Source organism: Bacillus sp. MHSD_36 (genome assembly GCF_030757775.1).
GTDB lineage: Bacteria > Bacillota > Bacilli > Bacillales > Bacillaceae_G > Bacillus_A.
In genome coordinates, this window is sequence record NZ_JAVBIS010000003.1 from 57,090 (window position 1) to 114,548 (window position 57,459).

Sequence of the window (57,459 nt, forward strand, 5' to 3'; positions counted from 1 at the left end):
AGATCTTGTTGTTCAGCACCGCTTGAACAAGATACGGCATTTGCAACAGCATCTCTAGCTTGTTGGAATAGTAAGTTCCCCATTTAGACCCCTCCAAAAGAAGAGTTACTTCTCGCTTTTTCTGCCTCAGCTAATGTACCTCTGTACGGGAATCTTGCATCATGCTTCATAACAGCATCGGCTCCTTGTTGGATAAAACGTTTTGATTTGTTCTTTTTACCCATTCGAAAAACCCCCTTTATTTAGCTGAAAACAATCGACGCGATGACCTTTGCGTCTAATAATAGTATGAGCGTTTGGCGGGAAACTATAAGCAGGGAATTTTTAGATTACAATCCAAGAACCTCTTCTAAATATAGTGCAATACCATCTTGTTCATTCGTTAACGTTGTATGGTTTGCGAGTGATTTTAATTCAGGAATTGCATTTCCCATTGCGATGCCGTGACCAGCAAATTCAATCATTTCAAAGTCGTTATCCTCGTCACCAAAAGCGATAATTCGCTCTTGTGGAATGTTGTAATGACTAGAAATTTTTTGTAATCCGACAGCTTTATTCAATCCGCTTTTTACAATCTCAATAATCGGCCAAGGTGCGCCCCATTTTCTATGGTCGATTACTTCAGCGTGCATATCAGTTAAATGTTGACGAATTGCACCAGAATGCTCGTCATGTGCGTCAATTAATAAGCAAGTTGGATGATCGTTTAAAATATTTAATAAGTCTCCTGTAAAAATATTTGGAGAACCGAATTCGAAAATATGTTTTTTATCTTCATCAATTTCACGAACATACACATCGTCCATTACTTCAGCGTATATATTTTTCACGCCAAAATCAAAGCAAGCTCGGACAATTTCTTGTGCTGTTGCTAGCTCAAGAGGAGAGTGATGTGTGCCCCACTTTGAATCAAGAGGATGATGTACGTAAGCGCCATTAAAGTTTACGATTGGTGTATTCAGACCAAGTTCTTTATAGTAATCATAACTAGCGCGGAATGGACGCCCTGTTGAAATAACAACGATATGTCCTTGTTCCTTTGCCTTTGCAATTGTATGTTTTGTGCGAGTGGAAATTATTTTGTTGTCTGTTAATAAAGTGCCGTCTAAGTCTAATGCGATTAAATGTTGTTTGTTCATAATTTCACCTCTTATAATAATTTTTTTGTATCTATCTGTATTTCCGTTTTTAATATGCAGAAATAAGAGGTTAGACTGGGTGAGACCGCCAAAGATGGAAAGTTCACTATATATCCATCTTACGTCGCAAAGTGCTGCGGTGTCTACTATTTCTCGCTGGAAATCAAGAAAAGTCAACATCTTTTTAGAAAGTTCAAACAATGTTTCTTTCATTATGGACAAATTGTGAAAAGGGTTACATTGCTTGTATAATGAGGCTTATAATGAACATGTAATCTTCTCGTATATGTTTGACTCTCCTTTGAAACCGGCCTATAGTAGGTTGGTTTCTTTTTTTTCTACAAATAGGAAAGAAATCCCTTCCTAAGCTTGTGTCATTCATGTATATGTACAAGGATGAAATATAGTACTTGTTTCCTAAACATGACAGACAAGCTTTCTTTTAAAATGGATATACTAATGAGGCAAAGACGTCATGGAAGGAGAATGGAAATGGGACAAAATCGCAGGTTTCGTTCTGGACAAAAAGCACCGAATGATGGCATTTACGTAGAAATTGGTGAAACGGGAAGTATGGTGAAAGACCCGCAAATGGTGAAACTAACTGCCGGTGAAAAGTTTCCAGATAACACAAATCATAACCGTCAATGGACATATAAAAGAAAACCGTAACAGAAGCCGCAATCGTTATTGCGGCTTTTTTTCATCACACATTATAATTTCATTTACCGTACTTTTTTAAGTAGCATAATGAATTTTCCTTTTTTCTTTTTCCAATAATAAGTTTGAAAATACATAATCAAAATTATTGTATAAAAAAGTCAGTTGGCGTATAATCAAATCAAAGGTCAAAGAAAGTCAAACATTTGGAGGACTGTAAAGATGGACTTAAATCAAATGACAACGAAAACACAAGAGGCGATTATGAGTGCCCAATCTTTAGCGGTATCTCATCATCATCAAGAAGTAGATACTGTGCATCTCTTGTTTACATTATTAGAAGAGCAAGATGGATTAGCAGTGCGTATTTTTCAAAAAATGAATGTCGATATAGAAGCGTTAAAACAAGGCGCTGAAAGTCTAATTAAGAAAAAACCTTCTGTAACGGGAAGCGGTGCAGAAGCAGGAAAATTATATATAACAGGTGCCCTGCAACAACTACTTGTAAGAGCAGGAAAAGAAGCAGAAAAATTACAAGATGACTATATTTCAGTTGAACATGTATTGCTTGCTTTTACTGAAGAAAAAGGCGATATAAATCAATTATTTACAAGATTTCATATTACGAAAGATAACTTATTACAGTCTTTAATGACAGTTCGGGGGAATCAAAGAGTGACTAGTCAAAATCCAGAAGCAACTTATGAAGCGTTAGAAAAATATGGTCGTGATTTAGTGGCGGAAGTAAGAGCGGGGAAAATTGACCCTGTTATCGGCCGCGATAGTGAAATTCGCCGCGTAATCCGCATTCTTTCACGTAAAACGAAAAACAACCCGGTTTTAATTGGTGAGCCAGGTGTTGGTAAAACAGCAATCGTTGAAGGATTAGCACAGCGTATTGTGAAGAAGGATGTACCAGAAGGATTAAAAGATAGAACAATCTTTGCATTAGATATGAGTGCGCTTGTAGCTGGAGCGAAATTCCGTGGTGAATTTGAAGAGCGTCTGCAAGCTGTATTAAATGAAATTAAAAAGAGTGAAGGACGCATTTTATTATTCATTGATGAACTTCATACAATCGTCGGAGCTGGTAAAACAGAAGGTGCGATGGATGCAGGGAATATGTTAAAACCGATGCTTGCACGCGGTGAACTACATTGTATCGGGGCGACGACGCTCGATGAATATCGTAAATATATTGAGAAAGACCCAGCGCTAGAAAGACGTTTCCAACAAGTACTAGCAGAAGAACCAACTGTTGAAGATACAATTTCCATTTTACGTGGTTTAAAAGAGCGCTTTGAAATTTATCATGGTGTAAATATTCATGACCGCGCGATTGTAGCAGCATCAGTTTTATCAGATCGATATATTTCGGATCGTTTCTTACCAGATAAAGCAATTGATCTTGTCGACGAAGCTTGTGCAACGATTCGTACAGAAATCGATTCTATGCCGACAGAATTAGATGAAGTAACGCGCCGCATTATGCAGCTGGAAATTGAAGAAGCAGCTCTTGGAAAAGAAAAGGACTTTGGTAGCCAAGAACGTCTAAAAACGTTGCAACGTGAATTATCAGATTTAAAAGAAGTTGCAAGTGGTATGAGAGCGAAATGGGAAAAAGAAAAAGAAGATATTCACAAAGTTCGTGACTTACGTGAACATTTAGAGCGTTTGCGCCGTGAATTAGAAGAAGCAGAAGGGAATTACGATTTAAATAAAGCAGCGGAACTTCGCCATGGGAAAATTCCTGCAATTGAAAAAGAGTTAAAAGAAGCAGAAGAAATGGGCGCGCATAATAAACAAGAAAATCGATTATTACGTGAGGAAGTAAGTGAAGAAGAGATTGCTGATATTGTTTCGCGCTGGACTGGTATTCCTGTTGCAAAACTCGTTGAAGGTGAACGCGAGAAATTGCTACGTTTAGAGCAGATTTTATCAGAACGAGTCATCGGACAAGAGGAAGCGGTAAGCTTAGTATCAGACGCAGTTCTTCGTGCACGCGCTGGTATTAAAGACCCGAACCGTCCGATTGGTTCCTTCATTTTCTTAGGACCAACCGGTGTTGGTAAAACGGAACTTGCAAAAACGTTAGCACAGTCATTATTCGATAGTGAAGAGCAAATGATTCGTATCGATATGTCTGAGTATATGGAGAAACATGCTGTGTCACGCTTAATTGGTGCGCCTCCTGGATATGTTGGATATGAAGAGGGCGGTCAATTAACGGAAGCAGTAAGACGTAAACCGTATTCTGTTATTTTGTTAGACGAAATCGAAAAAGCGCATCCAGAAGTATTCAACATTTTATTACAAATGTTAGACGATGGTCGCATTACAGATTCACAAGGACGTACAGTAGACTTTAAAAACACGGTTATTATTATGACGTCAAATATTGGATCTGCTCATTTATTAGATGGATTAGAAGAAGATGGCTCTATTAAAGAGAAATCAAGAGAACTTGTCATGGGGCAATTAAGAGGACATTTCCGACCAGAGTTTTTAAATCGTGTCGACGAAATTATTTTATTCAAACCTCTTACAACGAATGAAATTAAAGGTATCGTTGATAAAATTGTAAAAGAATTACAAGGTCGTTTATCAGAACGTCATATTACGGTAGAATTAACAGATGCAGCGAAAGAATTTGTTGTAGATGCTGGATTTGATCCGATGTACGGAGCTCGTCCATTAAAACGATATGTACAACGTCAAGTTGAGACGAAATTGGCGAGAGAATTAATTGCAGGTACGATTACTGACAATAGTCATGTTGTGGTTGATGTAGAAAATAACGAATTAGTCGTTCATGTGAAATAAAAAAAGAGTTCGGATAAAATCCGGACTCTTTTTAGTGTTGTTCTACTGGCTCGTTTGGAATCGCAGCTGCAATCGCTAATACTAATACCGCAAGAACAACTGAGAAAATAGACGCTTGGTTAAAATCGTATGCACCGCCAGTCATAGAGCCGATTACGTAGCTCATCATATGTACAAGCAAGAACGACCAAATTAATGCCCAAATGAAACGCATATTTTACACCTCTATTCGTTCAATCTGTCCTTATTGTAACACAATTGAAAAAAGAATATAGAAAAATATTTGTAGATTTTTCAACGCAAATTTGCATTCCGTTCATACATTATAAAAGAGTACTTTTATACGTTTAGAAAATAAGGCGGGGGAAAAATGAGTATTACAGAACGTTTTTTTTACTTAGAAAAAGAACCATGCGTTATTTATTTACCGGAGAAGCCAAATGGATTTTCTGTAATGCTTCTCGGTGATTATAACTATTTTATTGAGAATGGTACAAGTTTATGGACACAGCATGCGGGTAGATCTTATTTTTTACATGGCCTTATTGAGGAAGGCTATACGGTCTTTTCTTCTAATTTATACGGAAGACATTGGGGAAATGACCAATCTGTTCGTCTAGCAAAACGCTTATATGACGTGGTATTGAGAAAAGAGACATTAAATGCGAAAATGCACATTATGGCGGATGGTATGGGTGCACTTGTAGCGCTTGAAATGATGAATAAATACCCTGAATGTATACGCTCTGTCATTATGTTAAATCCGTGTTTAGATTTACCAGAATATGTGGAGTTTGAGAAAGAGCATAAGTTTTTTTACAAGAGACTCGTGAAGGAATTATGTTTGGCGTATGATTCCAAAGAAGCAGAATTAGAATCAAAGATAAATAAGAAATCATTTACGCTTCTTCCGTCTTGTGTACCTGTTAAAGTTTTCGTATCAACACAAGAAAAAAGAGGAAGAAAACAGTTGTTACGTAAATATGAGAAAATGAGGCAATTCAATCAATGTGATACTTCTGTCTTATTCCATCTGCAAGATGTGAAATATAAAATGGTTAGGCAAACGACTGATTTCTTTAAAAAATATGAAGAAGAATTGTGAAGCTCCCATATACATAAATGAGGAGCTATTTGTTTCAAGGAGAAAGGGTTGGTGGTATGGAACGCGTGCTAATTATAGGTGCACTTACGTTTGTAGGTTATCACCTTGTAAATAAAATGATCGCAGAAGAAGTAGAAGTGTATGGTCTTGATTTTGATGAGTTCGAGAATATGACAAAAATTAATGAAGAGAAGTTATTGTTAATTGGGCGAAATGCGTTATTTACGTATTACTCAATAAGAGATGAAGAGGGATGGAGATCAGTAGAAGAAGAGAAGTTTGATACAGTTTACTTTTGCTTGTATGAACCAAATCAACAAAGTGGCTTTCGGAATGAAAGAGTTATATTACAGTATTTAAAGCGAATTGTAAGACTGTGTGAAGAACATAAAGTGAAGTTAAATTTAATTTCTTCTATTGAAGTAGGAAACGCAGATGAATCCGAAAATAAACGTTTATTTTCGAAAGTGGAAGAAGGATTGAAAAAAGGAGAGATACAATATAGTGTATTTCGAGTTCCTACATTATATGGGCCATGGCAACCATCTTTTATGATGTATCATCAGCTCATTTTATCAGAACTGGGTGAGAAAGAGTGTCATTATGCGGGTGAGGAAAACGGAAAGGATCTCCTGTACGTTGAGGATGTATGTGAATACTTATGGGAAGATGGAATGAACGAGGAGCATCTCGGTATATACAATTTACTTAGTGGCAAAAAATCATTATGGAAAAAAGGTATGAATCTTTTACGTGCAGAGGATAAAGTAAATAAAGAGAATGAAGAAGAAAGAGATGAAGCTGTAGAGGTGATTTCGATAAAAAGAAATACGCCGTTAGAATATGGTTTAAATAAACAATTGGCGCATATGAAAAAATATAAAGAGTTATACGAAGGGTAGCGAGCGTGTTACACTATGTATGTGAAAGTTTTAATGGAGAGGAAGAACGTAATATGAATGAGAAAAGCATGCAATTTTTACAAATCGCAATGAAGCATTTACCAGAAGCAAAGGCCATTTTAGATGATAATGGAATTGCGCTTGATATGGAGAAAGCACAGCCAGTATTAGAGTTATTGATGAAAGTTATGAACGAAGCATATGAGCTTGGGAAAGCAGAAAAATAATAAAAAAGCATCTTTTTAGATGGAAGAGAGGCCCGAACCGTGGATAGAAGCGGTCAGGGCCTTTTTTATCCCACTTTAATGGGCAGTAAGACCCCCACCTCAAAATTCAGCGAAAGCAAAGAAGTTAGGTGGGAATCAACTGCCCATAAAAGTCCGATTGGTGAGGGCTGATAATCAGTGGGGGGATAGAGAAAACCCCCACTGATTAAAGTTTCACTTTATATTTCAAAAGAAACAGGGCAAGGTATGTTTCTGTTTCTTTTCATAAACAATAAGGTGAATAATGCGCTCGCTTTATGTTTTAGCTGAAATATATTCTAGACAAAAATACATTTATGTTTTAAAATTAGTACCAAGTCATAATAATTGATATAAAACGGAGGGCTGCGATGTGAACGTGGGCATTTTAGGGATCGGAAGATATGTGCCAGAAAAAGTAGTCACAAATCACGATTTAGAGAAAATAATGGATACATCCGATGAATGGATTCGTACGAGAACAGGCATTGCGGAAAGACGCATTGCCGATGATACAATAGATACTTCATATATGGCCGTAGAGGCTTCTAAAAAAGCGCTTGAAGATGCAGGGGTTAGCGGAGAGGATATCGATCTTATTTTAGTAGCGACAGTAACACCAGATCGTGCTTTCCCAGCAGTAGCTTGTGTCATTCAAGAAGCAATTGGCGCAAAACATGCAGCTGCAATGGATTTAAGTGCAGCATGTGCTGGTTTTATGTACGGAATGATTACAGCGCAGCAATTTATTCAAACGGGAACTTATCAAAATATATTAGTAGTTGGTAGTGATAAGTTATCTAAAATTGTAGACTGGAACGATCGAAATACAGCGGTACTATTTGGAGACGGAGCTGGTGCGATCGTAATGGGAGCTGTTTCAGAAGGGAAAGGCGTTCTATCTTTCGAATTAGGAGCAGACGGAAGTGGCGGTAAGCATCTTTATCAAGACGAGTATGTTATGATGAATGGCAGAGAAGTCTTTAAATTTGCCGTTCGTCAACTTGGAGATTCTTGTCTTCGCGTTTTAGATAAAGCTGGTCTTACGAAAGAAGATGTGGATTTCTTAGTACCGCATCAAGCGAATATTCGTATTATGGAATCTGCACGAGAGAGATTAAATTTACCACAAGAAAAGATGAGTATGACAATTGAGAAGTTCGGTAATACATCAGCTTCTTCAATCCCGATTGCAATGGTAGAGGAATTGCAAAACGGACGTATTCAAGATGGTGATTTAATTATACTTGTTGGTTTTGGCGGTGGATTAACATGGGGAGCAGTCGCTCTTCGTTGGGGTAAATAAGGACTGAGAGAAAAAAGGAGTGTATTTTGTATGGAAAAAAAGAGGGTCGTAATTACGGGATTAGGAGCTGTTACACCGGTCGGTACAGATGTTGAAACAGCGTGGGAAAATATTAAAAAGGGTGTATCTGGAATCGGACGACTTACAAGAATTGATCCGGAACTATTTCCAGCAAAAGTAGCAGCAGAAATTAACGACTTTGAAGTCGAGAAATATATTGATAAAAAAGAAGCGCGCCGTATGGATCGCTTTACACAATATGCAGTAGCAGCAGCGAAAATGGCAGTTGCAGATGCAAAGCTTGAAATTACAGAAGAAAACGGACCTCGTATTGGCGTTTGGATTGGTTCTGGTATTGGCGGTATGGAAACATACGAAGAACAATTTAAGATTTTTACTGAGAAAGGCCCGCGCCGAGTGAGTCCATTCTTCGTACCGATGATGATTCCAGATATGGCAGCAGGTCAAGTATCGATCGCAACAGGGGCAAAAGGAATTAACACTTGTTCTGTAACGGCTTGTGCATCTGGTGCAAACTCAATTGGTGATGCATTTAAGGCGATTCAGCGCGGTGATGCGGATGCAATGATTACAGGCGGAGCAGAGGCGCCGTTAACAAGTATGGCATTCGCAGGATTTAGTTCAGCGAAAGCATTAACATTCAATGAAGATCCAGCAACAGCTTGTCGTCCATTCGATAAAAACCGTAGCGGTTTCGTAATGGGTGAAGGTTCAGGTATTTTAATTCTTGAAGAATTAGAGCACGCATTAGCTCGTGGTGCTCACATTTATGCGGAAATCGCTGGTTACGGTGCAACTGGTGATGCGTTCCATATTACAATGCCGGCTCCTGGCGGTGAAGGTGGCGTGCGTGCGATGCGTCAAGCTTTAGCAGATGCAGGTCTACAGCCAGAAGATATTGATTACATTAATGCGCACGGTACAAGTACGGATGCGAATGAAAAGTATGAAACGATGGCAATTAAAGAAACGTTCGGTGAGCACGCGTATAAAGTAGCGATTAGCTCAACGAAGTCAATGACAGGTCACTTATTAGGAGCAGCTGGTGCTGTTGAAGCGATCTTCTCTATTAAATCAATTACAGACGGAGTAATTCCTCCAACAATTAACTATGAAACACCAGATCCAGAGTGTGACTTAGATTACGTACCGAATAATGCGAGACATCAAGAAGTAAACGCAGTGTTAAGTAATTCACTAGGATTCGGTGGTCATAACGCAGTATTAGTATTTAAAGCGTATAAATAATAGATGAAATAAGGAGTTTTTTCGCAATATATTGCGAAAAAACTCCTTATTTATTTTTACGCCTTTGTCTCCTTTTGCATATACATAAGAAAAAGGAGGGATAAAGATGGGGATTGTTGAAACTGCTGAGTGGTTACATCTATATTATGGACGGCCAGAAAAGCTATGTGAGAAGTTTACGAAGTATATTCCGTTGCCAAAAGAAAGATTGTATCGCTTTTTAATTTCTAAAGGTATGTATCGCCCGGTTATGCGAGGAGAACAAGAAATTAAAGAGTTAGAGAAAAAGGAAGTTTGGAAAGAATTACGTACGGAGTATGAGAAACTAAAAAATTGGTTAAAAGGTCCGGATGTCCCTGTCTTTATTTTATTATCAGATTCCTATAATCGAACTGTACAAGAAGAGTATAACGGCAGGGCTGGATTATCTATGCGTCACGTTATTTTCTTATTCGTATGTGGACGGAATTCAGTGGAAGAATTAAAAGTCTTATTAGCGCATGAATATCATCACATATGCAGGTTACATCAAATTGAGACGAAAGAAACAGAGTATACATTACTTGATACGATGATTATGGAAGGATTGGCTGAGCAAGCAGTAACTGAAAGATATTCAGAAAAAAACAATGCACCGTGGACGACGTACCTTTCAAAAGAAGAAGCTATTTATTATTGGAAAAACGTTGTACATGAAAGAATAAGTATAAAGCGAGGAACTAGGGAGCACGACATCTTATTAAATGGATTTCACTCTTATCCGAAGATGCTAGGCTATGCGCTTGGATTTCATATTGTTAAAGATTGTGTAACTTTGGGGGGAGAAGATACACTTTCTTTATTATCTATAGATGCAAAAGAAATATTGAATAAAGCAAATACATTTCATATATAAAAAACAGGATCTCTATTTCCTGTTTTTTTAGTATTAATAGAAGAAAAAATAATAATTAGAATATATTTCCTTAGGTGGAATAAAGTTAAGAAAAATTGAACATAATGATTGATACAAACAGTAGTGAAGTGAGGGGTAGTGAATGTTATATCTACATGATGTATGGGTAAATTGGTTTGAAGGTGAAGAGAATGGGTATAACGTTTGTCATTTTTACGAATGGCGGAAAGATGATACGATTGAGCTATTAGATCAAGTGCCATTATTAAAAGTAGATGCCACATTATATCATTACATCGAGAACGAATTGTTAGAGCTTCCACAAAAAATGTTGGAAGACGTACATCATAAGGCTTATATTCGTAAAAATCATGAACGTTTGCAGCAAGAGTATTGCTTTGTAGTTACAGATGGAAAAGGAATTATTGCGATTGACACAATTGGTTACAATGTGCCAATTCGAAAAAGCAGACTTATACCGCGCCAAGAGCAGATGGTATATGAGATGGTAGAAAACGTACAAGCAGAAAAATATGAGTTCCAAGTAGAAGAAATGGAAAAAGAACATCATATTTTATCACCATCACCTTTCATTATGAATGGCCTAACTCGTAAAGAAAGACAGCTTAAACAATTATTATTTATGGCGTTAGATCAATTACATACAACGAAAAACACAGCAGAAATCCGCTATTGGTTCACAGAGTGGGATCCATCAGCATACGGAATGGTTCAACATATGGAATTTGAAGATATTTGGGCTAAGCTGTATGAGGAAGCGAAAACGGGTTGGTCTGAGAAGCACGAACAATTATGCGAGCGTCTCGTAAAAGGACAGCCATTTTTTGAAAAGTTATGGGAAATGGAAAACGAGCAAAAGGTAAATTAAAAAACCGCCAATCGGCGGTTTTTTTATTTGGTATAACTTAGCTCGGGCGGCAAACCCTTCGTGTCTAAGAACCTTTCGCATAAGAAGACAAAAAGCGTCTTCTATGCGAAAGGTTCTTAGACAGTCAGAGCTGAACGAGCTGCCTTCGCTTTTGGTAGAAATCCAGCTCTAGCGGCAAGAATGTTCGGTGGCTTCGCGCCTTCCTACGAGGCAAAAATCGCCTCTACGTCAGGAGCTCCATCCCCCTCACATTCTAAGCGAGCCGCTTCCGCTTTTTACATTACCTACGTTTTCTACTTAACCCCATTGCATTTTCTACTTTGCGTAGTTGTTTGAATGCAACGCGGTTTGCTTTTTCGGCACCTTTGTCTAGAATTTCATCTAGTTCTGGTGAGTTGATTAGTTCGTTATATTTGTCTTGGATTGGACGAATTGCTTCTACGACTACTTGTGCTAGGTCGCCTTTGAAGTCGCCGTATCCTTTTCCTTCGTACATTGCTTCGATTTCTTCTACTGTTTTGCCAGAGAATGAAGAGTAGATTGTTAATAAGTTAGAGATTCCAGGTTTGTTTTCTTTATCGAATTTCACAATACCTTCAGAATCAGTTACAGCACTCTTAATTTTCTTTTCAATTGTTTTTGGTTCATCAAGCATGCTGATCATTGATTTTGGATTCGGATCAGATTTACTCATTTTTTTCGTAGGCTCTGTTAGTGACATAACGCGAGCTCCTACTTTTGGAATACGAATTTCAGGAACAGTGAACACTTCACGGAAGCGCTTATTGAAACGCTCTGCTAGGTCACGTGTTAATTCCATATGTTGTTTTTGGTCATCGCCAACCGGTACAATTTCCGTGTTGTATAGTAAAATATCAGCAGCCATTAATGGTGGATATGTTAGTAATCCAGCTGGTACTGAATCTCTACCTGATGCTTTATCTTTATATTGTGTCATACGCTCTAATTCTCCAACATAAGCCACTGATTGCATAATCCATCCTAGTTGAGCGTGTGCTGGTACTTCTGACTGTACAAATAAAGTAGCTTTTTCAGGATCGATGCCGCATGCTACATAAAGTGCAGCAAGACTGCGGATGTTTTTACGAAGCCCGACGGGATCTTGAGGTACTGTAATCGCATGTTGGTTTACAATACAGAAATAACAGTCGTGTTCATTTTGAAGCTCTGTAAATTGCTTCATAGCTCCTAAATAGTTTCCAAGTGTAATCGTTCCACTTGGCTGAATACCAGAAAAGATAACTGACATAAGTAATTCCTCCTAAATTTGAATGCGTGATGGGAAGAGAAGGCAAACAAAAAAGCCCATTCATCCCTAAAAACTATAGGGACGAATGGACCGCGGTACCACCCTAATTATTTCACTACTGTGAAATCTCTCTAATCCATAATAACGTTTGGATATAACGCCAAAGCCTACTACTTTCGGTTCGGTTTGGTGCTCAAAAGCCCATTCCATACTGTACAATTACTTGTTCACACCAGCCACAAGCTCTCTGAAATTGCCTCAATATGTACTCTTCTTTATCATCGCATACATATAATTTTATTTATTGTTACCTGAGCCCTTTTAATATGAAAGAACTAAAGTTTTATAACAAAATGTTTTGCTGATTATTATATCATAAGGGATAGTGTTTGCAAACTACATCAAAATAGTAAAGCTAATGAGGGTCGAGAATAACCCAAGAACGATACCGGTAATGCAAATGGGATACGTCCATTTGAATGAATATGTTTTATAAATACGTTCTTTCTTATCGGTAGGTTCTTCTACTTCTTCAATTAAAGAGTCAATTTTTTTGTTCGTACCAAACACTCTTTGGAAGGCGTAAATTGTTACGTTAAAAAATCCATTTTGAAATATGAATAAAAAACCGCCTATAAGAATAAAAAATAGTGCGATATAAAACGATATGTTGACAAAATTCAACAAAAAGTGCGATGAAACGAGGAATGCGCCAATACTAGAAGCGATTATCGCTATGAAAATTAGTATACAAGTATGAAAAAAAACTTTATTCAAAATGTTCCCCTCCGTCAAAATATTACTAGAATTATTATACTATAAAAGCTATAATAAGTACTAGAATTAATTTTTTGAAAATTATACGCAATTAAAGGTCTGATTTTAAGATGATGGTAGCAATGTTAACGTATCCCTTTACAAAAAAATAAAAAAATAAACATTTTATTAAAAATTTTAACAAAAAAACAAAAAACTATATTCACAATTGTTATATTATATGTATAATGAAAATTGTAGAAACTTGGAGATTATTCTTTCAATTCTACTTTTTTACAAGTGAGGGTACAGGAAGTGCAATTAGGGGAGGCAACACAACATGAAGAAAAAGATACCGTTATTACTTGCATCGACTTTAACTGCAAGTATGTTGCTTGGAGCGTGTAGCTACCAAAAAGATGACGCAAAAGCAAAAGGGAAAGAAAACGCTACGAGTAGTAGTAACGGAAAGCAAGTTCTTAATTTAACAGAGTTATCTGAAATTCCGTCAATGGATGCATCGTTAGCATCTGACTCTGCATCTTCTACAGCATTAAATAATACGATGGAAGGTTTATATCGTATCGGCAAAGATCAAAAGAGAGTGCCTGGAATTGCTGAAGATGTTCAAAAGCTGGATGATGGAAAGAAATACATATTTAAATTAAGAAAAGATGCGAAGTGGTCGAATGGGGAACCTGTAACAGCAAAAGATTTTGTGTATTCATGGAAAAGAGCAGTAAATCCAGATACCAAAGCGACGTATTCGTACATTATGTTTGATATTAAAAATGCAGAGAAAATTCATAAAAAAGAATTATCTGCTGACCAATTAGGTGTAAAAGCGATTGATGACTATACATTAGAAGTGGAATTAGATAATCCCGTTCCTTACTTTGTTGATTTAACAGTTTATCCAGTATTTTACCCACTTAATGAGAACTTTGTAAAAGCACAAGGTGATAAGTTTGGGTTAGAGGCAAATACAACATTATATAATGGGCCATTTGTTATGAGTGATTGGAAACATGAGCAAAGCTTCCAGTTTAAGAAGAACCCATCATATTGGGATAATAAAGCGGTCAAAATCGAAGAAATTAACTTTAATATTGTTAAAAATACGTCAACTGATGTAAATTTATATGAGACAAACTCGATTGATCGTGCAGGTCTATCTTCAGAATTTGTTGATAAGTTTAGACAAAGCCCAGAATTCCATACAAGAAAAGAAGCAGGGGTTGCTTACCTAAGATTTAATCAAAGTAATCAATACTTAAGCAATAAAAACTTAAGAAAAGCAATTTCGATGTCCTTTGACCGTGATAATATTGCGAAGGTTATTTTAAATAATGGTGCAATTGGAGCTTATGGATTTGTTGGAAAAGATTTCGCTGAAGGTCCGAATAAAAAAGACTTCCGAGCTGAAAATGGAAAGTTAGTTGAAACAAATCCAAAAGAAGCGAAAAAGCTGTGGGAAATAGCGAAGAAAGAGCTTGGCACTGATAAAATCGAACTAGAATTCTTAAATTTCGATAATGAAGATGCGAAAAAAGTTGGCGAATTCTTAAAAGGTGAAATGGAAAAGAATTTACCAGGTTTATCGATTAAAATTAAACAGCAGCCATTCGCACAAAAAAATAAATTAGAAGATTCTCAACAATATGATATTGCGTTTGGTATTTGGGGACCAGATTTCCCAGATCCAATTTCATATTTAGATATGTTTGTTACAAATGGTTCTCAAAATAAAACAGGCTATTCTAATCAGAAATATGATGAGTTAATTCTAAAAGCTAAAACAGATACAAAAGATTTACAAGCACGTTGGGACAACCTTTTAGAAGTAGAGAAGATGCTAATTAAAGAGGATGCAGTTATCACTCCAATCTTCCAAAAAGGATCAGCGTATGTAGTAAAAGGTGCCGTAAAAGATATTATCCCAATTAACTATGGTGGTAAATTAACTTACAAATGGGCATCTGTTGAACAAAAATAATCTTTTTTCCATCGTTTACTAGGGTATATGTCTATGATGGGCATGTACTCTTATTTTAAAAAAATAAAAGTAAGAATATTTAAAACTATCTTATTGCTTTTGAGAAAAACGGGGAGGTGCTTGACTATGGGACGTTATGTATTAAAACGTTTCGTGTACATGGCTTTGACATTATTTTTAATTACTACACTGACTTTCTTTTTGATGAAATTACTTCCGGGTTCTCCGCTTAAAAACCAGGAGAAGCTATCACCGGCACAAAAAGAAATCATTCTTGAAAAATATGGTTTAAATGATCCAGTACCAGTTCAATATGCACGTTACTTAGGTAACTTAGCAAAAGGTGATTTAGGGGTATCATTCCAATATGATAACCGTCCAGTAACAGATATGATTGTGGATCGCATTGGACCATCAGCACAACTTGGTTTACAAGCGATTATATTAGGAACATTTATCGGTTTAATTTTAGGAATCGTTGCGGCACTTCGTAACAATACGTGGGTCGACTATGGAGCGACAATTATTTCCGTACTCGGGATGTCGGTACCATCGTTCGTATTCGCCGCATTACTACAATATTTCGTAGGGGTAAAACTTGGATGGTTCCCAGTAGCATTCTGGAAAGGACCAGAGTTTACAGTAATGCCTACAATCGCTTTATCGATGGCAGTTATCGCAACAATCGCACGTTTCGCTCGTGCAGAGTTAATTGAAGTTATGCAAGCTGACTACATTTTAACAGCGAAAGCGAAAGGAATTAGCCAAGGCGTTATCATTATCAAACACGCACTTCGTAACGCGTTAATTCCAGTTGTAACAATTTTAGGACCAATGGTTGCAGGGTTAATTACAGGTACATTAGTTATTGAGCAAATTTATGCTGTACCAGGACTAGGGGAACAGTTCGTTAAATCTATTACAGTGAATGACTATACAGTTATTATGGGAACTACAATTTTCTATAGTGCAATCTTCATCTTAGTTATTTTCATTGTTGATATTTTATATGGAATTATTGATCCTCGAATTCGTTTAGCGGGAGGGAAAAAATGATGAAAGATGTACAAAAATTATCTCCAGACTTATTTCAACAAGCCAATCAAAATAATGTGGATAATGAAGTCATTGCCCGTCCAAGCTTAACGTTTTGGCAAGATGTAAGAAGACGTTTGTTCCAACATAAAGGAGCAATGTTCGGTTTCGTTTTATTAACGCTTATTATCTTACTAGCAATTTTAGGACCGATGGTAAGTAAGCACTCGTATAAAGAGCAAGATTTAGGACGTGCGAAATTACCACCGAAAATTCCAGTTATTGAAAATGTTCATTGGTTACCATTTGACGGTACTGATCAATATGGTGTTGACCAATATGAAAAACGTGATATTAAAGATTACTTCTGGTTTGGTACAGATGATCTTGGCCGTGATTTATGGACAAGAACATGGGAAGGTACGCGTGTATCATTATATATCGCTCTTTTAGCAGCAGCAATTGACTTAGTAATTGGGGTTGCATATGGGGGTATTTCAGCATTCTATGGCGGTAGAGTAGATAACATTATGCAACGTATTATGGAGATTATTAACGGTATTCCATACTTAATCATCGTTATTTTAATGGTAATCATTATGGGATCTGGTATATGGTCAATTACACTCGCAATGGCAATTACGGGTTGGATAGGAATGTCGCGTATCGTTCGTGGACAAATCCTAAAATTAAAAAATCAAGAATACGTATTAGCATCTCGTACATTAGGTGCAACAAATACACAATTAATTGTAAAACACTTAATCCCGAACGTAATGGGACCAATTATCGTAATGACAATGTTTACAATCCCAACAGCGGTGTTTGGTGAGGCGTTCTTAAGCTTCATCGGTTTAGGTATTCAGCCACCATTCGCGTCACTTGGTTCTCTTGTAAATGACGGTTATAAATCAATTCAAACGTATCCACACATGATGTTCATCCCTGCGGTTGTCATCAGTATATTAATTCTAGCGTTTAACTTAATGGCAGACGGATTACGCGACGCGTTAGATCCAAAAATGCGTAAGTAAAAGAGGGGAGAGGCAAAGATGAAAACATTGTTAGAGGTAAAAGATTTACAAGTCTCCTTTGATACACATGCAGGTGAAGTACAAGCTGTACGCGGCGTTACTTTTGATTTGAAAAAAGGAGAAACATTAGCGATTGTAGGAGAATCTGGTTCGGGGAAATCAGTTACTTCTAAAGCGTTAATGGGATTAATTCCGAATCCTCCTGGACGCATTAAAAATGGTGAAATCGTATTTGAAGGTCGTGACTTAACGAAATTAACAGAAAAAGAAATGCAACAAGTTCGTGGTAAAGATATCGCGATGATTTTCCAAGATCCAATGACATCATTAAACCCAACGATGACAATTGGAAATCAAATTATGGAAGGTCTTATTAAACACCAAGGGATGAGTAAAGCAGATGCACGTAAAGTTGCGTTAGAATTAATCGACCTTGTAGGTATTCCAAATCCAGAAGCTCGTTTAAAACAATATCCTCACCAATTCTCTGGTGGTATGAGACAGCGTGTAGTTATTGCGATGGCGTTAGCTTGTAACCCAAAATTATTGATTGCCGATGAGCCGACAACAGCGCTAGACGTTACAATTCAGGCGCAAATTTTAGAGCTTATGAAGGACATTCAGCAAAAAACAGAAGCAGCAATTATTTTCATTACGCATGATTTAGGTGTAGTGGCAAACGTTGCGGACCGCGTGGCAGTTATGTACGCTGGTAAAGTTGTTGAAATCGGAACTGTAGATGAAATTTTCTACAACCCAAAACATCCATATACTTGGGGCTTAATCGCATCTATGCCAAGTTTAGACGGTTCAGAAGAAGAGTTATATGCAATCCCTGGAACGCCTCCAGATTTATTGAAGCCGCCAAAGGGAGATGCTTTTGCATCACGTAACCCACAGGCATTAAAAATTGATTTTGAAATGGATCCACCTTTATTTAAAGTAAGTGATACACACTATGCGGCAACTTGGTTACTTCACGAGCAAGCTCCAGAAGTAAAACCACCGGCAGTCGTTGAAAAACGCATTCTTCAAATGAAAGCAGGTGAACAACATGACTAAACAACGTGAAAAATTAATTGAAGTAAAAAATGTAAAGCAGCACTTCGACGTAAGTGGTGGTGTTGTCAAAGCGGTTAATGATATTTCATTTGATATTTACCGCGGTGAAACATTTGGTCTTGTAGGAGAATCAGGTTGTGGTAAATCAACAACTGGAAGAACGATTATTCGTTTATATGATGCAACTGCTGGTGAAGTGTTATTCGATGGTGAAAATGTACATGGTAAAAAATCACGTGCAGAGCTGAAGAAATTCAACCGTAAAATGCAAATGATTTTCCAAGATCCATATGCATCATTAAACCCTCGTATGACAGTAGGGGATATTATTGCAGAAGGTATTGATATTCACGGATTAGCGAAAAACAAAAAAGAGCGTATGGACCGTGTTCATGAATTATTAAACACAGTTGGTTTAAATAAAGAGCACGCAAACCGTTTCCCTCATGAATTCTCAGGTGGACAACGTCAACGTATCGGTATCGCTCGTGCACTTGCTGTAGAACCTGAATTTATCATTGCCGATGAGCCAATCTCAGCACTTGACGTATCAATCCAGGCGCAAGTTGTAAACTTACTGAAAAAGTTACAAAAAGAAAAAGGTTTAACATATTTATTCATTGCCCATGATTTATCGATGGTAAAATACATTAGTGACCGCATCGGCGTAATGTACCGTGGTCAAATCGTTGAGCTAACAACAAGTGATGAGTTATATGCGAATCCAATTCATCCATATACAAAATCACTATTATCAGCAATTCCACTTCCAGATCCAGATTATGAGCGCAATCGTAAACGTATCGTATACGATCCATCTCAGCATAATTATGGTAGTGAAGAACCGACAATGCGTGAAATTCGCCCAGGACATTTCGTACTATGTTCTGAAGCGGAGTATAAAAAATATAAAGAGATTTATCAATAATAAAACAGCCAATCTTCCGTTATGGAAGATTGGCTGTTTTCTACTATATAAACAGTTTTATTGTTAATATTTGTTTGTAAGTGAATACATGCATTTTGATTCAATGAGTATTACTGTGCCGGAACAGAAATAATCTCCTCATGTTCTTCAGGTTTAACGAGTGCATAACGCTCCCAGGCTCTACTTTTCCAGCGGAAGAACATAATAATCGCACGTGTCCATTCATCAAGAGCAATCGCTAACCAAATACCAACGAGCCCCATATCTAAATGGAAGGCGAAAAAGTAACCGAGTGGTAAGCTCATTAATACCATAGAGAATGCGCCGATTAAAACGGGGTACTTTGCATCGCCAGCTGCGCGAAGTGAATTGATGATGACGATATTCATCGTACGTCCCGTTTCAAGTAGTACACTTAGTAAAAGAACGCTTGCACCTAACGTAATAATGTGCGGATTATCTGTAAATAGTCCCATTAATTGTGTGCGGAATATAATAACGAGAGCGACCATACATAAAGTGACTCCAATTGCCCACTTTACACTTTTCCATACGCGTTCATACGCTTCATCTTTTTCACCACCGCCAACGAGGCGCCCGATAATAATGGCTGTTCCCATGCCAATCGCAATAGCGAATAAATAAGTAAACATAGAAATGTTCGTAGCGTATTGTCTAGCCGCTAATGATTCCGTTCCTAAATATGTTGCATAGTATAAGAAGACAATTTGGCAAGCTTGATACATAACCTGCTCAAATGCAGATGGAATCCCGATCTTTAAAATTTTCCCGATGTATTCTTTTGATAAGGTAAAGTAATATTGTAATTTCACACGGTATTCCATAACGCGGTACAGCAACCAGAAGAAAACGATAAGTGCGATTAATCTGCTGACAGCAGAAGAAATAGCAGCCCCTTGCACACCGAGCTCTGGGAAACCAAATTTCCCGAAAATAAGTACGTAGTTTCCAGCGATATGAATAATATTCATTCCAAGTGAAATAAACATCGCTTGCTTTGTGAAGCCATGTACGCGGATAATTGCGGCTAATGAATTAATAATAGCTTGAAGGAAAATAGCCCCTCCGACGATGGATAAATAGCTTTGCGCATACATGAGTACATCGCCTTGTAAGTTCATTGCTATCATCATATGTTTTGAAAATAAAAGAAAACCAGCGCTTATAACGAGTCCGACCACTAAATTTAATGTGACGGCTAAAGCTGATATTTTAGATGCTTCCATAAAACGTTTGGAACCGAGGTATTGAGATACGACGATAGCTGCGCCGTTCCCGATGACTTCTAGTACCAAAATAGCGATATGGAGGTATTGATTCGCTGCACCAACCCCAGATACAGCATCGTCTGATAATGCACTTAACATGAAAGTATCAGCGATCCCCATTAACATAAAAAGAAAAACTTCTAGAAAAATAGGCCATGTTAATAAGAATAAACTTAATTTCTCTGTCGGCCCGTTTTTTGCTTGAATTGCTGTCATGTCCGTCCCCTCTTTACCGATATCTATTTTTAGCAAAGTGTATCGTAACACACTTTCTTATCCTTTGCACTCATTTTAACCTACATATCTTTACTATGAAGGGGGCACTATTTTATGATAAAAAGAGAAGGATAATTATGCAGGAAATATTATAAAATATAATTTTTATTTTTCTCTGATAATTTAGAAGAATTTAAAAATGATTGTTTTTAACACTTCAGTAAGCATAATCAGCAATATGAAACGTTTACAAAGGTTTATTTTTAAACAGGAAATTTTAATGAAATAGAAATATAAATATACAAAAAATATATTTGTGTGTATAATATGAATTGTTAGAACATATATATATTTCTATTTGTTTGAAAATGAAAGGGCTAACATTTTTGTGGAGGGTGGAAATATGAAAAAAAAGATGCCAGTTTTTGTAGTATCAACAGTAGCGATGAGCATGATGTTAGGGGCATGTAGCTACCAAAAAGATGAACCGCAAGCGAACGCAAAAGGGGATAGCGGGAAAAGCGGTGCAAAGCAAGTCATTAATCTAACAGAAGTGTCTGAAATTCCGACAATGGATACAACACTTGCCTCGGATGCTGCTTCTTCAAAAGTTATGAATAATACAATGGAAGGGCTATATCGACTTGGGAAAGGTGATAAGTTAGTTCCAGGTGTAGCGAAATCCTATACGAAATCTGAAGATGGTAAAAAATATACATTTAAATTACGTGAAGACGCTAAATGGTCGAATGGTGATCCTGTAACAGCAAAAGATTTTGTATATGCATGGCAAAGAGCTGTTAACCCTGATACGGCTGCGAAATCAGGATATATTATGCTAGATGTGAAAAATGCAGAGAAAATTAATAAAAGAGAGTTATCACCGGATCAATTAGGTGTAAAAGCGATAGATGACCATACATTTGAAGTTGAATTGGATAATCCAGTTCCATATTTTCTTGATTTAACGGTGTACCCACTATTTTTCCCATTAAATGAGAAGTATATGAAAGAACAGGGAGAAAAATTTGGCTTGGAAGCAAATACAACTTTGTATAACGGTCCATTTGTATTAAATGAATGGAAACATGAACAAAGTTTCCAATTAAAGAAAAATCCAAGCTATTGGGATCAAAAAGAAGTGAAATTAGAAGAAGTTAATTTTAATGTTGTAAAAGATACAGGAGCTGCTGTTAATTTGTATAATACGAATGCGATTGACAGAGTCGGTTTATCAGCGGAATTAGTTGATAAGTATAAAGGGCAAAAAGATTTTAAAACAATTAATGATCCAACTGTATTCTTCTTACGTTTTAATCAAAAAAATCCAGCTTTAGCTAACAAAAATATTCGTAAGGCTATTTCTAGTGCATACGATCGAGATGGTATCGGTGAGGTTATTTTAAACAACGGTTCTAAGGGAGCTTACGGTTTAGTGCCATCTGATTTTGTTAAGGGACCAGATAAGCAGGATTTTAGGAAAGAAAATGGAAAACTTTCAAAAGTCGATGTGAAGGAAGCTAAAAAATTCTGGGAAGCAGGAAAGAAAGAATTAGGCAAAGATAAAATAGAAATAGAATTTTTAAACTTTGATAATGAAGAATCTAAGAAAATTGGTGAGTATGTAAAGGGAGAATTAGAAAAGAATTTACCAGGTCTAACAGTAACAATTAAGATGCAACCATTTGCACAAAAATTAAAACTTGAAGATAGTGGACAATTTGATATTTCATTTACTGGATGGGGACCTGATTTCCCTGATGCAATCACATTCCTTGATATGTTTATAACAGATGGTTCACAAAATAAAATGAGTTATTCTAATGCTCAGTATGATAGCCTTATTAAAAAGGCAAAGCAAGAAGGTTCAGATGTAAAAGGACGTTGGAATGATCTGTTAAAAGCGGAAAAAATCTTATTTGAGGATGCAGCAATTGCACCAGTATTCCAACGCGGCAGATCTATATTAGAAAGAGAAACAATTAAAGATGTATATATCCACAAATATGGTGGCGAATTGAGCTTTAAATGGGCGTCAGTAGAGAAATAAGAAAAAAGCAGGTGATTGCCTGCTTTTTTTAATACGTACGTTTCTTATAAATACCTTTCCCGCCAACCTCGTTCCAGCCGGATTGTACATCCGAACTTTTATTAATAAACTTCATCTTTTCTTTTCCGCCAAAGAGTTTTTCACCAATGCTATTTGTAATGACACCAATCAATGCTGTTATTCCGATGATGAGGGCAGCAACAGTGACAAAATCAATAAAAAAAGCAATCATTTGCAAATTCCCCCTTTGCCTGTCTGTATTTTTATTGTATGAGATAAAAGATGAAAAAGAAAGAAATGTCAGAAAAATATTTGATTTATTTTAGAAATCGTATGGACATGAATGAGAATGTTTGTTAAAATAAGAACAAATGTTCTTTCGATTCTCACTTGTATAGTCTTACATTTCTTAATTGATTTATCAAAAAAAGGTAAGAAAACGTTCTCTTTTTCATAGAAAAGATTATGAGAGAATAACTATAAATCATATGAAAAATCTATGAAAAGCAAGCGTTAAGAGGGTTGAAGATTATTGTTAAAGAACAGCTGAAGTAAGTGTGATTATGTTACATAGCAGTGGAATACACGGAAGAGTTTTCTCAATTAGAAGGAAATTTACTGTATATTTCTTGCAAAATCTATTGTATAATGATTATAGAAGTTACTTATTAAAAGTAATTGTTGTTTGCTAAAAGTTGTTGCTTACATGAAATGCGATTTTTGCGCTTTGTTTTAAGACAAGGTATCGTAAAAAATTGCTGAATTTAGAAATCTAAACTGTAATTAGTACAGAATTTGTACTCTTTAAGGAGAGTGAGCTTTGTATGGTAACATTATATAGTTCTCCAAGCTGTACGTCTTGTAGAAAGGCGAAATTATGGCTAGAGGAAAATCATATTCCTTATACAGAACGTAATATTTTCTCAGATCCATTAACGATTGAGGAAATTAAAGAGATTTTACGTATGACAGAAAGCGGAACGGATGAGATTATTTCTACTCGTTCGAAAGTTTTCCAAGAATTAAATGTAAACTTAGAGTCTTTACCACTTCAAGATTTATATAAGATGATTCGTGACTATCCAGGGATTTTACGTCGTCCAATTATGATTGACGAGAAACGCCTTCAAGTAGGTTACAATGAAGACGAAATCCGCCGTTTCTTACCACGTACAGTAAGAACGTTCCAATTACGTGAAGCACAGCGTCTTGTAAATTAATTATAATAATATGAAAACCTTCTACCTATTATATAGTAGAAGGTTTTTTTTAATGTTTTACATTTCGTAATCGAACTCGTTGTACGATAATACCGATGCATAAAATGGTGAAAATAAATAAGTAAGGAATGCCTGCAGTGAAACTTGGGTTGTTATGAAAAAAGGTTGCAAGTCTGTCTTCATGTGTGACCATTTTTCCTGCTGTATAAGCGAGAATTGCTGCCCCGCAATAAATGAGGAATGGAAAGCGTTCCATAAGTATTAAAATAAGTTTGCTGCCCCAAATAATAATCGGGATAGAAATAAGTAAACCAATTATTACGAGTAAAAATCTTCCGTGAGCTGCCCCTGCAATGGCAATAACGTTGTCAAATCCCATAACAAGGTCCGCGAATACAATTGTACGCACAGCTTGAAATAAAGTTGTCTTTCCTTGAATGGATGAAAGATCGTTGCTATTATCAGTTAGTAAATTTACTGCAATTAATGTAAGTAAAACGCCTCCGATAAGTTGCAGAAATGGAATGTCGAGTAAATAGACAGCTAGTATAGTAAGGATAATTCTTAGTACGATTGCTAAAAGAGTACCAATCAAAATGGCTTTATTTCGTTTGGATTCAGGTAAATTTCGGCTAGCTAGTGCGATGACAATTGCGTTGTCACCACCTAATACAACATCGATACCGACAATCATTAGTACAGATGTTAAAAACTCTAAGTCCATTCGTCTGCCTCCATTTATGATGTTTTAATAAGCGAACTATATGTATGTGGTGAAAAGAGACTAAATCATCTTCTCTAATAAAAGTTTCACTTTATTACAGTGTACGGGGGAAGGTGGAAATGTATGTCCAAATTTTTTATAAGTGAGAAATCGCTATAATGATATATTTGTGTAGATCATCAAATGAAGATAGGCATATAACTATTTTTGTAAAATAAATCGATTTTATTTCCATTCTGGAGAATCTTATCATAAAATGAGAGTACAAGAATCTATTGATTTGTCATATGAGTGGGGAATCCCTTCATAACAATTCTAAGCAGGAAGGGAGAGTTGTATTTTGGATATTGAAAGAATTAATGACCATACGATGAAATTTTTTATTACGTACATTGATATAGAGGACAGAGGCTTTAATCGTGAGGAAATTTGGTACGATCGCGAAAGAAGCGAAGAGCTCTTTTGGGAAATGATGGACGAAGCTCGTGATCATGACGATTTCTTTATTGATGGACCGTTATGGATTCAAGTGCAAGCAGTCGATAAAGGGATTGAAGTACTTGTAACGAAAGCGGAGCTTTCAAAGGATGGACAAAAGTTAGAACTACCAATAGGTGTAGATAAAATTATAGACATTCCTCTAGACGAAGGCATTGAATCATTATTCCAGCAAGAATTAGTGGAAGAGGTAGAAGAACAAGTAGGAACAAACTTTAACGAAGATGGTACGTTTGGCTTTTTAATTAAGTTTAATGATTTTGAAGATGTCATTTCATTAAGCCACCGTCTTATCTTTGAAGATATAAAAGATGAGCTGTATTCATTTGAGAACCGCTATTATGTATATGTGGAATTCGATGAAGTGCTACATGATGAAGAAGAAATTGATCGCATTTTAAGTATTGTTTTGGAATACGGAGAAGAATCAACTTTAACAATTCATCGTGTAAGTGAGTACGGGAAACAAATTGTGAAAGAGCATGCGCTTGAAACAATTCGCAATAATTTTCCTGCTAAAACGTAGGCCGATTTCTGTAGTATGAAATCGGCTTTTTATATGAAGAATAGGAGAGCTTTCTTAGTAAGGAGGTAAGAGATGAAAAATACGTTAAAGTTGATTTTCTTTGTTTTACTATTGTTCGCATTATTTGTTTCATTACGTATGTTTATTGACGTTGCATTTTATTCGGATGTAATCGGGATAAAAGATGTTTCGATTTTAGGTATTATTAGTATTTTATTTACGGTATCTGCATTTTTAATTGGCTGCGTTATTTTCTTAGAGAACCGTCATCCATCTAAAACACTTACATGGCTAATTGTGTTAGGTATTTTTCCGGTATTTGGATTCTTCGCTTATTTATTATTCGGACAGAACTTTCGGAGGAAGAGAATGTTCCAAAAGAAGGCGTTGCTCGATGAACAAGCATTTTTACAATATAAAGGGCATGAAGATTACGAGGAACGGATTTTGCGCAATCATAAGCATCAAGAGCTGTTATTTCGTTTAGCAGATCGCTTAGGCGCTTTAAATATTTCATTTCAAACTGAAACGAGAACATTAACAAATGGAGATGAAACGTTTCAGGCCATTTTAGATGGTTTAAAACGAGCGAAACATCACATTCATATGGAATATTACATTGTGCGTGATGATAAGCTTGGGACAGAAATTAAAGATATTTTAATACAAAAATCAAAAGAGGGCGTAGTCGTTCGTTTTTTATATGATGCGGTTGGAAGTTTTAGATTATCGAATTCGTATATTGAAGAATTAAACGATGCAGGTGTCGAAATGATTCCGTTCTTTCCTGTGCGTTTTCCGATTTTAAACGATAAGATTAATTATCGAAACCACCGAAAAATCGTTATTATTGATGGGAATGAAGGATTTGTAGGTGGATTAAATATTGGTGATGAATACTTAGGGAAGGATAAGTACTTCGGTTTTTGGCGAGACACGCATTTATATTTGCGTGGTGAAGCTGTACAAAGTTTACAGCTTATTTTTCTTCAAGATTGGTTTTATATGACTGGTGAGGCTGTGCTCGCCCCTGAATATTTACAAGCGAAAGCAGTTGAGGGAGATCATTGGGGAGGCGTGCAGCTCGTTGCAGGTGGACCGGATAATAAATGGGAAACAATTAAACATTTATACTTTGCCATGATCGCTTCTGCTCGGAAATCCATTTGGATTGCGACGCCGTATTTCATTCCTGATGATGATATTTTATCCGCATTAAAGGTAGCTGCGCTTGCTGGTATTGATGTTCGTTTGTTAATGCCGAGTAAGCCTGATAAGCGCACTGTCTTTTATGCATCAAGATCGTACTTCCCAGAGCTTTTAGATGCAGGAGTAAAGATATATGAATACGAAAAAGGTTTTCTCCATAGTAAAGTTGTCATTGTCGATTCTGATTTAGCTTCAATTGGGACAGCTAATATGGATATGAGAAGTTTTCATTTGAACTTTGAAGTAAATGCCTTTTTATATGATACAGATAGCATTCGAAAGCTTGTTCAAGATTTTAAAGACGATTTAGAAGAATCCAGTGAAATTCACGTCGATCATTTTCATAAAAGGCGTCTGCATAGACGAATTGTTGAATCAACGTATCGGTTATTATCACCTTTATTATAAAAAGAGATGTCCGAAATTGGGACATCTCTTTTTTAAAAGGAATTTGTAATAAATTGTAGAATATAAGGAGCTGAAAGGGTGTGATTCCGATGTTTATCGCTAAAAGAGAAAACGGAGAAAAAATTCATCTACTCTATCATCATGATGAAGAGCTGTTACACCGTATGCGGAAAAGGGAAAGCTTCTTTTGCATAGCTTGCGGGAAGGAAGTGCAAATGAAATTAGGGAAACAAAAAAGTTGGCATTTTGCTCATAAGAAAATGGATGTGTGTCTTGCCTTTTATGAAGCAGAATCTATGTATCATAGGCACGGTAAAGAATTGTTATATAGATGGTTCAAACGTCAAAACTTTCATGTAGATATAGAGCATTATCTGCCAGAGATTCAGCAACGACCAGATATTTTCATAGAGAGAGCAGGGAGAAAAATTGCGATTGAATACCAGTGCGCTAATCTCTCTATAGAACAGCTGTACAAACGAACTTATTCGTATTGGCGAGCTGGTATACAGGTCATTTGGATTATTGGTGGAAATCAATTGAAAAAGCACTCTGCATATTGGATGAAATTCTCCTCTCTTATGGCTTTCTCCTTACAATCTTATCCTCAGCCACTTCTTATTTTCTTCTGTTCGAAACAAAAATCATTTATGAAATGCGCGTTTCTCACTTCATTTTCTACAAGCGTCTCTTTCTCACATATTATATATTTACCAACTGAAACGACTACTTTTGAAATGCTCTTTTCTCCTGTGCCATTCAAAAAAGAAATATTAGACCGAGAATGGAAGCAGCGAAAGGACTATTTTCGAAAAAATGCTTTGCCTATTTGGAATTATAATCATAAGTCACTATTACGCCTCTTATATCAATGTAAATGTACCCCAGAAAATTTCCCTTCTGAAATTGGTGTGCCGCTCCCGTCCTCATTCGCTTTTCAAACAAATCCATTTATATGGCAAGCTTTTTTATATATGAAGTGTATAGGTGGGCTTGCAGTAGGGGATTATATTTCCCTCGAGCATGCGTGTAGTTATGTAAAAAAGTATACGAAAAGGCGTATGCTTCCGTACTTTTCACAGCATATATGGAAAGTAGCAGTTACTGAGTATATGACATTTTTATGTTATGCAGGTGTATTACGTAAAGTAGGGACTTATAAGTACCGGAAAATAAGGGGAATAGCTATGTTAAAAACAGAGGAGGAGGTTATAAAATATGATGAAATTTGCTTAGCGTATGCCTTATCTTTATTTGAGGCAAAGTACAACATGAGAGAAGGAAAAGGGGATATAATAAAGACTGATCGTGAAGGAATTACATAAGAAAAATCGAATTGTATGTAAGTAGAGATATTTAAAGGAGGGCTTAAAGGATGTCTGAACAAAACACAGCAAAAGCATTACCAGATCGTAACGAGATTGAAGAATCAAGTACGTGGCGATTAGAAGATATTTTCCAAACAGATGCAGAATGGGAAAAAGAATTCCAAGCTATTAAAGAGCTATTACCGAAGTTAACTGAATTTAAAGGGAAACTTGGTGACTCTGCGAACAATTTACTTGAAGCATTACAATATGAAGATGAAATTTCAATGCGATTAGGTAAGCTATATACATATGCACATATGCGTTACGATCAAGATACAACAAACTCTGTGTATCAAGCGTTAAATGACCGTGCAACAAATTTATATTCACAAGTATCTAGTAGCACAGCATATATGGTACCTGAAATTTTATCGATTTCAGAAGATACACTGCAAACATTCTTGAAAGAAAATAGGGACTTAAGTGTATATGAACATGCGTTAGAAGAAATTACGCGTCAACGCCCTCACGTATTATCTGAAGCGGAAGAGGCACTATTAGCAGAAGCATCTGAAGTAATGAGTGCGTCAAGTAATACATTTGGTATGTTGAATAATGCAGATTTGAAATTCCCATCTATTAAAGGTGAGGATGGAGAAGAAATAGAAATTACACATGGTCGTTACATTCAGTTTTTGGAAAGTGATGATCGTCGTGTACGCGAAGATGCGTTCAAAGCTGTATATGAAACGTACGGAAAATATAGGAACACATTTGCAAGTACGTTAAGTGGAGCTGTGAAGCGTAATAATTTCAATGCGCGCGTTCGTAAATACGATTCTGCACGTCAAGCTGCATTAAGCAATAATAATATTCCTGAAGCGGTGTATGATCAACTTGTTGAATCTGTAAATGATAATTTACACTTGCTACACCGTTATATCGATATTCGTAAGCGTGCACTAGGACTTGATGAGCTTCATATGTATGATTTATATACACCACTTGTACCAGAAGTGAAAATGAACGTGAAGTATGAAGAAGCGCAAGACATGTTATTAAAGTCTTTAAATGTACTTGGTGATGAATATGTTGATATTTTGAAAGAAGCATATGAAAATCGCTGGGTAGATGTGTATGAGAATAAAGGAAAACGAAGCGGAGCATATTCATCTGGTGCATATGGAACAAATCCGTATATTTTAATGAACTGGCATGATAATGTAAATAATTTATTTACACTTGCTCATGAGTTTGGTCATTCTGTGCATAGTTACTACACAAGAAAAACGCAGCCGCACGTATACGGTGATTATTCAATCTTCGTTGCGGAAGTAGCGTCAACTTGTAATGAAGCGCTTCTAAACGATTATTTATTAAAAACGACAGAAGATAAGAAAGAGCGCCTATACTTATTAAATCATTATTTAGAAGGATTCCGTGGTACTGTATTCCGCCAAACGATGTTCGCAGAGTTTGAGCATATTATTCATAAGAAAGTACAAGAGGGACATGCGGTTACGCCAGACATGTTAACGGAGATCTACTATGATTTAAATAAGAAATATTTCGGTGATGCTTTAGTAATTGATGAAGAAATTGGTTTAGAGTGGTCTCGTATTCCTCACTTCTACTACAACTATTACGTATACCAATATGCAACAGGATTTAGTGCAGCAACGGCTCTATCTAAACAAATTTTAGAAGAAGGGCAACCAGCAGTAGAACGTTACATTAATGAGTTCTTAAAAGCAGGAAGCTCAGATTACCCGATTGAAGTGCTGAAAAGAGCAGGAGTAGATATGGCATCTCCAGAACCGGTAAAAGAAGCATTGCAAGTATTTGAAGAAAAATTAAATGAATTAGAAGCATTATTATTTGAAGAGAAGTAATAGAAAAGACGAGGGATTTACCTCGTCTTTTTCTTTACGTATTTTTGTCGATATTTGTCGGAAAAATAAAGCGAATTTCCTTCTTTTTTCTAAAGTAGAAGGCAGTTTTACAGTTAATTAAAACCCTTTAAATCGTTTTTTATGGTTGAAATAAGAGAGAGCGATGACAATGACTCCGAATAAAAGAGGGAAAGCAATAATTTTAGGAAAAGCTTGTAGTAGAGAGAGGATGTACAAGAAAAAAGAAACGATGATGGCTAGAATGATTAGTAAAATATACGTTTTTTTCATACAAAACACCTCCAAAATAGCTTTTTTATAGCTTATTCAGAAATGAAAACGTTTAGAATGTGACAAAAGTGTGAAAATCGACAAAAGGGGTTGTCATCTGACGTCGAATCTTGTAATATAATAAGCGTGAACGAATTCACATACAAACATATACCCCTTTGTTTGAACGTGAAAATTTCTCCCATCCCCTTTAATATTTTTATAAGCCGTAAAGAAAAAGACCTGGTGTTTACACCAGGTCTTTTTCTTTTGCTATCCATTTCCAATAACGCTCACATTTTACGTCAATCATTTGTACTTTTCGTTTTAGTTGTAATTTTTTAAGTTCACGCTCGATTTCTTGCTGCGGGCAGTCATATATAAATGCTACTTCTTTTGAAGAGATAAATTGCGTCGCTTCTAGTAACACTTCTAAAGGTGGTAATGGTTCTGGTTCGATTTCACATTTTACAAGTTCTTTTAATAATTGTACGTATACATCATAGGAATACGTTCCAGCGATTTTAATACCTTCTTCATCTGAATTCGCATGAAAAAATACGAGAGAAGGTATTTCTGTAATATGCATCTCATTTGTGAATTTTAAGTCACATTGGAAAGCCTTTTTTGCGCTAGCGGAATAGAGATCTTTTTTAAATTCTTCTACATCAATAGCGCTATCTTTTGCACATGCAAGTAATAATTCACAATCAGGATTTGATACATTTTCAAGGAAAATGTATTCTTGGAGTTTTCGCAAAAACTTCGAACCTGCTTTTCGGCCCTGCAACTCCGCTGCCTTAATTGCCATCGAAACTAAATATGGTGTTGACGATGCTTCTTGCATATGTACCTTTCCATCACATGAAAAACCTTGTAAACTTGTCGTCTTTTCCCACACAAATCGAATATTAGCAGGTTTATTCCATTTGTGTGAGGAAGCGTTCGTTCCGTCCACTTTTCCTGTTACGATATGACGAATAGAGAAGTATTTCCCGTATTCAAGCCATAGTTTAATGATAAAGGGCTCAATTTCCCAGCAATCTTTACAAAGTGGATCAATAAATAAATATGCTTCTACAGACTTATGCTCACATGCGGAAGGAGATGGCATATTGATATGCTTTGCTTCCTGTTTATCCATTATATTTCACCTGTTTCGTTTGGAGTATTAACCATATGCTGAGCAGTTAATGCTAAACGTTCAAAAACGAACTCTCTTATATGACCGTGCACTCCTGTGTCATCCATTGCTTGCTCCATACATGATAGCCAAGTCTCTGCTCGTTTTGGCGTAATCTCAAACGGGAGATGGCGTGCTCTTAACATAGGATGACCATGTTCTTCAGTGTACAAATTAGGACCACCTAAATATTGTGTTAAAAATTGTTTCTGCTTCCTAGCGGTTTCTGTTAAATCATCCGGGAAGATGGGAGATAGGTCAGGGTGCTTACTGACATAGGAATAAAATGTATCTACTAATATTGCAATGCATTGTTCACCGCCAATTGCCTCAAATGGTGTCATCGGTTGCTTGCTCATCCTTTATAAACTCCTTTTTCCATGAAATGTATATCTATTGTAGCAATGGAATGTTAGAGAGGGCAAATAAATAGCCTTCATAACGTCCTTTGCGTATTCTACAGATGTAAAAGAATCTTTTCCTTTTTAAAAAGTGAGGTATATCCACTAGTAGAACGTATTCACTAGTGGAATTTTCACTTTAGCGTGCTTTGTTTTGTTTGGCAAGGAAAAAGCGTTTTACTTTATTATTTGTATGACGGATTGGTATGTCGTGTTGCTTTAATAAATGAATGAAGGCAGCTTTTCCTGTTTCTTCATCTTGCACTTCAAATTCAATTTCATAATCATCGTGATTGTAATAGAAACTATGATCAAAGACAAGTGTTCCGCCTTCAAATAACGTTTCAGCTCTTTCAGTTGTTAAACTACCCATATAAGTTAAAGCGGAAACGGGGATTTGTAATTTGTGTAGTTGATCCGTTACAGCCCCTGGAATGATTACGTTTGTCGCCATCATCATTCTTGCTTCTTCTTCTGTTACGACTTGATGTGTTTCTAACAAACCAACCTCTGCAGGTTGTTTCAATGTTAATGTATAAGTTTCTTCCTTATGACGAATACGAAGTGCAGAGCCAGCTTCTTTTAACGAGAAGTTCGGTGTTTCAAAGTAGTGATTTACCTGTTTCGTAAATACTTCAATAGAGAATGATTTACATAATGTATCGAATTCTTCTTCTGTAACAATATTTTTAAATTCAATTTCGATTTCTTGTGTCATTGTATGCACTCCTTTGTAAAAATAATTCTTTACACATTATCGCTTTTTCACAAATTTGGTTCAATGTTTTATTTGTTTGCGTCCATGTTATGATACAATAATACTGTTAAGTAAGACAGGAAGTTGAGATGGAGGAGTTAGAGCATGCAAAATAAAATTCAAGTTAAGAGCGTAGAAAAGAGAGAGAATGCTCTTATTTTTTGTGCGGAAAATAGTGAAATAGAGGTAAAGGAGTTAAGTGCGCGTAATCACGTACTTGTAGACTCAGACAATTTATCATTTTTATATATCTTAGAAAACGAATCATCTTTCATTTATGTAAGCATTCCGCACACATGCTGGGAAGCAATGCATGAAGCGATGAATAACGACGTGGTTATGTTTGTTCGCGTGAATGACATTGAAATGGAATTAGAAGGATTAAAAGAAGAAGTAGAATATTTAGTTGAAAATATTGAAGGTAATGCAAATTACGGAGAAGAACTAGTAACTGCTGTAGAGAAAGTATTTCTATAAGCAAATGGATTGATTTTGGTGGTGGTTGAAATGAATCGAAATTGGGAAGAATTTTTAGCACCTTACCACCAAGCGGTGGCAGAGCTGAAAGTGAAACTAAAAGGAATGCGTACTCAATTTGCAATGTTAACAGAGCATTCTCCAATTGAGTTTGTAACAGGAAGGGTAAAGTCGGTTCCAAGTATTATTGATAAAGCGGAGAAGAGAAATGTACCGCTGAACCGGTTGAGAGAAGATATGCAAGATATTGCGGGCCTTCGAATGATGTGTCAATTTGTTGATGAGATTAAGCCTGTTGTAGAATATCTTCGAAAACGAAATGACTTTGAAATCGTGGAAGAACGCGATTATGTCACGCAGAAGAAAGATAGCGGTTACCGTTCTTATCACGTTGTCATTAGTTATCCAGTTCAAACGATTCAAGGTGAACAAAAAGTATTGGTAGAAATCCAAATACGCACGCTAGCAATGAATTTTTGGGCAACAATTGAGCATTCTTTAAATTATAAATATAGTGGACGTTTTCCTGAAGATATTAAAATACGCTTGCAACGTGCAGCGGAAGCAGCATTTTTATTAGATGAAGAAATGTCTTCTATCCGTCTTGAAATTCAAGAAGCGCAGAAAGCTTTTTCAAGAAAGCAAGAAACGAAAGATTCCGAATCATAAACTAAAGGGTGTTGGGCGATGAATTTTACAATTATGTCAAAGGGAGATCAATCATCAGATGCACTGGCAAGCACGATGAAAGAATACTTGCTAGATTTCGGATTTATAATGGATGAAAAGGAACCCGATATTGTAATTTCTGTTGGGGGAGATGGAACGCTTTTATATGCATTTCATCGTTATTATAATCGATTGGCTGAAACAGCATTTGTTGGTGTACATACAGGGCATTTAGGTTTCTATGCAGATTGGTTACCGACAGAAGTAGAGAAATTAGTAATTGCAATTGCTAAAACACCATTCCAAGTGGTGGAATATCCGCTTTTAGAAGTGATTATTCGCTATGTGAATGGGAGTAAAGAGTCGCAGTATTTAGCGATGAATGAAGCGACTGTGAAAAGTGCAGAAGGTACATTAGTAACAGAAGTGGAAATACGCGGAGAGTACTTTGAAACGTTCCGCGGGGATGGCCTTTGTATTTCTACTCCTTCGGGAAGCACTGCGTATAATAAGGCGCTTGGTGGAGCGATTATTCACCCTTCTATTGAAGCGATTCAAATTGCAGAAATGGCATCTATTAATAACCGTGTGTTTCGTACGGTAGGTTCGCCGCTTGTGCTGCCGAAACATCATACATGTGTGTTGAAGCCGGCTACAGGGATGAACTTACAAATTACGGTGGACCATTTAACGATGGTTCATCAAGATGTGAAATCAATTCAGTATCGCGTTGCAAACGAAAAAGTACGATTTGTTCGTTTCCGTCCATTCCCGTTCTGGAAACGAGTTCGTGACTCGTTTGTTGCAGATAAATAGAAAGGGTTTATATATTTGAACAGATTTACATTGAAATGGGATATAGAATCGGCCCAAGAGGGAACTTTAGTTAGAGAATTTCTAAAAACAAAAGGGATTTCTAAAGCCGCATTAACGGATATAAAGTTTCACGGCGGATCTATAGAAGTAAATGGTAAACATGCGAGCGTTCGTCATCAGTTGCATGCTGGTGAAGAATTACGTGTCTTTTTTCCAGTAGAGGAAAGAAGTGAAGGGATGAGTGCAGAAGATATTCCTTTATGTATCGTATATGAAGATGATGCAGTTCTTGTCATAAACAAAGAGGCAAACATGTCAACGATCCCGTCTAGAGAACATCCGGCAGGAAGTGTTGCGAATGCGCTCTTATCTCATTATGATAAGCAACATCTTGCAAGTACGGTGCACATCGTAACAAGGCTAGATCGCGATACTTCAGGGCTTATGCTGATTGCAAAAAATCGTTTCGTACATCACCTTTTATCGAAACAGCATCAACAAAAAGCTGTGAAAAGAACGTATGAAGCAATCGTTCATGGTGAAATGAGAGAACGAGGTGGAACGATTGATGCACCGATTGGACGAAAACCGGATAGCATTATTGAGCGAATCGTTTGTGAGGAGGGGCAAAGAGCAGTTACTCATTTTAGAGTGATTGATAGCACAAATCATAAGACGCATGTATCACTTGAGCTCGATACAGGGAGAACACATCAGATTCGTGTACATATGGCGCACATAGGACATCCGCTACTTGGCGATAATTTATATGGTGGAAAAAGGGATGAAATGAAACGACAAGCGCTTCACAGTACATCCTTGACGTTTTATCATCCTATTTTAGAGAAAGAAATGTCTTTCACTACACCGATTCCAGGCGATATGCAATCTATATTAAGACATATTTAAAAAGGGAACAAAATTCTTATGTAACGAAGAATTTTGTTCCCTTTTTTCTTAGCGGAATAATATTAAAATTTGGTTTTCACCCGTGCGCTTTATAACGAAAAAGCCACTTTCGGATTTTGTAGCAATGCCATCGTTGTTTGGACGACAATATCCATGCGTTTCGCAAGTACCGTCATCACGTACTAACATTTGTCCAATTAATCCGACAGGAAGCCACTCGGTACGATCTTTTCTTGCTATATATTTGCAAGCTGGATCCCATTCTGTATTTAAAAGAGGTTGTATGTCTTGCGACTCCGTGCGTACATATTGACGTTTTCCAAAGTCATCTGTTTTGTAGCGTTTTTGCCAACTTAAAGCACCACTATTTCCTATAAGAGCGGGGGTCGCGCTAGATATTCCTAAGATGAATGAATCGTTTGAAGTAGCGATTCGAATTTTTTCTTCGCTACTAAATGTAACGAAATAACCTACATCAATAAGGCAATTGTCTGCTGTTTCAAACATTTGTGCAAAATCAGTTCCGCTTGCATTGTAAGAAGCACCATCAATATACATTTCTCCATTATGAGCGAGCCACTTTGCACCAATATTATGATCGGTTTCATTTGTACCGTTTGCAATAAACCAAGAATAGGATTCTTCTGCTGTGCCGAATCGTCCCATAATATGGCTACCTGCAAAATGAGCTGTTGATGTATGATTACCTTCCGCATGAGAAGAAAATCCGTTAGCGATAGTCGCGGTTCCTTCTGCATGAGCTGCTTCGCCTAAAGCGATTGTATGTTTACCTTCCGCATGAGAATAAGAGCCACCTGCTGTCGTTTCACTTCCTTCACTATGGGAACTATGTCCAGTTGCTTTTGTTTTTGATCCTTCTGCATGAGAGAAAGAACCTTTTGCGTGTGTCAGAAGCCCTTCTGCATGTGAAACTGTACCCTCTGCATGAGAGTGAAGTCCCTCTGCATATGCATACCGTCCCTCTTTTTTTACTTTTATATTTTCAGGTGTAGGGGTCTGAATGATGATCGTTTTTTCTGTTTGTACATCATTGGATGGTGCTAATGCTTCTTTTATTTTCTTCACTTGATTTATAATAGCAGCTGGAATTTCTGCTTCCGTTTTTTTATTTATTGTTACAGGGATGTTTTCTTCTGTATTTTTTTCTGTTTGCTCAGAAGATACAATCTGTTCAGCATGAGTGGAGAGAGGTTTATTTTTTTGCTGCATCTTTGTTTTTCTATTGTCAATTATGCGGCTCATTACAGCATTTTCTAAAGAGACATATTTTGGTCTGGCTTTGTTTTTGGGGGATGCCTCTTGTTCTTCCAGTTCTTCTACAGCTGCAGCTCGAATGCTACACCAGTTGTTAATTCCGTACATGGGTAGATAAAAAGGCGGGCATTTTCTTTTTTGTTTAGAAGATTTTTTCTTCATTCTGTCACCTCCTGCGACAGTATATGCCGTGTAATGAAAAAAAGATGCACTTTATTGCATCTTTTTTTCATTACTTTAAGCAGTTTTTATCCCGCTTTAATGGGCAGTAAGATCCCCAGCTCAAAATTCAGCGAAATTAAAGAATTTAGGTGGGGGTCGGGCTGCCCATAGAAGTCCGATTGGTGAGGGCTAATAATCAGTGGGGGATGAAGAAAACCCCCACTGATTAAAGTTTTACTTTATATGAGAGCTGCCTAAATGATACGATCATCCTTCGTAAGTTATGAAATTGGGCGGAATTTCTCAGGGACAAAAGGCAAGGAGGAAGGAACGGAAACAGTCTCCATTTCAGGATAACGTAGTCCAGTTAGTTTGCCACCAAATACAGCACCAGTGTCAATATTGACTGTATGATTTACAAAGCGAGGTTCTTTTACGGGTGTATGTCCATATACAACCCAAGCTGTTCCTTTATACTCCTTCGCCCAGTCGCGACGGACAGGAGAGCCGTCAGCATGTTTTTCTCCTGTAATATCGCCGTATAATACAAAGGTTTGTACTTTTTTATCTTTTCTTCCTATATAATCTTGCCGAATGCCGGCGTGACACACAATTAACCTTTTTTCATCGAGTACATGATATAAAGGGGATTGCTCGTAAAGTGTGATGAATTTTTCTTTTATCATGTTTTGTTGATGAGAAGGCAGTACTTCATATTCAGCAACAGTTGTTTCGAGTCCATGAGCGATTGTCACATTACGTCCAAGGAAAAATCGGTATAGTTTATTGCAGTGATTTCCCGGAGCGTAATACGCTACTTTTTTATTTATGACAAGTTCCCATACAATTTCAATCATACGTAATGAATGAGGACCGCGATCTGTGATATCGCCAACAAAAGCAAGCTTGCGTTGATCAGGGTGAATCGGCAAGTCACTATTCCAGTTATATCCGAGTTTTTTCGTTAAATCTTGAAACTCTTGGAAGCATCCATGAATATCCCCTATAATGTCATATTTCATATTTAAACCTCCATCATATTTTTCATTAGTATATCTAAAAAAGGATAGAGATAAAAATATACCGTTTTTGTGCTTCAGTTGAACATAAAGATTTTCGTTCTTGAGCGGACGTTTAAAACAAATCCAATCGCTATCATGTATGTGAGTAAGGAGCTTCCTCCATAGCTCATAAGGGGTAGTGTGATGCCTGTAATAGGTAGTAATCCAATTGTCATCCCGATATTTTGAAATACTTGAAAAGTAAACATTCCGATTGTACCAGCGCAGATGTAACTACCGAAAGGGTCATTACTTTCTATAGCGATATGAATCATGCGGAAAATAAGTAGGAAAAAAAGTGCAATAATGACGCTTGCGCCTAAAAATCCGAATTGCTCAGCGACATTCGTGAAAATAAAATCTGTATGTGGTTCTGGAAAGTATACTTGTCCATTTTCCCAACCTTTTCCTTGCATTTCTCCTGATCCGGTAGCTAAGAAAGCTTGTCTTAATTGATAGCCTTGCGCATCATATTTGTATGGCGCTAACCAGCCGTAGAAGCGATTTAGTTGATATTCTTGTAAAATGTGTGCTTTAAAGAATTTTGTATGAGTGAAAAAAATATACGTTAATGTAAAGCCAGCTACAAAGATACCGGAAACTAACCCGAAAATAAAACGCCAACGTATACCAGAAACTAATATCATTGCTGCCAGCATAGCTGAAATTACCATTGTGTTTCCTAAATCAGGTTCCTTTGCAATCAGTAGTAATGGCGGCAAACTTGTTGCACATATTTTTCCGAGTAATAGAAAATCGTCGTGTATTGTTCGGTAAAAATATTTCTCATTATGATTAGCTATAATTCGTCCGATGACGATAATTAAAAACAATTTCATAACTTCGGAAGGCTGGAAATTTCCGATGCCTAGGAGCCTGTACCAAGCGGTCGCACCTTTAATTGTAACGGCACCTGGTACTTGAAATTCTAGTCCAATAAGTAGTACCAATGCAAAGCTATATAAATACCAAGCAATTTTTTGATAACGATCGAAATCGATAATCATAATCATACCAATGGCTATGAATCCAATGAAGTACCACTGGATTTGCTTTAATACAAAATTTACATGTTGCAAAAATGGTGGTAAAGAGGCTTGTGCACTTGCAATTGCAAAACAACTAACAATCCCAATGGCAAATAAAATGAATAGCAATACGTAGTCTATTTGATATTGAGAATTTGAATCTTTCAATGTGTGTATTCCTTTCTATCGCCTAGTAAGTATATGGATCATGTCATGATAAAAATAATATACAAGCAGACTATGCATACATTTATTCCACTATTTGTGGGAAGTCATACATCACACGGAAGGAATAGTACCTACCGTGTGATGGACTATATGGCACGGAGTTCTTTTGTAACTATATTCAAACAATGAGAAAGGCGTATATGTGTATCGGTCGTTGGAATGAGCTCTGGATATAGCTGATAAAATGTTGTAGCATTTTTATACCATTCGCAAGCTTTTAACAGACTCGTTTTGTAATAGTCAATCTCTTGTAGGAAACCATATTTTTTTGAATTTAAAACGAGATGTGAAAAATCTTCGCAGCCTTCAAGGTATTTGTGATGTACTTGCTGTCCAGTATGAAGGCGGAAAGAACTTAAAGGTTCCGTGATGTAGATCGCATCACCTTTGGAAAGTAAACTGATCCAAGAGGCCATATCAACACTACAATTATAATTTCTCCCATTTAAAGTACCGAAAGGTTCTGTTAATAGGCGTTTTCGAAAGAGTACAGTCGTAGGTTCACCGATAATATTTTGTCCTAGTATAAGCATATGGTTTCCAAGATTTGTCCCATTTAGTAGAGTATCTTCATCATATAATCTTTTCATGGAGGGATGTTGCTCAATTATCTCTCCATCGTCATTAATCCAAGTACGATAAGATGTAATAAGTGCGAGATTTTGATCTAAGTCTTTTTGGAAATAAAACATCATTTTTTCAATTTTACTATTATAAAATATATCATCATCCATTAAGAAATTTATGTACTCTCCATGGGACTGCTTTAATAGCATAAGTGAGTTATTAAATTGTCCTAGAGTAGTCGCATTTCGAATGTACGTTATGTGTTTATGACTAGGCAAATAATGTGTCTGCATTAAAATCTCTGTTTCATCATTCGTACTATCGTCTCCTACAATAATTTCAATGTTTGGATAGGTTTGTGCTAATGCACTTTCTAGAGCAATTTTAAAATAATGTGGTCGATTATAGGTGGGAATAAGGATGGAAACGAGAGGTAGATTTTTTATATTATCCATATACAACTACCTTTCAGAAATTTTTTGTGTAAGAATAATATCTTGATAACTTGTGTGTTCAGTTCTGCCACACCATGAACCATAATGGGGAGGAGTCTGCATTTCTAGCCCATATTTATTTAATAGAGTACGAATATCTTCCTCAGGATAGGCAACTGCGAAATTCGGGATATCTTTATTTAGAACATAACAATTGTCAATTTGATGATAAAAACCTAAAGTACTTAGTCCTGCATTTAAGTAATAGGAAGATTCAGGATTAATTAAAAAGAAAGTAATAAAACATCTCCCATCTTTTTTCAGAACTCGTGCAATCTCGCGTATGTAATGTTCTAATTCTTTCGGAAGGAGATGGGTAAATACAGATGTTAAAAAAATAAAATCGAATGATTCATCTTCATATGGAAACTTGTATTGGGAAGCATCTTCTTTTCCATCGGGATTGTAGAATTGGTTATATATATCGACATGTTCAAAATGGAAATTGTTACGGCATGTTGAAATGTTATTTTTGCACCATGTAATTCCCTTATTAAATAAGTCAAATCCATAATAAGTACCATCATCGCTTAAATAGTTCATTAATGGAACCGCCATCCGGCCAATACCGCATCCTACATCTAACACTGTTTCATTTGATTTTAAATTGCCAATTTCAATAAAATACTGCATGAATTCTTTTCCAACCTCTTCAAAATGACCACCTACATATTGAACAAGTTCTGGAGGTGGGATTAATGTGATTTTTTTCTCATTTTCTTTCAAAAAATTCACACCTTTCTTATAGTAAAGTAGGAAATTTCTACTTTATATTGAGGGGAGCTTTGCTTTTATTCATTACAAGATGGGTTTTCGTGAATTAGTAGTATAATAGTACCCCTCAACTAAATAATTTTTTATTCTATTCTTTTCTCCAAAAAATACCGAAATCATCAATTTGAGTCATAGGAGCTTTTATGTTTCTTTCACTTCTGAAATCTGTTACAGCCTCTGCGCATGTTATCAATCCATAATCATCAATAATAATAAAGCCACCTGTTGAAACTTTATCGTATAAATTTACAAGACTATCCATCGTTGATTCATACATATCACCATCAAGGCGAGCAATTGCAATTTTTTCTATCGGTGCTGAAGGCAATGTATCTTTAAACCAACCCTTTAAAAATTTCACCTGATCATTTAATAAATCATATTTTCTAAAGTTTTCTTGCACTGTTTCTAAAGAAACTCGTAAGTAATCGAATGTGTGTAAATAATCACCGTAATCTTTCGGATATTGTTCTAAGTTAGGTGCGGGCAGACCTTCAAATGAATCGGCAACCCATACAGTACGATCCTTAATGTTGTTTGCTTGTAAAAACCCATTCATAAAAATGCATGATCCTCCGCGCCATACACCAGTTTCAATAAAATCGCCTTCTATATTTTCCCTGACTACAGTTTCCATCGCCTCTTGTAATTGATTCATACGTTTTCGACCAACCATACTGTGTGCAGCTCTTGGCCAATCCTTGCCACCTTGACGCTCATTGTTTGAAACGTTAGGATTAACGATTTTTAAATTGTGATTTTCTACATACTGCTTAAGAAATAAAGGAAGTGGAACCGTAACTGGTTCATATGATAGTTCTTTAGATATATGTAACGAAGCAGGTAAGTATGGTTCGTATTCTAACCATATTTCAAATAAAATTGTTTTCTTTAATAACTCAAGATAAAGCTGGACAGCCGATTTATTTTCCATATAAGTGCCTCCTGAAGAATGTCATACAACATTATGACTATGTAGAAAAGAAGGATTTAATGATTGAATTTACCAATGAAAAAGCAGTAAAACTGATATCAGTTTTACTGCTAAGTAAAAAATTAAGCGATTTTTTCAATAATAATAGATGCATTTGTACCAAGAGCTAATGATAGCCCAAGCCCTGTAACGATTACTTCAACTAATGATGGAGTTGTCGTAATTTGCGTAATTGCTTGAACAACGATAGGTGCTCCAACTGAGATTAAAGTAGCCCCAGTACCTGGTACAGATACCCCATTTACTTGGATTGTAAGCCCACCTAATACACTTAGTGCTGCAGTATATACGATAACAGTGATTTTATAGAATCCAGTTTCACTAATTACGAAAGTATCAGGATCTAATTGAGAAATTGCTGTACCAAACTGAGATCCAACAGTATTAAATGGTACTGGAGCATTAAGTCCGAGATCTAAAGAAATCCCAGCGGAGTTAAATGCATACAATCCTGCTGGAAGTCCTAGCCCTGATGGTCCAGTTGGCCCAGTCGGTCCGGTAGCACCAGTTGGCCCAGTCGGTCCGGTAGCACCAGTTGGTCCAGTAGCGCCAGTGTCACCAGTTGGCCCAGTTGGTCCAGTAGCGCCAGTGTCACCAGTTGGCCCAGTCGGCCCAGTTGGTCCAGTCGTACCAGTTGATCCAGTTGGCCCAGTCGTACCAGTTGATCCAGTCGGCCCAGTCGGTCCAGTTGTACCAGTTGATCCAGTTGGTCCAGTCGGCCCAGTCGGCCCAGTTGGTACAGTTGGCCCAGTCGGCCCAGTTGGTCCAGTCGGCCCAGTTGGTCCGGTAGGAAGGGTAAACGGTGGTATTGGTGGTAATGTTGGTCCTACAAGATTAGGGTCAAATGCACTAGCTGATAAAGATTCATCGGGATTCAATCCATCTGAATAATTATTATTTGACATAAATTCACCTCCATAAAGCGTTCATTATATAGTAGATGCAAAACCGTAAGAAAATGACACGGACATTTGAATTATTGAAAAGAAATCTTAAACTGCTTGTGCAAGTTAAAAAAGTGGAAAGTTTATTGTATGTATAACATATGATTGATTTGGAAGAGGGTGATTATGTTGAACAAGCAAGGAATTACAATTAGTTTATGTATGATTGTTCGAGATGAGGAAGATACAATAGGTCGATGTTTAGATGCAGTCGAAAAAATTGTTGATGAAATTATTATAGTTGATACAGGTTCCATTGATCGAACGAAAGAAATTGTAGCTCAATATACCTCTAACATATATGACTTTCCATGGATTAATGATTTTGCAGCAGCAAGAAATTTTTCTTTTTCAAAAGCAACGCAAGAGTATATATTGTGGCTAGATGCAGATGACGTATTATTAGAAGATGCTCAAGAAGCATTGAAACTTTTAAAAAGAGAATTAGATCCTAAAATTGATGCTGTTTCGATGCCTTATCATCTTGCATTGGATTCTAGCGGGAAACCTTTATATTGTACAAAAAGAAATCGACTTGTAAAGCGTGAAAAACAATTTCAATGGTTTGGAAAGGTTCATGAGTATTTAGCTATTTCTGGTGAAACTTTTAGTAGTAATGTTGCTATTACACATAAAAAAGAAAAAAAGGTAACAAATCGTAATTTGAAAATTTTTCAAAATGCTGTAGCTGCAGGAGAAGAATTGAGTCCGAGAGATTTATTTTATTACGCAAATGAATCTATGGATAACCAAAAATATGATGATGCAGTTATGCTATATGAAACATTCCTTAATCAAGACGAAGGATGGTATGAAGAGAAAATTTATGCATGTGGTAAGTTAGGAGATTGCTATGCAAAGCTTGGATCATGGGAAAAGGCAATTGAATCTTGCGTGAAGTCGTTTCGATATGATGTTCCTAGAGGAGAGAATTGTACAAGAATAGGATATATATATATGGAACAACAAAAATATAACGAAGCGATATTTTGGTTTAAACTTGCAACGGAAGTACCAATGGCGACGGAGAGTCCATTTCATAGTCCAGCGAGCTACACATGGCTTCCTTATTTACAAATGTGTATTTGTTATAGCAAGTTAGGAGAGCAAGACAAAGCTTATTATTACAACGAATTAGCAGCTGCTTATGTTCCAAATAATGCTGCAATCGAATATAACCGCAAATATTTTCGGGATGTTTTTGATAAACAATATAAATCGTTATAGGCAGCTTTTTTTAGAAATGGCTCATCGTGAGTCTAACTCTAATAGATTGGCTATATAGTAAAGTATCGGTAATGTAACTAGTACTGGTTATATCTATAGATTTTAGATGAGATTTATATTTCAAATTCAATTTGCATGAGGAGTGTGTAAAATGAATTCCCCAAAAAATTCTTTATACGAAGAAAAGTCTGGGCATTATTATAATGCAGTGAATCCGAATTTATTAAAGCATATAAAAAAGGAATGGAAAGAAGTTCTTGATATTGGTTGCTCGAGTGGTGCGTTGGGAGCTGCCATAAAAGAAAATGGCACACGTGTATCAGGAATTGAGGCATTCCCAGAGGCGGCAGAACAAGCAAAGGAAAAACTAGATCATGTTGTTTTAGGCGATATAGAAACAATGGATATGCCGTACGAGGAGGAACAATTTGATTGCGTTATATTTGGTGACGTATTAGAGCATTTATTTGATCCTTGGGCTGTAATAGAAAAAGTAAAGCCATATATAAAAGAAAATGGTGTGATTTTAGCAAGTATACCAAACGTTGCTCACATTTCAGTATTAGCGCCGTTACTTGCTGGAAATTGGACGTATACAGAATATGGGTTATTAGATAAAACACATATTCGTTTCTTTACATTTAATGAAATGCTGCGAATGTTTTTAAAAGCAGGCTTTTCAATTAGTAAAGTAGATCGTGTATATGTTGATCATAAAATGTATGAACCGCTTATTGAGGAATTATATGGAATTTGTAAAAAATATCGTCTTGGAAGTGGCTTCATGGCTGAGACGGTTGTATTTCAATACATTATTGAAGCAGAAAAATCACAATTATGAGTGCCGCAGATAAAACAATATTATTTGTTACATGTATAAATGATCGGAAAATGTATGCACAGTGTGTACGACATATATTGAGCTTAGCGGTGCCTCCAGGATATATTGTACAATTTATGCCAATTCGGAATGCGAAAAGTATGACGAGCGGATATAATCAAGCGATTTCGCATCCAGCGAAATATAAAGTATATATACACCAAGATGTTTTCATTATGAATGTGGCATTTTTATACGGATTACTTCAATTATTTAACGAACATGAACATCTTGGAATGATTGGAATGATTGGAGCACAATATGTTCCTCCAAATGGAATATGGAATGAAGGCAAGGGGGTTGTTGGAAAAGTCATAGGTTATATGAATGATTTATTTTATATGGCAAGTCAAGAACAGCCGTACCATGAGTCAAAAACATTTATGCCTGTGGAATGTATTGATGGTTTATTGATGGCCACGCAATACGATATTCCGTGGCGAGAAGACTTGTTTGATGGGTTTGACTATTATGATGTATCTCAGTCATTTGAATTTAGAAAAGCTGGCTATACAGTTGGGGTTCCTGTACAGCGTGATGCGTGGTGCATTCACTATCATATTGATGTGAATATGACCAACTATGACAAGTATAGAAAGATATTTGTGGAGAACTATATGTCAGATGTAAATCAAGACGAATAGAGGGGCTACAAAATGAAGGATCGTACAATATTAGTTGTTGTTTGTGTAAATAATGAAGAGCTATTTGAACAATGCGAGAGACAAATAAGAAATCTTTTTGTTCCCCCTGATTATGTCGTGCAAATTTTTCCGATACGAGATGCGAAAAGTATGGCAAGCGCATATAACCGAGCACTTTCATATCCCGCGAAGTATAAGGTTTATATACATCAGGACACTTATCTTATTAATCGAGAGATGTTTTATACACTTATTTCCCTGTTTAAAGATAATGAAAAGCTCGGCTTAATTGGAGTAGCTGGAGCCCAATTTTTACCGAGTAACGGGATATGGTGGGAAGGGAAAAATTTAGTAGGGAAAGTGATTGAGTATAGAAGACGGAATTATCAATTATTAAATTTAGATCAGGGGTTTTATGGAAGCCAATCTTTTATGTCGGTGCAGGCAATTGATGGCTTATTCATGGCAACACAGTATGATATTCCGTGGCGAGAAGATTTGTTTCAAGGATTCCACTTTTATGATGTGTCGCAGTCTTTAGAGTTTCAAAAGGCGGGTTATTTAATTGGTATCCCTAATCAAGCGAATTTATGGTGTATTCACTACAACGGGGATGAGTTTGATGCGGATACATATGAGAAGGATCGGAAAGTGTTTGTAGAACATTACAAAGATATATTATCTCCATCATAAAGGAGAGATGCAGGGTGAAAGGAATTATTTTAGCAGGCGGAACTGGATCGAGATTATATCCAATAACGAAAGTAACGAATAAACATTTGCTTCCTGTTGGACGGTATCCAATGATTTATCATGCAGTATATAAGCTAAAACAATGCGAAATTACAGATATTATGATTATTACAGGTAAAGAGCATATGGGGGATGTTGTTAGTTTTTTAGGAAGCGGTCAAGAGTTTGGCGTGTCCTTTACGTATCGTGTGCAAGATAAGGCTGGCGGAATTGCGCAAGCATTAGGGCTTTGTGAAGATTTCGTCGGGAAAGATCGTATGGTAGTTATATTAGGAGATAATATCTTTTCTGATGATATTCGTCCGTATGTTGAAGAGTTTGCAAATCAAAAAGAGGGTGCGAAAGTATTGCTGCAATCTGTCGATGATCCGGAGAGATTTGGCGTAGCAAATATTCAAAACCATAAAATAATTGAAATTGAAGAAAAACCGAAAGAGCCGAAAAGTTCCTATGCAGTCACAGGAATTTATTTGTATGATTCGAAAGTCTTTTCTTATATAAAAGAGTTAAAACCGTCCGCAAGGGGAGAGCTTGAAATTACAGATATCAATAATTGGTATTTAAAACGAGGGGTACTTACTTATAATGAAATGAGCGGCTGGTGGACTGATGCAGGAACTCATGTTTCTCTTCAAAGGGCGAATACGTTAGCGCGGGATATAAACTTTGGTAAACAGTTTAACGGAGAATAGGTGAGAATATGAAAGTTATAGAAACAAACTTTACCGACGCAAAATTGTTAGAACCGAGGTTATTTGGAGATGAACGTGGCTTTTTTACTGAAAGTTATAATAAGAAGGCGCTAGAAACATTAGGGATTACGTATTCATTTGTACAGGATAATGTTTCGTATTCAGCAGAAGCGGGAACGATTCGGGGCTTACACTTTCAAAAAAATCCGAAAGCACAAACGAAACTTATTCAAGTTATGCAAGGAGCAATCTATGACGTTATCGTTGATTTGCGAAAAGATTCCCCAACGTTTAGGCAGTGGGAAGGATATATTTTAAGTGCAGATAATCACCGGCAATTATTAGTACCAAAAGGATTTGCACATGGTTTTTGTACACTTGTTCCGCATACGATTGTTATGTATAAAGTAGATGAGTATTATAGTGCCAATCATGACTCAGGGGTACTATGGAACGATAAAGAATTAGCAATTCCATGGCCAGTAACAAGTCCTATTTTGTCTGACAAAGATCGAGTATTACCGTCACTTCAGGAATGTGAAGATAGCTTTTGAGTAGGAGAGTTGTTTATGAATATATTAGTAACAGGTGGGGCCGGATTTATTGGAAGTAATTTTGTTCATTACATGTTACAAAGCTATGAAACATATAAAATTATTAATTTCGACGCATTAACATATAGCGGGAATTTAAATAACGTGAAGTCTCTTCAAGATCATCCGAATTACTCTTTTGTAAAAGGAGAAATTCAAAATGGAGAGCTGCTGGAGCATGTTATTAAGGAGCGTGACGTGCAAGTAATTGTCAATTTCGCAGCTGAATCACATGTGGATCGTAGTATTGCAAATCCGATCCCTTTTTATGATACAAATATAATCGGGACAGTCACTTTATTAGAATTAGTGAAAAAATATCCGCATATTAAACTTGTGCAAGTATCGACAGATGAGGTGTACGGCTCTTTAGGGAAAACAGGTCGATTCACTGAGGAAACTCCATTAGCTCCAAATAGTCCGTATTCTTCAAGTAAAGCGAGCGCCGACATGATAGCTTTATCCTATTATAAAACATATCAATTACCAGTTTTAGTAACGCGTTGCTCTAATAACTATGGGCCATATCAATATCCTGAAAAACTAATTCCATTAATGGTTACGAATGCGCTGGAAGGGAAAAAATTACCGTTATATGGCGATGGATTAAATGTAAGAGATTGGTTACATGTAACGGATCATTGTAGTGCGATTGACGTTGTTCTGCATAAGGGACGTATAGGGGAAGTATATAATATAGGTGGAAATAATGAAAAAACAAATGTAGATGTTGTGGAACAAATTATATCTCTCTTAGGAAAGACGAAAAAAGACATTGCGTATGTTACAGACCGTTTAGGGCATGATCGTCGTTATGCGATTGATGCGCAAAAGATGAAGGATGAATTTGGCTGGGCACCGCAGTATACGTTTGAACAAGGGCTAAAAGAAACGGTGGAATGGTATGAACATCATATAGAATGGTGGAAACCACTAAAAGAAAAGTAAGGGGCATATAAATGAAAGAACGGATTATCATAACAGGAGCAAATGGTCAATTAGGAAAGCAGCTACAAGAGGAGTTAAATCCTGAAGAATATGACATATATCCATTTGATAAAAAGTTGTTAGATATAACAAATATATCCCGAGTGCAGCAAGTGGTACAAGAAATAAGGCCACATATCATTATTCATTGTGCAGCGTATACGAAGGTTGATCAAGCTGAGAAAGAGCGAGATCTTGCTTATGTAATAAATGCAATAGGGGCTCGAAATATAGCGGTTGCTTCACAATTAGTTGGGGCGAAGTTAGTTTATATTAGTACGGATTATGTATTTCAAGGCGACAGACCGGAGGGGTACGATGAATTTCATAATCCGGCGCCGATCAATATATACGGGGCTTCTAAATATGCGGGAGAGCAGTTCGTCAAAGAGTTACATAATAAATACTTTATCGTTCGTACATCATGGTTGTATGGTAAGTATGGAAATAATTTTGTGAAAACGATGATGCGATTAGGGAAAGAAAGAGAAGAAGTATCTGTTGTAGCGGATCAAATCGGTTCTCCTACGTATGTAGCGGATTTAAATGTAATGATTAATAAGCTCATTCATACTTCTTTATACGGTACGTATCACATATCCAATAGAGGATCATGTTCTTGGTTTGAATTTGCAAAGAAAATATTTTCGTATGCAAATATGAAAGTGGATGTATTACCGGTTTCAACTGAAGAATTTGGATCGGCGGCAGCGAGACCAAAATATTCTATTTTCCAACATAACATGCTACGATTAAATGGTTTTTTGCAAATGCCTTCTTGGGAAGAAGGATTAGAGCGTTTTTTTATAGAAACAAAAAGTCATTAACAATTTTAAGTTAATGACTTTTTTGTTTGCCTTTAAGAGGTTTTATGTTACTATAATTATAGTATCAGGTACTAATAACAAGTATAAGTATTTCTGGGAGGATATATCATGGAACTATTACAAGGGAAAACATTTGTTGTTATGGGCGTTGCGAACCAAAGAAGTATTGCGTGGGGAATTGCTCGCTCTTTGCATAATGCAGGTGCAAAATTAATCTTCACATATGCAGGAGAACGTTTAGAGAGAAACGTTCGTGAATTAGCGGACACATTAGAAGGACAAGAATCACTTGTATTACCTTGTGATGTAACAAATGATGAAGAACTTACAGCTTGCTTTGAAACAATTAAGCAAGAAGTTGGTACAATTCACGGTGTAGCACACTGTATCGCTTTTGCAAATCGTGACGATTTAAAAGGTGAATTTGTAGATACTTCTCGCGATGGATTTTTACTTGCACAAAATATTAGTGCATTCTCTTTAACAGCTGTAGCAAGAGAAGCGAAGAAAGTAATGACAGAAGGCGGAAATATTTTAACGTTAACATATCTTGGCGGCGAGCGCGTTGTGAAAAACTATAACGTTATGGGTGTTGCAAAAGCTTCATTAGAAGCGAGCGTGAAATATTTAGCTAACGACTTAGGTCAACATGGTATTCGCGTTAATGCTATTTCTGCAGGGCCAATTCGTACGTTATCTGCAAAAGGTGTAGGCGACTTTAACTCAATCTTAAGAGAAATTGAGGAGCGCGCACCACTTCGCCGTACAACAACTCCGGAAGAAGTTGGGGATACAGCAGTATTCTTATTCAGTGATTTAGCACGCGGCGTAACAGGAGAAAACATTCACGTTGATTCAGGATATCATATCCTAGGATAAATATAATATGAATTTGTAAAGGACAATCTCTACATGTTGAGATTGTCCTTTTTATTTGTTCTTAGAAAGAACGATTTTTAACGAAAGTTCTTACTACGTTATGAATATAACTATAATAGTACACGATTTATTCAGCTACGTATGGAAGTGGGAGGGACGAGTGTGAAGAATAAAAATAAAAGTTCAACAGTTGGAAAACCGTTGTTATATATTGCGCAAGTAAATTTGGAACTTGCTGCACCGAAAATAAAAAGAATTATCTTAACAAACTTTGAAAATGAGGATCGAAAAGAGGAAAGCAATAGAAACGAAAATGTTGTAAGTAGTGCTGTGGAAGAGGTAATAGAACAAGAAGAGCAACAAGTAGAAGAAACAATAGAAGAAGAGGAACAAGTACAAGAGCAACAAGAACAGAAAGAACAGCAAGAGCCGGTGAGAACTGTCCCGTATAATAAATCATTTAAGGATATGAATAATGAAGAGAAAATTCATTTTTTATTAAACCGCCCTCATTATATTCCGAAAGTAAGGTGCAGAATAAAAACAGCTACAGTCTCATATGTTGGATCGATCATATCGTATCGTAATGGCATTGTATCCATTATGCCGCCAAATAGTATGAGAGATATTCGGTTATCGATAGAGGATATCCAATCGATTAGTATGGCAGGTTTTTAAATATGTAAAGGTGGTAGAAATCTTCTACCACCCCAATAGTTTTTTAGTTTACTTCACTTATTAGATAGAAACGTCGCGTAAGCACTGGATAGCACAGAAACAGCTTAAATCAACAGTAATACAAGTAGATGTCGATACTAATCTTGCATTTGGTACAGCTAAAAACGTACAAATTGGATTATCACCAGGTGGTACAGGAGAACCATCACCTAATACAACAGTTAATACACGTAGCACAGCACAGCTATCATCATCTACACTTTCCACACGGAAAATTGGAGATTGGCAGCTAACAAGGCTTGCAGATGGTGCAAAAGCTTCAAATGGTGTTCCGGCTTTTGTGTATAAAATAAAAGGGCGTGTATTTGCTACTGATGCAGTGTTGTGTGCACCTAAAAATGGAATTTCACAACCAGATCCACACGTAGTAGTAGAACAATCTTGTAGTTCATTGATGAATTTTACAACGTCAACTACACAATGAGAAGAGCTATGGTGTTTATTTTCGTTACAACTCATTAATGTCACTCCTTATCTTCTTGTTTGTATTTACATTAATAAGATATTGGAGTCGAGGAGATTTGGTCACAATCTCAAGACCTTTTTTTTTAAATAGGCGAAAGAGGATAAGGGAAGGTGGAATTATGCTGTTTACAAGCTGGCTTTTATTTTTTATTTTTGCGTTAGCTGCTTTTAGGCTCACTCGTTTAATTGTTTATGATAAAATTACAGCCTTTTTGCGAAGACCGTTTATTGATGAATTAGAGATTACGGAGCCGGATGGAAGTGTATCAACGTTTACAAAAGTGAAAGGTAATGGATTAAGAAAGTGGATTGGCGAATTATTAAGCTGTTATTGGTGTACAGGTGTATGGGTTAGTGCTTTTTTATTAGTCTTATATAATTGGATTCCGATCGTTGCAGAGCCGTTACTTGCATTATTAGCTATTGCAGGAGCAGCAGCAATCATTGAAACGATTACAGGATACTTTATGGGAGAATAATATATTTTCATAATACGAGAAAATGCGGAGTTTAAAAGAATGAGGGAACGGAAATTAAGAGTTGTTCATATAGTAAATAGACAGAATTGACAGTAGAGGAGATGTTTGCTGTGAGCAATAATCCAAGGCAAAATTCATATGACCTGCAGCAATGGTATCATATACAGCAACAACACCAATTGCAACAACAGGCATATCAAGAACAGTTACAACAACAAGGATTTGTAAAGAAAAAAGGATGTAATTGTGGGAAAAAGAAGAATACAATAAAACACTATGAAGAATGAAACACTCATGTTACTGTGAGTGTTTTTATTATACATATAAAAAGCGGTATTTCTAATGAAGAAATACCGCTTTTTACTAGCTAATTTGTGCAACTGTTAATGCTGCAGCACGGATGTCTACAGTTCCAATTAACTGGACTGGTACAATTTGAATTAAGTCACCAGGGTTTAAGTTAATAAGAATAACCCCGCTGGATACGTCTACTTCACCAGTACCAATAACGTTAGAACGAACCGCTGTACCTGATCCAGGAATAATGTTAGCTGGTGTACCTAATGATAAGAAGAAACGACCAGCTTCTGGTGCAACAGGTGAGTTATCAAGACTAATTGTTAATGTATAACTGATTTGATAAATACCAGCTCGTAGAATTCGAATGCCATCTCCGACACTTACTGTATCATTTATTACAGGAACAGGAATATTTGGATTTGGGCTTACGCTAGGTAATAGTAGTGGTGTAAATAGTGAAGCGAACTGAGGTGCAGACGCGTTGAAAGCAAAACCGAAGGCAGGTAGTGTACTAGCTGGTCTTGCCTCGCAATCAATTTTCGTAAATTCGCAATCAGAAGAGAACATGTTTTTCACTCCTTTATCTGTTTCTACTTTCAGTTAATGAAAAGGACAGGTTCTATGTTCTAGACAAGTTCCCAATTTTATAAAAATACATAATAATACCTTTTAAGCATGGATTGGGTGGCAGAAAACTCTGCCACCCAATCCATGCTTAACTCATTATTTAGATTTAAATTGTAACATCGCGTAAGCATTGAATAGCGCAGAAGCAGCTTAAATCAACAGTAATACAAGTGTTGGTCGATACTAATCTTGCATTTGGTACAGCTAAAAATGTACAGATTGGATCGTCACCAGGTGGTACAGGGGAACCATCACCTAATACGACATTTAATACACGCAATACAGCGCAGTCATCATCATCTATACTCTCGACACGGAAAATTGGAGATCGGCAGCTAGAAAGGCTTGCAGATGGTGCGAATGCTTCAAATGGTGTTCCGGCTTTTGTGTATAAAATAAAAGGACGTGTATTTGCTACGGATGCACTATTATGTGCACCTAAAAATGGAACTTCGCAACCAGATCCACATGTTGTCGTTGCACATTCTTGTAGTTCATGTATAAAACGAACGACATTGGATACACAGTTGAAATCAAAATCATGGTCATGATGATCTTCGTTACAATTGCAGCTCATTATGTTCACTCCTTATCGTGAGTTCTGACATACACTATTACAATATGAACGGGATATGGCTGATATTACGTTAATTCTTACGATCAAAACAAGGAATTTATATAGTAGGGATGTACATAATGCAATATAAAAAAAGACATCCTTATTTAGTGGATGTCTTTTCAGGTAAATCTTTTCGAACAGTATATAAAAAACGGGATATATCTAATTTTTTTCCTCTGAAAAATTGCGGAGAGGAAATGTAAAGTTCTTCTTTTGCACGTGTAATAGCGACATAAAGTAGTCGGCGCTCTTCTTCTAAAGCTTCAGAAGTCTCTGTAACACGATCATTTGCATCTTTTAAAGAAGAAGTATGGGGCAGAATACCATCGCTCGCTCCAAGTAAAAAGACGCATGGGAATTCAAGACCTTTTGCGTTATGAATAGACATAAGCGAAACAGCATCTTTTTGGGGCATTGTTTTTAATGCTTCCATTTCCTTTTGACCCTGAATTGCTTCATTAATAAATTGTAAATAAGCTGGAATATCGGTGAAACGATTTGCTGACTCCATTAATTCTTCTAACATTTCTTCTTGTATATCTTTATGCATCGTAAAGGAAGAACGATCGTTACTTTGTAAGTACTCTAAATACTTTCCTTTACCATGAATAATTTCCTTTAATGCTTTTTTCGGTTCTAATTCTTTTATAAATTTAATAAAATCGATACGCTCATTTACCTTTTTCACTTGAAAAGGTTTTAAGCTCGGATTTAATAATAAGAAATGAAGAAGAGAAGGAAAACGGCCTTCACCATATTTCCATTGTTCACGTTCAATAAAGGAAATACAATCATCACGCCCGATATACATCGTTGGTAATATATTTGAAAGTGATTCTAATCGAAACGGCTCAATCACCAGTCTTAAATGATCTAATACAGGCTTAATTAAAGAATGTTCATAAAATGACTGACTCGCCCCGTGCTTAATAAACGGGATTTTGTGAATGGTAAGCTGATCAAGTAATGAACGGCTTACAGAATGTGTGCGATACAGTAAACAAAAATCTTTATAGTTTCGTTCACCGCTATCTACCTTTTCTTGAATGAGCTGCAAAATTTGGTTTGCTTCATCAAGCGTCGTAGCCGGTCTTGCGTAAAAAGGTTGTACACCTTCTTCACGTACAGAATATAGCTCTTTGTCAAAACGCTCTTGATTTAGTTTGATCACTTCATTTCCAAGTCCGACGATAAAAGGATTGGATCGATAATTCGTATTAAGCGCGATAATCGTAGTGTTATCAAATTCTTTTGGAAAAGATAAAATAATTTGGTGACTTGCTCCTCGCCAGCCGTATATCGCCTGATCGTCATCACCTGCAATAAACAAATTATTTCTTGGCGAAGCTAACAATTTTACAATTTCATATTGTGCATACGATGTATCTTGAAACTCATCTACTTCAATATAGTGGAAACGTTGTTGTAATTGGGTAAGCAAAGGAGCGTTATTTTCTAACATATAATATGTTTCTAATAGGATGTCATCGAAATCAATATAATTATATCGTCGTTTCACTTCTTCAAAACGTTCGTATACTTCTTTAAATTCTTGTTCAACGGGTGTTTTGGCTTGTACATCTTTCGGACGATTCAATTTGTTTTTCTCAAGTGAAATCATCGCGAGCATCGTTTCAGCATCATAATCGTCTTTTAAACGTAATTCTTTTAAAATTTTCTTTATCATAATTTGTTTATGTTTTTCGTTTGCTAAAATTTGCTGATTATATCCTTGACTACGAAGTAATTTTAAAAAGACAGAGTGGAACGTACCAGCAACAACGTAGCTACTTGCGGCATGATTCATACCTGGTAAATTCGCTACACGATTTCTGATTTCTTCAGCCGCTTTTTGTGTAAATGTAAGCAATAAAATATTTCGCGGATGAACTTGTTTTACATTTACTAAATAACCTACGCGAGTTGTTAAAACAGATGTTTTCCCGCTTCCGGCACCAGCTAATGTCAGAACAGGCCCTTCTGTCGTTCGTACGGCCTCTAATTGTTTTTCGTTTAAAAATACATTTTGTTGTTCGAGAGCACGGAAATACGCCGCATCTGCATCTTCTTCCATAATTAAATGGGTAGATGTTTTTGGAATATGATATGTTGCACGTGGAATATCAGCGTGCGTTAATGATTTCTGTGAAAATTTTTCTTGTGTCATATATTCACCTTCAAAACTATAGCATCAACATTTAACTTTAGCGGAAGAAAAAGAAAATAGCAATGTAAAAAACAGGAGGGGATACCTCCTGTTTTCAAATTACAATTCTTTTATCATAACGACGTGAGGAATATTTGCTTCCATGAATACATCAGAACTCGTTACATATCCAAGTTTCTTATAGAAATCTTCAGCATGTGTTTGAGCATGCAACTTTAATTTTTGTAACGAGTTTTCCTTCGCATATGCTTCAAGTGCATCCATAACAATTTTTCCAATGCCTTTTTTACGATAGGAAGCTACTACGCAAATGCGTTCCATTTTTCCAATCCCATCAATGGTGCGAAAACGCCCAGCACCAACGGGAACATCATTATCATATATAACAACGTGTATAGAAGTTTCTTCAAACTCATCATACTCTTCTTCGGCAGAAACTTGCTGCTCATTTACAAATACTTGCTTACGTACAGAGAATGCATCTCTTAGTTGTTCTTCCGTTTGTACGATCTGTGCATGCAAATTAGTTGTTCCCCTTTCCAAGGCGGAATGTTTCGTGTACAGTCCATGTTCCGTTTTCTAATTGATATAGAAGATGGAAGCGGTCAATTGGTTGTTCATAATAGAAATCCTTCATACGTAATCGACCTAGTACATCAGCATGCTCTGCATCAGATAGGCCTTGTCCGATTGTTAAATGAGGTACGAAAGCGTATTCGCGTTCTTGTGTAAAGAACCCGCTGTGCATTTCCTCATTTAAGAAAGTAAGTTCCGGTGTTTTTTCTACTTTAAAATAAAGAACATTATTAACAGGTGCGAATGAACCAACTTTTCCAACATGAAGGGTAAAAGGGTTCGTTTTACTTGCGATTGTATGTAACTCGTTTACAATCGATTCTAATTGTTCGTCTTGCGTC

At 36.5% G+C, this 57,459-nt stretch carries 62 protein-coding genes and 1 other annotated feature (2 of these 63 running past the window's edge); of the genes, 36 read left to right on the plus strand and 26 right to left on the minus strand.

Features of this window, described 5'->3' with window-relative positions; all coding sequences use genetic code 11:
• The 3 genes from Q9B79_RS13345 to Q9B79_RS13355 all read right to left on the minus strand — a co-directional run.
• Window positions 1-83 carry the start of a DUF3813 domain-containing protein gene (locus tag Q9B79_RS13345; protein ID WP_000527393.1) on the minus strand. 115 nt of this gene lie to the left of the window's left edge, so only the first 83 of its 198 coding nucleotides appear in the window; its start codon is at window positions 81-83; its stop codon lies off the left edge, out of view.
• Window positions 84-224, minus strand: coding sequence for a hypothetical protein (locus Q9B79_RS13350; RefSeq protein ID WP_000516816.1), 141 nt, complete (start codon window positions 222-224; stop codon window positions 84-86).
• 105 nt (window positions 225-329) lie between these two features.
• Window positions 330-1,139 (minus strand): Cof-type HAD-IIB family hydrolase, encoded by an 810-nt coding sequence (locus Q9B79_RS13355; RefSeq protein ID WP_306184931.1) that lies wholly within the window; start codon window positions 1,137-1,139, stop codon window positions 330-332.
• A 492-nt stretch (window positions 1,140-1,631) separates the two neighbouring features.
• Here Q9B79_RS13355 and Q9B79_RS13360 point away from each other — a divergent pair, with 492 nt between their 5' ends.
• Window positions 1,632-1,811 (plus strand): YjzC family protein, encoded by a 180-nt coding sequence (locus tag Q9B79_RS13360; RefSeq protein WP_000531421.1) that lies wholly within the window; start codon window positions 1,632-1,634, stop codon window positions 1,809-1,811.
• A gap of 210 nt (window positions 1,812-2,021) precedes the next feature.
• Entirely contained in the window at window positions 2,022-4,622 is a 2,601-nt protein-coding gene (clpB, locus tag Q9B79_RS13365; RefSeq protein ID WP_306184934.1) for an ATP-dependent chaperone ClpB, read from the plus strand.
• Window positions 4,623-4,653: 31 nt separating this feature from the next.
• On the opposite strand, the gene Q9B79_RS13370 is transcribed toward clpB, so the two are convergent.
• On the minus strand, window positions 4,654-4,836 hold the full coding sequence (locus tag Q9B79_RS13370; RefSeq protein ID WP_098671313.1) for a YjzD family protein: 183 nt from the start codon (window positions 4,834-4,836) through the stop codon (window positions 4,654-4,656).
• 156 nt (window positions 4,837-4,992) lie between these two features.
• Here Q9B79_RS13370 and Q9B79_RS13375 point away from each other — a divergent pair, with 156 nt between their 5' ends.
• The 7 genes from Q9B79_RS13375 to Q9B79_RS13405 all read left to right on the plus strand — a co-directional run bounded on the left by Q9B79_RS13375 (window position 4,993) and on the right by Q9B79_RS13405 (window position 11,233).
• Window positions 4,993-5,727, plus strand: a complete 735-nt coding sequence (locus Q9B79_RS13375) for a lipase family protein (RefSeq protein ID WP_029437835.1) — start codon at window positions 4,993-4,995, stop codon at window positions 5,725-5,727.
• A gap of 29 nt (window positions 5,728-5,756) precedes the next feature.
• On the plus strand, window positions 5,757-6,629 hold the full coding sequence (locus Q9B79_RS13380) for an NAD-dependent epimerase/dehydratase family protein (protein WP_306184940.1): 873 nt from the start codon (window positions 5,757-5,759) through the stop codon (window positions 6,627-6,629).
• Window positions 6,630-6,682: 53 nt separating this feature from the next.
• Window positions 6,683-6,856 carry a ComZ family protein gene (locus tag Q9B79_RS13385; protein ID WP_306184942.1) on the plus strand — a complete coding sequence of 58 codons (174 nt, stop codon included), beginning with the start codon at window positions 6,683-6,685 and terminating at the stop codon, window positions 6,854-6,856.
• A 391-nt stretch (window positions 6,857-7,247) separates the two neighbouring features.
• Window positions 7,248-8,180 (plus strand): beta-ketoacyl-ACP synthase III, encoded by a 933-nt coding sequence (gene fabH, locus Q9B79_RS13390; RefSeq protein WP_306184944.1) that lies wholly within the window; start codon window positions 7,248-7,250, stop codon window positions 8,178-8,180.
• Between the two features lie 30 nt (window positions 8,181-8,210).
• Window positions 8,211-9,449, plus strand: a complete 1,239-nt coding sequence (gene fabF / locus Q9B79_RS13395; protein ID WP_000412651.1) for a beta-ketoacyl-ACP synthase II — start codon at window positions 8,211-8,213, stop codon at window positions 9,447-9,449.
• Between the two features lie 106 nt (window positions 9,450-9,555).
• Entirely contained in the window at window positions 9,556-10,344 is a 789-nt protein-coding gene (locus Q9B79_RS13400) for a DUF2268 domain-containing putative Zn-dependent protease (protein ID WP_306184946.1), read from the plus strand.
• Between the two features lie 142 nt (window positions 10,345-10,486).
• Window positions 10,487-11,233 (plus strand): YjbA family protein, encoded by a 747-nt coding sequence (locus Q9B79_RS13405; RefSeq protein WP_048553970.1) that lies wholly within the window; start codon window positions 10,487-10,489, stop codon window positions 11,231-11,233.
• Window positions 11,234-11,513: 280 nt separating this feature from the next.
• Here the strand turns inward: Q9B79_RS13405 and trpS are convergent, their stop codons facing one another.
• Window positions 11,514-12,503, minus strand: a complete 990-nt coding sequence (gene trpS, locus Q9B79_RS13410) for a tryptophan--tRNA ligase (protein WP_002201379.1) — start codon at window positions 12,501-12,503, stop codon at window positions 11,514-11,516.
• A gap of 74 nt (window positions 12,504-12,577) precedes the next feature.
• Window positions 12,578-12,794: a binding site (T-box leader), on the minus strand.
• Between the two features lie 105 nt (window positions 12,795-12,899).
• Window positions 12,900-13,280: a DUF3899 domain-containing protein gene (locus Q9B79_RS13415; RefSeq protein WP_071716712.1), complete on the minus strand. Its 381-nt coding sequence runs from the start codon at window positions 13,278-13,280 to the stop codon at window positions 12,900-12,902.
• A gap of 319 nt (window positions 13,281-13,599) precedes the next feature.
• On the opposite strand from Q9B79_RS13415, the gene Q9B79_RS13420 reads away from it, so the two are divergent.
• From Q9B79_RS13420 to Q9B79_RS13440, 5 genes are all read left to right on the plus strand, one after another.
• Window positions 13,600-15,255, plus strand: a complete 1,656-nt coding sequence (locus Q9B79_RS13420) for a peptide ABC transporter substrate-binding protein (RefSeq protein ID WP_306184952.1) — start codon at window positions 13,600-13,602, stop codon at window positions 15,253-15,255.
• 126 nt (window positions 15,256-15,381) lie between these two features.
• Window positions 15,382-16,311, plus strand: a complete 930-nt coding sequence (gene opp3b, locus Q9B79_RS13425) for an oligopeptide ABC transporter permease (protein ID WP_000534165.1) — start codon at window positions 15,382-15,384, stop codon at window positions 16,309-16,311.
• Complete coding sequence (gene opp3C / locus Q9B79_RS13430; RefSeq protein ID WP_306184955.1) at window positions 16,308-17,324, plus strand: oligopeptide ABC transporter permease; 1,017 nt, start codon at window positions 16,308-16,310, stop codon at window positions 17,322-17,324. The genes opp3b and opp3C overlap by 4 nt, the downstream gene beginning before the upstream one ends.
• Before the next feature lie 18 nt (window positions 17,325-17,342).
• Window positions 17,343-18,386, plus strand: coding sequence for an ABC transporter ATP-binding protein (locus tag Q9B79_RS13435; protein ID WP_306184957.1), 1,044 nt, complete (start codon window positions 17,343-17,345; stop codon window positions 18,384-18,386).
• Window positions 18,379-19,314, plus strand: coding sequence for an ABC transporter ATP-binding protein (locus Q9B79_RS13440; RefSeq protein WP_000166346.1), 936 nt, complete (start codon window positions 18,379-18,381; stop codon window positions 19,312-19,314). The genes Q9B79_RS13435 and Q9B79_RS13440 overlap by 8 nt, the downstream gene beginning before the upstream one ends.
• Window positions 19,315-19,424: 110 nt before the next feature.
• Here Q9B79_RS13440 and Q9B79_RS13445 read toward each other — a convergent pair whose 3' ends face one another.
• The gene (locus Q9B79_RS13445; RefSeq protein WP_306184959.1) at window positions 19,425-20,870 is read right to left on the minus strand and encodes an MATE family efflux transporter; all 1,446 of its coding nucleotides are present in this window, start codon (window positions 20,868-20,870) and stop codon (window positions 19,425-19,427) included.
• A gap of 352 nt (window positions 20,871-21,222) precedes the next feature.
• Between Q9B79_RS13445 and Q9B79_RS13450 the strand changes: the two genes are divergently transcribed.
• Window positions 21,223-22,869: a peptide ABC transporter substrate-binding protein gene (locus tag Q9B79_RS13450; protein ID WP_306184961.1), complete on the plus strand. Its 1,647-nt coding sequence runs from the start codon at window positions 21,223-21,225 to the stop codon at window positions 22,867-22,869.
• Window positions 22,870-22,897: 28 nt separating this feature from the next.
• On the opposite strand, the gene Q9B79_RS13455 is transcribed toward Q9B79_RS13450, so the two are convergent.
• Window positions 22,898-23,101, minus strand: coding sequence for a hypothetical protein (locus tag Q9B79_RS13455; RefSeq protein WP_306184964.1), 204 nt, complete (start codon window positions 23,099-23,101; stop codon window positions 22,898-22,900).
• Between the two features lie 592 nt (window positions 23,102-23,693).
• On the opposite strand from Q9B79_RS13455, the gene spx reads away from it, so the two are divergent.
• A complete protein-coding gene (gene spx / locus Q9B79_RS13460) occupies window positions 23,694-24,089 on the plus strand; it encodes a transcriptional regulator Spx (RefSeq protein ID WP_000258267.1) in 396 nt (131 codons plus the stop codon).
• A 49-nt stretch (window positions 24,090-24,138) separates the two neighbouring features.
• Here spx and Q9B79_RS13465 read toward each other — a convergent pair whose 3' ends face one another.
• Window positions 24,139-24,813 carry a TerC family protein gene (locus Q9B79_RS13465; protein WP_306184967.1) on the minus strand — a complete coding sequence of 225 codons (675 nt, stop codon included), beginning with the start codon at window positions 24,811-24,813 and terminating at the stop codon, window positions 24,139-24,141.
• Window positions 24,814-25,153: 340 nt separating this feature from the next.
• Here Q9B79_RS13465 and mecA point away from each other — a divergent pair, with 340 nt between their 5' ends.
• From mecA to pepF, 4 genes are all read left to right on the plus strand, one after another.
• A complete protein-coding gene (mecA, locus tag Q9B79_RS13470; protein ID WP_306184969.1) occupies window positions 25,154-25,837 on the plus strand; it encodes an adaptor protein MecA in 684 nt (227 codons plus the stop codon).
• A gap of 72 nt (window positions 25,838-25,909) precedes the next feature.
• Window positions 25,910-27,454, plus strand: coding sequence for a cardiolipin synthase (locus Q9B79_RS13475; protein ID WP_098670235.1), 1,545 nt, complete (start codon window positions 25,910-25,912; stop codon window positions 27,452-27,454).
• 80 nt (window positions 27,455-27,534) lie between these two features.
• On the plus strand, window positions 27,535-28,779 hold the full coding sequence (locus Q9B79_RS13480) for a competence protein CoiA (protein WP_306184972.1): 1,245 nt from the start codon (window positions 27,535-27,537) through the stop codon (window positions 28,777-28,779).
• Between the two features lie 50 nt (window positions 28,780-28,829).
• Window positions 28,830-30,656, plus strand: coding sequence for an oligoendopeptidase F (gene pepF / locus Q9B79_RS13485; RefSeq protein ID WP_306184974.1), 1,827 nt, complete (start codon window positions 28,830-28,832; stop codon window positions 30,654-30,656).
• A 117-nt stretch (window positions 30,657-30,773) separates the two neighbouring features.
• On the opposite strand, the gene Q9B79_RS13490 is transcribed toward pepF, so the two are convergent.
• The 4 genes from Q9B79_RS13490 to Q9B79_RS13505 all read right to left on the minus strand — a co-directional run bounded on the left by Q9B79_RS13490 (window position 30,774) and on the right by Q9B79_RS13505 (window position 33,228).
• The gene (locus Q9B79_RS13490; protein ID WP_306184976.1) at window positions 30,774-30,947 is read right to left on the minus strand and encodes a hypothetical protein; all 174 of its coding nucleotides are present in this window, start codon (window positions 30,945-30,947) and stop codon (window positions 30,774-30,776) included.
• Window positions 30,948-31,176: 229 nt separating this feature from the next.
• Entirely contained in the window at window positions 31,177-32,070 is an 894-nt protein-coding gene (locus Q9B79_RS13495) for a ClpXP adapter SpxH family protein (RefSeq protein WP_306184979.1), read from the minus strand.
• Window positions 32,070-32,468 (minus strand): globin domain-containing protein, encoded by a 399-nt coding sequence (locus Q9B79_RS13500; RefSeq protein ID WP_306184981.1) that lies wholly within the window; start codon window positions 32,466-32,468, stop codon window positions 32,070-32,072. The genes Q9B79_RS13495 and Q9B79_RS13500 overlap by 1 nt, the downstream gene beginning before the upstream one ends.
• 181 nt (window positions 32,469-32,649) lie before the next feature.
• Window positions 32,650-33,228, minus strand: a complete 579-nt coding sequence (locus Q9B79_RS13505) for a CYTH domain-containing protein (protein ID WP_306184983.1) — start codon at window positions 33,226-33,228, stop codon at window positions 32,650-32,652.
• A 144-nt stretch (window positions 33,229-33,372) separates the two neighbouring features.
• Between Q9B79_RS13505 and Q9B79_RS13510 the strand changes: the two genes are divergently transcribed.
• Genes Q9B79_RS13510 through Q9B79_RS13525 form a run of 4 tightly spaced genes read left to right on the plus strand, consistent with a single transcriptional unit; the run spans window position 33,373 to window position 36,138 of the window.
• Entirely contained in the window at window positions 33,373-33,744 is a 372-nt protein-coding gene (locus Q9B79_RS13510) for a UPF0738 family protein (protein ID WP_001180003.1), read from the plus strand.
• Window positions 33,745-33,774: 30 nt separating this feature from the next.
• Window positions 33,775-34,413: a GTP diphosphokinase gene (gene yjbM, locus Q9B79_RS13515; RefSeq protein ID WP_306184986.1), complete on the plus strand. Its 639-nt coding sequence runs from the start codon at window positions 33,775-33,777 to the stop codon at window positions 34,411-34,413.
• 18 nt (window positions 34,414-34,431) lie between these two features.
• The gene (locus Q9B79_RS13520) at window positions 34,432-35,229 is read left to right on the plus strand and encodes an NAD kinase (RefSeq protein WP_306184987.1); all 798 of its coding nucleotides are present in this window, start codon (window positions 34,432-34,434) and stop codon (window positions 35,227-35,229) included.
• Between the two features lie 15 nt (window positions 35,230-35,244).
• Complete coding sequence (locus Q9B79_RS13525) at window positions 35,245-36,138, plus strand: RluA family pseudouridine synthase (protein WP_306184990.1); 894 nt, start codon at window positions 35,245-35,247, stop codon at window positions 36,136-36,138.
• A gap of 48 nt (window positions 36,139-36,186) precedes the next feature.
• Here Q9B79_RS13525 and Q9B79_RS13530 read toward each other — a convergent pair whose 3' ends face one another.
• From Q9B79_RS13530 to Q9B79_RS13560, 7 genes are all read right to left on the minus strand, one after another.
• On the minus strand, window positions 36,187-37,575 hold the full coding sequence (locus tag Q9B79_RS13530) for a peptidase G2 autoproteolytic cleavage domain-containing protein (protein WP_306184992.1): 1,389 nt from the start codon (window positions 37,573-37,575) through the stop codon (window positions 36,187-36,189).
• A gap of 281 nt (window positions 37,576-37,856) precedes the next feature.
• Entirely contained in the window at window positions 37,857-38,597 is a 741-nt protein-coding gene (prpE, locus tag Q9B79_RS13535) for a bis(5'-nucleosyl)-tetraphosphatase PrpE (protein ID WP_306184995.1), read from the minus strand.
• Window positions 38,598-38,671: 74 nt separating this feature from the next.
• On the minus strand, window positions 38,672-39,832 hold the full coding sequence (locus Q9B79_RS13540) for an FtsW/RodA/SpoVE family cell cycle protein (RefSeq protein WP_306184997.1): 1,161 nt from the start codon (window positions 39,830-39,832) through the stop codon (window positions 38,672-38,674).
• A 146-nt stretch (window positions 39,833-39,978) separates the two neighbouring features.
• Complete coding sequence (locus Q9B79_RS13545) at window positions 39,979-40,914, minus strand: glycosyltransferase family 2 protein (RefSeq protein WP_306184999.1); 936 nt, start codon at window positions 40,912-40,914, stop codon at window positions 39,979-39,981.
• 6 nt (window positions 40,915-40,920) lie between these two features.
• Entirely contained in the window at window positions 40,921-41,679 is a 759-nt protein-coding gene (locus Q9B79_RS13550) for a class I SAM-dependent methyltransferase (RefSeq protein WP_306185001.1), read from the minus strand.
• 136 nt (window positions 41,680-41,815) lie between these two features.
• A complete protein-coding gene (locus tag Q9B79_RS13555; RefSeq protein WP_306185003.1) occupies window positions 41,816-42,661 on the minus strand; it encodes a TylF/MycF family methyltransferase in 846 nt (281 codons plus the stop codon).
• Window positions 42,662-42,783: 122 nt separating this feature from the next.
• Window positions 42,784-43,626 carry a BclA C-terminal domain-containing protein gene (locus Q9B79_RS13560; RefSeq protein ID WP_306185005.1) on the minus strand — a complete coding sequence of 281 codons (843 nt, stop codon included), beginning with the start codon at window positions 43,624-43,626 and terminating at the stop codon, window positions 42,784-42,786.
• 165 nt (window positions 43,627-43,791) lie between these two features.
• On the opposite strand from Q9B79_RS13560, the gene Q9B79_RS13565 reads away from it, so the two are divergent.
• The 10 genes from Q9B79_RS13565 (at window position 43,792) to Q9B79_RS13610 (ending at window position 51,825) form a co-directional block, all read left to right on the plus strand.
• Entirely contained in the window at window positions 43,792-44,892 is a 1,101-nt protein-coding gene (locus Q9B79_RS13565; protein WP_306185007.1) for a glycosyltransferase, read from the plus strand.
• A 151-nt stretch (window positions 44,893-45,043) separates the two neighbouring features.
• Window positions 45,044-45,733 (plus strand): class I SAM-dependent methyltransferase, encoded by a 690-nt coding sequence (locus tag Q9B79_RS13570; protein ID WP_306185009.1) that lies wholly within the window; start codon window positions 45,044-45,046, stop codon window positions 45,731-45,733.
• Window positions 45,730-46,416 (plus strand): glycosyltransferase family protein, encoded by a 687-nt coding sequence (locus Q9B79_RS13575; protein WP_306185011.1) that lies wholly within the window; start codon window positions 45,730-45,732, stop codon window positions 46,414-46,416. The genes Q9B79_RS13570 and Q9B79_RS13575 overlap by 4 nt, the downstream gene beginning before the upstream one ends.
• A 12-nt stretch (window positions 46,417-46,428) precedes the next feature.
• Window positions 46,429-47,109, plus strand: coding sequence for a glycosyltransferase family protein (locus Q9B79_RS13580; RefSeq protein WP_306185013.1), 681 nt, complete (start codon window positions 46,429-46,431; stop codon window positions 47,107-47,109).
• Window positions 47,110-47,123: 14 nt separating this feature from the next.
• Complete coding sequence (locus Q9B79_RS13585; protein WP_306185015.1) at window positions 47,124-47,861, plus strand: sugar phosphate nucleotidyltransferase; 738 nt, start codon at window positions 47,124-47,126, stop codon at window positions 47,859-47,861.
• A gap of 8 nt (window positions 47,862-47,869) precedes the next feature.
• Entirely contained in the window at window positions 47,870-48,415 is a 546-nt protein-coding gene (rfbC, locus tag Q9B79_RS13590; protein WP_306185017.1) for a dTDP-4-dehydrorhamnose 3,5-epimerase, read from the plus strand.
• Between the two features lie 15 nt (window positions 48,416-48,430).
• Window positions 48,431-49,402, plus strand: a complete 972-nt coding sequence (gene rfbB / locus Q9B79_RS13595; RefSeq protein WP_306185020.1) for a dTDP-glucose 4,6-dehydratase — start codon at window positions 48,431-48,433, stop codon at window positions 49,400-49,402.
• An 11-nt stretch (window positions 49,403-49,413) separates the two neighbouring features.
• Window positions 49,414-50,268 (plus strand): dTDP-4-dehydrorhamnose reductase, encoded by an 855-nt coding sequence (gene rfbD / locus Q9B79_RS13600; RefSeq protein WP_306185022.1) that lies wholly within the window; start codon window positions 49,414-49,416, stop codon window positions 50,266-50,268.
• Window positions 50,269-50,376: 108 nt separating this feature from the next.
• The gene (gene fabI / locus Q9B79_RS13605) at window positions 50,377-51,147 is read left to right on the plus strand and encodes an enoyl-ACP reductase FabI (protein ID WP_000421885.1); all 771 of its coding nucleotides are present in this window, start codon (window positions 50,377-50,379) and stop codon (window positions 51,145-51,147) included.
• 141 nt (window positions 51,148-51,288) lie between these two features.
• On the plus strand, window positions 51,289-51,825 hold the full coding sequence (locus Q9B79_RS13610; protein ID WP_306185025.1) for a spore coat CotO family protein: 537 nt from the start codon (window positions 51,289-51,291) through the stop codon (window positions 51,823-51,825).
• A 60-nt stretch (window positions 51,826-51,885) separates the two neighbouring features.
• Here the strand turns inward: Q9B79_RS13610 and exsY are convergent, their stop codons facing one another.
• A complete protein-coding gene (gene exsY / locus Q9B79_RS13615; RefSeq protein ID WP_073517526.1) occupies window positions 51,886-52,344 on the minus strand; it encodes an exosporium assembly protein ExsY in 459 nt (152 codons plus the stop codon).
• Between the two features lie 125 nt (window positions 52,345-52,469).
• On the opposite strand from exsY, the gene Q9B79_RS13620 reads away from it, so the two are divergent.
• Together Q9B79_RS13620 and Q9B79_RS13625 are read left to right on the plus strand one after the other, a co-directional pair.
• Entirely contained in the window at window positions 52,470-52,829 is a 360-nt protein-coding gene (locus tag Q9B79_RS13620; protein ID WP_000899664.1) for a DUF1360 domain-containing protein, read from the plus strand.
• Between the two features lie 101 nt (window positions 52,830-52,930).
• Window positions 52,931-53,116 carry a hypothetical protein gene (locus Q9B79_RS13625; protein ID WP_063224588.1) on the plus strand — a complete coding sequence of 62 codons (186 nt, stop codon included), beginning with the start codon at window positions 52,931-52,933 and terminating at the stop codon, window positions 53,114-53,116.
• A gap of 76 nt (window positions 53,117-53,192) precedes the next feature.
• Here Q9B79_RS13625 and exsF read toward each other — a convergent pair whose 3' ends face one another.
• The 5 genes from exsF to Q9B79_RS13650 all read right to left on the minus strand — a co-directional run.
• Complete coding sequence (gene exsF / locus Q9B79_RS13630) at window positions 53,193-53,696, minus strand: exosporium protein ExsF (protein WP_306185032.1); 504 nt, start codon at window positions 53,694-53,696, stop codon at window positions 53,193-53,195.
• 166 nt (window positions 53,697-53,862) lie between these two features.
• Window positions 53,863-54,333 (minus strand): spore coat protein CotY, encoded by a 471-nt coding sequence (gene cotY, locus Q9B79_RS13635; RefSeq protein WP_306185036.1) that lies wholly within the window; start codon window positions 54,331-54,333, stop codon window positions 53,863-53,865.
• Window positions 54,334-54,475: 142 nt separating this feature from the next.
• Window positions 54,476-56,542 carry an ATP-dependent helicase gene (locus Q9B79_RS13640; RefSeq protein ID WP_306185038.1) on the minus strand — a complete coding sequence of 689 codons (2,067 nt, stop codon included), beginning with the start codon at window positions 56,540-56,542 and terminating at the stop codon, window positions 54,476-54,478.
• A gap of 99 nt (window positions 56,543-56,641) precedes the next feature.
• On the minus strand, window positions 56,642-57,064 hold the full coding sequence (locus tag Q9B79_RS13645) for a GNAT family N-acetyltransferase (RefSeq protein ID WP_306185040.1): 423 nt from the start codon (window positions 57,062-57,064) through the stop codon (window positions 56,642-56,644).
• Between the two features lies 1 nt (window position 57,065).
• Window positions 57,066-57,459: the 3' portion of a YjcG family protein gene (locus Q9B79_RS13650; RefSeq protein ID WP_000765878.1), read on the minus strand. Its footprint extends 125 nt past the window's final position; 394 of the gene's 519 nt are visible here — the last part of the coding sequence; the start codon falls outside the window, past its right edge — the gene reads right to left on this strand; it ends in the stop codon at window positions 57,066-57,068.

What these genes read in the sequence shown, in the direction of transcription:
- Q9B79_RS13555 (WP_306185003.1), bottom strand. Translation starts at nt 42,661, where the DNA reads ATGGAAAATAAATCGGCTGTCCAGCTTTATCTTGAGTTATTAAAGAAA.
- Q9B79_RS13420 (WP_306184952.1), top strand. Translation starts at nt 13,600, where the DNA reads ATGAAGAAAAAGATACCGTTATTACTTGCATCGACTTTAACTGCAAGT.
- opp3C (WP_306184955.1), top strand. Translation starts at nt 16,308, where the DNA reads ATGATGAAAGATGTACAAAAATTATCTCCAGACTTATTTCAACAAGCC.
- Q9B79_RS13505 (WP_306184983.1), bottom strand. Translation starts at nt 33,228, where the DNA reads ATGACACAAGAAATCGAAATTGAATTTAAAAATATTGTTACAGAAGAA.
- Q9B79_RS13580 (WP_306185013.1), top strand. Translation starts at nt 46,429, where the DNA reads ATGAAGGATCGTACAATATTAGTTGTTGTTTGTGTAAATAATGAAGAG.
- Q9B79_RS13375 (WP_029437835.1), top strand. Translation starts at nt 4,993, where the DNA reads ATGAGTATTACAGAACGTTTTTTTTACTTAGAAAAAGAACCATGCGTT.
- yjbM (WP_306184986.1), top strand. Translation starts at nt 33,775, where the DNA reads ATGAATCGAAATTGGGAAGAATTTTTAGCACCTTACCACCAAGCGGTG.
- rfbB (WP_306185020.1), top strand. Translation starts at nt 48,431, where the DNA reads ATGAATATATTAGTAACAGGTGGGGCCGGATTTATTGGAAGTAATTTT.
- Q9B79_RS13405 (WP_048553970.1), top strand. Translation starts at nt 10,487, where the DNA reads ATGTTATATCTACATGATGTATGGGTAAATTGGTTTGAAGGTGAAGAG.
- fabI (WP_000421885.1), top strand. Translation starts at nt 50,377, where the DNA reads ATGGAACTATTACAAGGGAAAACATTTGTTGTTATGGGCGTTGCGAAC.
- exsF (WP_306185032.1), bottom strand. Translation starts at nt 53,696, where the DNA reads ATGTTCTCTTCTGATTGCGAATTTACGAAAATTGATTGCGAGGCAAGA.
- Q9B79_RS13475 (WP_098670235.1), top strand. Translation starts at nt 25,910, where the DNA reads ATGAAAAATACGTTAAAGTTGATTTTCTTTGTTTTACTATTGTTCGCA.
- Q9B79_RS13640 (WP_306185038.1), bottom strand. Translation starts at nt 56,542, where the DNA reads ATGACACAAGAAAAATTTTCACAGAAATCATTAACGCACGCTGATATT.
- clpB (WP_306184934.1), top strand. Translation starts at nt 2,022, where the DNA reads ATGGACTTAAATCAAATGACAACGAAAACACAAGAGGCGATTATGAGT.
- Q9B79_RS13400 (WP_306184946.1), top strand. Translation starts at nt 9,556, where the DNA reads ATGGGGATTGTTGAAACTGCTGAGTGGTTACATCTATATTATGGACGG.
- Q9B79_RS13490 (WP_306184976.1), bottom strand. Translation starts at nt 30,947, where the DNA reads ATGAAAAAAACGTATATTTTACTAATCATTCTAGCCATCATCGTTTCT.
- Q9B79_RS13495 (WP_306184979.1), bottom strand. Translation starts at nt 32,070, where the DNA reads ATGGATAAACAGGAAGCAAAGCATATCAATATGCCATCTCCTTCCGCA.
- Q9B79_RS13565 (WP_306185007.1), top strand. Translation starts at nt 43,792, where the DNA reads ATGTTGAACAAGCAAGGAATTACAATTAGTTTATGTATGATTGTTCGA.
- Q9B79_RS13520 (WP_306184987.1), top strand. Translation starts at nt 34,432, where the DNA reads ATGAATTTTACAATTATGTCAAAGGGAGATCAATCATCAGATGCACTG.
- Q9B79_RS13530 (WP_306184992.1), bottom strand. Translation starts at nt 37,575, where the DNA reads ATGAAGAAAAAATCTTCTAAACAAAAAAGAAAATGCCCGCCTTTTTAT.
- Q9B79_RS13510 (WP_001180003.1), top strand. Translation starts at nt 33,373, where the DNA reads ATGCAAAATAAAATTCAAGTTAAGAGCGTAGAAAAGAGAGAGAATGCT.
- Q9B79_RS13370 (WP_098671313.1), bottom strand. Translation starts at nt 4,836, where the DNA reads ATGCGTTTCATTTGGGCATTAATTTGGTCGTTCTTGCTTGTACATATG.
- Q9B79_RS13570 (WP_306185009.1), top strand. Translation starts at nt 45,044, where the DNA reads ATGAATTCCCCAAAAAATTCTTTATACGAAGAAAAGTCTGGGCATTAT.
- Q9B79_RS13350 (WP_000516816.1), bottom strand. Translation starts at nt 224, where the DNA reads ATGGGTAAAAAGAACAAATCAAAACGTTTTATCCAACAAGGAGCCGAT.
- Q9B79_RS13385 (WP_306184942.1), top strand. Translation starts at nt 6,683, where the DNA reads ATGAATGAGAAAAGCATGCAATTTTTACAAATCGCAATGAAGCATTTA.
- prpE (WP_306184995.1), bottom strand. Translation starts at nt 38,597, where the DNA reads ATGAAATATGACATTATAGGGGATATTCATGGATGCTTCCAAGAGTTT.
- exsY (WP_073517526.1), bottom strand. Translation starts at nt 52,344, where the DNA reads ATGAGTTGTAACGAAAATAAACACCATAGCTCTTCTCATTGTGTAGTT.
- Q9B79_RS13620 (WP_000899664.1), top strand. Translation starts at nt 52,470, where the DNA reads ATGCTGTTTACAAGCTGGCTTTTATTTTTTATTTTTGCGTTAGCTGCT.
- pepF (WP_306184974.1), top strand. Translation starts at nt 28,830, where the DNA reads ATGTCTGAACAAAACACAGCAAAAGCATTACCAGATCGTAACGAGATT.
- Q9B79_RS13465 (WP_306184967.1), bottom strand. Translation starts at nt 24,813, where the DNA reads ATGGACTTAGAGTTTTTAACATCTGTACTAATGATTGTCGGTATCGAT.
- rfbD (WP_306185022.1), top strand. Translation starts at nt 49,414, where the DNA reads ATGAAAGAACGGATTATCATAACAGGAGCAAATGGTCAATTAGGAAAG.
- Q9B79_RS13500 (WP_306184981.1), bottom strand. Translation starts at nt 32,468, where the DNA reads ATGAGCAAGCAACCGATGACACCATTTGAGGCAATTGGCGGTGAACAA.
- Q9B79_RS13440 (WP_000166346.1), top strand. Translation starts at nt 18,379, where the DNA reads ATGACTAAACAACGTGAAAAATTAATTGAAGTAAAAAATGTAAAGCAG.
- Q9B79_RS13625 (WP_063224588.1), top strand. Translation starts at nt 52,931, where the DNA reads ATGTTTGCTGTGAGCAATAATCCAAGGCAAAATTCATATGACCTGCAG.
- cotY (WP_306185036.1), bottom strand. Translation starts at nt 54,333, where the DNA reads ATGAGCTGCAATTGTAACGAAGATCATCATGACCATGATTTTGATTTC.
- trpS (WP_002201379.1), bottom strand. Translation starts at nt 12,503, where the DNA reads ATGTCAGTTATCTTTTCTGGTATTCAGCCAAGTGGAACGATTACACTT.
- opp3b (WP_000534165.1), top strand. Translation starts at nt 15,382, where the DNA reads ATGGGACGTTATGTATTAAAACGTTTCGTGTACATGGCTTTGACATTA.
- Q9B79_RS13610 (WP_306185025.1), top strand. Translation starts at nt 51,289, where the DNA reads ATGGAAGTGGGAGGGACGAGTGTGAAGAATAAAAATAAAAGTTCAACA.
- Q9B79_RS13575 (WP_306185011.1), top strand. Translation starts at nt 45,730, where the DNA reads ATGAGTGCCGCAGATAAAACAATATTATTTGTTACATGTATAAATGAT.
- Q9B79_RS13435 (WP_306184957.1), top strand. Translation starts at nt 17,343, where the DNA reads ATGAAAACATTGTTAGAGGTAAAAGATTTACAAGTCTCCTTTGATACA.
- fabF (WP_000412651.1), top strand. Translation starts at nt 8,211, where the DNA reads ATGGAAAAAAAGAGGGTCGTAATTACGGGATTAGGAGCTGTTACACCG.
- spx (WP_000258267.1), top strand. Translation starts at nt 23,694, where the DNA reads ATGGTAACATTATATAGTTCTCCAAGCTGTACGTCTTGTAGAAAGGCG.
- Q9B79_RS13355 (WP_306184931.1), bottom strand. Translation starts at nt 1,139, where the DNA reads ATGAACAAACAACATTTAATCGCATTAGACTTAGACGGCACTTTATTA.
- Q9B79_RS13560 (WP_306185005.1), bottom strand. Translation starts at nt 43,626, where the DNA reads ATGTCAAATAATAATTATTCAGATGGATTGAATCCCGATGAATCTTTA.
- Q9B79_RS13360 (WP_000531421.1), top strand. Translation starts at nt 1,632, where the DNA reads ATGGGACAAAATCGCAGGTTTCGTTCTGGACAAAAAGCACCGAATGAT.
- Q9B79_RS13450 (WP_306184961.1), top strand. Translation starts at nt 21,223, where the DNA reads ATGAAAAAAAAGATGCCAGTTTTTGTAGTATCAACAGTAGCGATGAGC.
- Q9B79_RS13455 (WP_306184964.1), bottom strand. Translation starts at nt 23,101, where the DNA reads ATGATTGCTTTTTTTATTGATTTTGTCACTGTTGCTGCCCTCATCATC.
- Q9B79_RS13545 (WP_306184999.1), bottom strand. Translation starts at nt 40,914, where the DNA reads ATGGATAATATAAAAAATCTACCTCTCGTTTCCATCCTTATTCCCACC.
- rfbC (WP_306185017.1), top strand. Translation starts at nt 47,870, where the DNA reads ATGAAAGTTATAGAAACAAACTTTACCGACGCAAAATTGTTAGAACCG.